Source organism: Listeria immobilis (assembly GCF_014322765.1).
In the GTDB taxonomy this organism is placed as follows: domain Bacteria; phylum Bacillota; class Bacilli; order Lactobacillales; family Listeriaceae; genus Listeria; species Listeria immobilis.
On record NZ_JAASTZ010000008.1, the window covers coordinates 115,344 to 156,931 of the forward strand.

The 41,588-nt window shown below is 36.8% G+C and carries 38 protein-coding genes, 1 pseudogene and 1 other annotated feature (1 of these 40 only partly in view); of the genes and pseudogenes, 32 read left to right on the forward strand and 7 right to left on the reverse strand.

The window, feature by feature from the left end; translation table 11 throughout:
• The 5 genes from HCJ50_RS07975 to HCJ50_RS07995 all read left to right on the forward strand — a co-directional run.
• A protein-coding gene (locus tag HCJ50_RS07975) for a YlbF family regulator (protein ID WP_185346207.1) crosses the window boundary here: on the forward strand, positions 1–182 show its 3' end. Its footprint begins 268 nt before the window's first position; the window shows 182 of its 450 coding nt (coding positions 269–450); its start codon lies beyond the left edge, outside the window; the stop codon is at positions 180–182.
• 30 nt (positions 183–212) lie between these two features.
• Positions 213–494: a YlbG family protein gene (locus HCJ50_RS07980; RefSeq protein WP_185346209.1), complete on the forward strand. Its 282-nt coding sequence runs from the start codon at positions 213–215 to the stop codon at positions 492–494.
• Positions 495–590: 96 nt separating this feature from the next.
• Complete coding sequence (rsmD, locus tag HCJ50_RS07985) at positions 591–1,148, forward strand: 16S rRNA (guanine(966)-N(2))-methyltransferase RsmD (RefSeq protein ID WP_185346211.1); 558 nt, start codon at positions 591–593, stop codon at positions 1,146–1,148.
• 2 nt (positions 1,149–1,150) lie between these two features.
• The gene (gene coaD, locus HCJ50_RS07990; protein ID WP_185346213.1) at positions 1,151–1,636 is read left to right on the forward strand and encodes a pantetheine-phosphate adenylyltransferase; all 486 of its coding nucleotides are present in this window, start codon (positions 1,151–1,153) and stop codon (positions 1,634–1,636) included.
• A 16-nt stretch (positions 1,637–1,652) separates the two neighbouring features.
• Positions 1,653–2,693 carry a SepM family pheromone-processing serine protease gene (locus HCJ50_RS07995; protein ID WP_187127548.1) on the forward strand — a complete coding sequence of 347 codons (1,041 nt, stop codon included), beginning with the start codon at positions 1,653–1,655 and terminating at the stop codon, positions 2,691–2,693.
• A gap of 78 nt (positions 2,694–2,771) precedes the next feature.
• Here the strand turns inward: HCJ50_RS07995 and HCJ50_RS08000 are convergent, their stop codons facing one another.
• Positions 2,772–5,012 carry an ATP-binding cassette domain-containing protein gene (locus HCJ50_RS08000; RefSeq protein ID WP_185346216.1) on the reverse strand — a complete coding sequence of 747 codons (2,241 nt, stop codon included), beginning with the start codon at positions 5,010–5,012 and terminating at the stop codon, positions 2,772–2,774.
• Positions 5,013–5,095: 83 nt separating this feature from the next.
• Complete coding sequence (locus tag HCJ50_RS08005) at positions 5,096–6,268, reverse strand: nucleotidyltransferase (RefSeq protein WP_185346218.1); 1,173 nt, start codon at positions 6,266–6,268, stop codon at positions 5,096–5,098.
• A 130-nt stretch (positions 6,269–6,398) separates the two neighbouring features.
• Between HCJ50_RS08005 and HCJ50_RS08010 the strand changes: the two genes are divergently transcribed.
• The 4 genes from HCJ50_RS08010 (at position 6,399) to HCJ50_RS08025 (ending at position 8,631) form a co-directional block, all read left to right on the forward strand.
• On the forward strand, positions 6,399–6,935 hold the full coding sequence (locus HCJ50_RS08010; RefSeq protein ID WP_185346220.1) for a YceD family protein: 537 nt from the start codon (positions 6,399–6,401) through the stop codon (positions 6,933–6,935).
• Positions 6,936–7,025: 90 nt separating this feature from the next.
• Positions 7,026–7,199, forward strand: a complete 174-nt coding sequence (rpmF, locus tag HCJ50_RS08015) for a 50S ribosomal protein L32 (RefSeq protein ID WP_003726143.1) — start codon at positions 7,026–7,028, stop codon at positions 7,197–7,199.
• 147 nt (positions 7,200–7,346) lie between these two features.
• Complete coding sequence (locus HCJ50_RS08020) at positions 7,347–8,252, forward strand: 2-dehydropantoate 2-reductase (protein WP_185346222.1); 906 nt, start codon at positions 7,347–7,349, stop codon at positions 8,250–8,252.
• Positions 8,245–8,631, forward strand: a complete 387-nt coding sequence (locus HCJ50_RS08025; RefSeq protein ID WP_185346224.1) for a DUF3397 domain-containing protein — start codon at positions 8,245–8,247, stop codon at positions 8,629–8,631. Before HCJ50_RS08020 ends, HCJ50_RS08025 begins: the two co-directional genes overlap by 8 nt.
• Here the strand turns inward: HCJ50_RS08025 and HCJ50_RS08030 are convergent.
• The gene (locus HCJ50_RS08030; RefSeq protein ID WP_185346226.1) at positions 8,603–10,375 is read right to left on the reverse strand and encodes an SgrR family transcriptional regulator; all 1,773 of its coding nucleotides are present in this window, start codon (positions 10,373–10,375) and stop codon (positions 8,603–8,605) included. The two genes, HCJ50_RS08025 and HCJ50_RS08030, sit on opposite strands and share 29 nt — an antisense overlap.
• Before the next feature lie 115 nt (positions 10,376–10,490).
• Between HCJ50_RS08030 and HCJ50_RS08035 the strand changes: the two genes are divergently transcribed.
• From HCJ50_RS08035 to HCJ50_RS08110, 16 genes are all read left to right on the forward strand, one after another.
• The gene (locus tag HCJ50_RS08035; RefSeq protein WP_185346228.1) at positions 10,491–11,738 is read left to right on the forward strand and encodes an MDR family MFS transporter; all 1,248 of its coding nucleotides are present in this window, start codon (positions 10,491–10,493) and stop codon (positions 11,736–11,738) included.
• A 202-nt stretch (positions 11,739–11,940) separates the two neighbouring features.
• A complete protein-coding gene (gene mraZ / locus HCJ50_RS08040; protein ID WP_014093376.1) occupies positions 11,941–12,372 on the forward strand; it encodes a division/cell wall cluster transcriptional repressor MraZ in 432 nt (143 codons plus the stop codon).
• 12 nt (positions 12,373–12,384) lie between these two features.
• Positions 12,385–13,323, forward strand: a complete 939-nt coding sequence (gene rsmH, locus HCJ50_RS08045; RefSeq protein ID WP_185346230.1) for a 16S rRNA (cytosine(1402)-N(4))-methyltransferase RsmH — start codon at positions 12,385–12,387, stop codon at positions 13,321–13,323.
• Between the two features lie 16 nt (positions 13,324–13,339).
• On the forward strand, positions 13,340–13,702 hold the full coding sequence (gene ftsL, locus HCJ50_RS08050; RefSeq protein WP_185346232.1) for a cell division protein FtsL: 363 nt from the start codon (positions 13,340–13,342) through the stop codon (positions 13,700–13,702).
• Positions 13,699–15,957, forward strand: coding sequence for a penicillin-binding protein (locus HCJ50_RS08055; RefSeq protein ID WP_185346234.1), 2,259 nt, complete (start codon positions 13,699–13,701; stop codon positions 15,955–15,957). The genes ftsL and HCJ50_RS08055 overlap by 4 nt, the downstream gene beginning before the upstream one ends.
• Positions 15,958–16,128: 171 nt before the next feature.
• Entirely contained in the window at positions 16,129–17,604 is a 1,476-nt protein-coding gene (locus HCJ50_RS08060; protein WP_185346236.1) for a UDP-N-acetylmuramoyl-L-alanyl-D-glutamate--2,6-diaminopimelate ligase, read from the forward strand.
• 41 nt (positions 17,605–17,645) lie between these two features.
• A complete protein-coding gene (mraY, locus tag HCJ50_RS08065; RefSeq protein WP_185346238.1) occupies positions 17,646–18,620 on the forward strand; it encodes a phospho-N-acetylmuramoyl-pentapeptide-transferase in 975 nt (324 codons plus the stop codon).
• Positions 18,621–18,759: 139 nt separating this feature from the next.
• The gene (gene murD, locus HCJ50_RS08070) at positions 18,760–20,127 is read left to right on the forward strand and encodes a UDP-N-acetylmuramoyl-L-alanine--D-glutamate ligase (protein ID WP_185346240.1); all 1,368 of its coding nucleotides are present in this window, start codon (positions 18,760–18,762) and stop codon (positions 20,125–20,127) included.
• Entirely contained in the window at positions 20,124–21,215 is a 1,092-nt protein-coding gene (gene murG / locus HCJ50_RS08075; protein WP_185346242.1) for an undecaprenyldiphospho-muramoylpentapeptide beta-N-acetylglucosaminyltransferase, read from the forward strand. The genes murD and murG overlap by 4 nt, the downstream gene beginning before the upstream one ends.
• A gap of 22 nt (positions 21,216–21,237) precedes the next feature.
• Positions 21,238–22,032, forward strand: a complete 795-nt coding sequence (locus tag HCJ50_RS08080) for a cell division protein FtsQ/DivIB (RefSeq protein ID WP_185346244.1) — start codon at positions 21,238–21,240, stop codon at positions 22,030–22,032.
• A 358-nt stretch (positions 22,033–22,390) separates the two neighbouring features.
• Positions 22,391–23,662 (forward strand): cell division protein FtsA, encoded by a 1,272-nt coding sequence (gene ftsA, locus HCJ50_RS08085; RefSeq protein ID WP_185346245.1) that lies wholly within the window; start codon positions 22,391–22,393, stop codon positions 23,660–23,662.
• A 67-nt stretch (positions 23,663–23,729) separates the two neighbouring features.
• Complete coding sequence (gene ftsZ / locus HCJ50_RS08090) at positions 23,730–24,905, forward strand: cell division protein FtsZ (protein WP_185346247.1); 1,176 nt, start codon at positions 23,730–23,732, stop codon at positions 24,903–24,905.
• A 118-nt stretch (positions 24,906–25,023) separates the two neighbouring features.
• The gene (locus HCJ50_RS08095) at positions 25,024–25,713 is read left to right on the forward strand and encodes a YggS family pyridoxal phosphate-dependent enzyme (RefSeq protein WP_185346248.1); all 690 of its coding nucleotides are present in this window, start codon (positions 25,024–25,026) and stop codon (positions 25,711–25,713) included.
• 3 nt (positions 25,714–25,716) lie between these two features.
• Positions 25,717–26,175, forward strand: coding sequence for a cell division protein SepF (locus HCJ50_RS08100; RefSeq protein ID WP_185346249.1), 459 nt, complete (start codon positions 25,717–25,719; stop codon positions 26,173–26,175).
• Positions 26,176–26,197: 22 nt separating this feature from the next.
• Positions 26,198–26,488 carry a YggT family protein gene (locus tag HCJ50_RS08105; protein ID WP_185346250.1) on the forward strand — a complete coding sequence of 97 codons (291 nt, stop codon included), beginning with the start codon at positions 26,198–26,200 and terminating at the stop codon, positions 26,486–26,488.
• A 126-nt stretch (positions 26,489–26,614) separates the two neighbouring features.
• Complete coding sequence (locus tag HCJ50_RS08110; RefSeq protein ID WP_185346251.1) at positions 26,615–27,391, forward strand: YlmH family RNA-binding protein; 777 nt, start codon at positions 26,615–26,617, stop codon at positions 27,389–27,391.
• 42 nt (positions 27,392–27,433) lie between these two features.
• Here the strand turns inward: HCJ50_RS08110 and nadA are convergent, their stop codons facing one another.
• From nadA to nadB, 3 genes are read right to left on the reverse strand one after another with little or no spacing between them, the layout of a single operon-like run.
• The gene (gene nadA, locus HCJ50_RS08115) at positions 27,434–28,534 is read right to left on the reverse strand and encodes a quinolinate synthase NadA (protein WP_185346252.1); all 1,101 of its coding nucleotides are present in this window, start codon (positions 28,532–28,534) and stop codon (positions 27,434–27,436) included.
• The gene (gene nadC / locus HCJ50_RS08120) at positions 28,531–29,376 is read right to left on the reverse strand and encodes a carboxylating nicotinate-nucleotide diphosphorylase (protein ID WP_185346254.1); all 846 of its coding nucleotides are present in this window, start codon (positions 29,374–29,376) and stop codon (positions 28,531–28,533) included. Before nadC ends, nadA begins: the two co-directional genes overlap by 4 nt.
• Positions 29,373–30,830, reverse strand: coding sequence for an L-aspartate oxidase (gene nadB / locus HCJ50_RS08125; RefSeq protein WP_185346256.1), 1,458 nt, complete (start codon positions 30,828–30,830; stop codon positions 29,373–29,375). Before nadB ends, nadC begins: the two co-directional genes overlap by 4 nt.
• Before the next feature lie 129 nt (positions 30,831–30,959).
• On the opposite strand from nadB, the gene HCJ50_RS08130 reads away from it, so the two are divergent.
• The 7 genes from HCJ50_RS08130 to cspB all read left to right on the forward strand — a co-directional run bounded on the left by HCJ50_RS08130 (position 30,960) and on the right by cspB (position 38,563).
• On the forward strand, positions 30,960–32,066 hold the full coding sequence (locus tag HCJ50_RS08130; RefSeq protein ID WP_185346258.1) for a cysteine desulfurase family protein: 1,107 nt from the start codon (positions 30,960–30,962) through the stop codon (positions 32,064–32,066).
• A gap of 4 nt (positions 32,067–32,070) precedes the next feature.
• Entirely contained in the window at positions 32,071–32,592 is a 522-nt protein-coding gene (locus HCJ50_RS08135; RefSeq protein ID WP_185346260.1) for a transcription repressor NadR, read from the forward strand.
• A 95-nt stretch (positions 32,593–32,687) separates the two neighbouring features.
• Positions 32,688–33,215, forward strand: a complete 528-nt coding sequence (gene divIVA, locus HCJ50_RS08140) for a septum site-determining protein DivIVA (RefSeq protein ID WP_185346262.1) — start codon at positions 32,688–32,690, stop codon at positions 33,213–33,215.
• Positions 33,212–33,445, forward strand: a binding site (T-box leader). It overlaps the preceding gene by 4 nt.
• Before the next feature lie 52 nt (positions 33,446–33,497).
• Positions 33,498–36,263, forward strand: a complete 2,766-nt coding sequence (gene ileS / locus HCJ50_RS08145) for an isoleucine--tRNA ligase (protein ID WP_185346264.1) — start codon at positions 33,498–33,500, stop codon at positions 36,261–36,263.
• 111 nt (positions 36,264–36,374) lie between these two features.
• Positions 36,375–37,364 (forward strand): diaminopimelate epimerase, encoded by a 990-nt coding sequence (dapF, locus tag HCJ50_RS08150; protein ID WP_185346266.1) that lies wholly within the window; start codon positions 36,375–36,377, stop codon positions 37,362–37,364.
• 13 nt (positions 37,365–37,377) lie between these two features.
• Positions 37,378–38,073: a phosphatase PAP2 family protein gene (locus HCJ50_RS08155; RefSeq protein WP_185346268.1), complete on the forward strand. Its 696-nt coding sequence runs from the start codon at positions 37,378–37,380 to the stop codon at positions 38,071–38,073.
• Positions 38,074–38,362: 289 nt separating this feature from the next.
• Entirely contained in the window at positions 38,363–38,563 is a 201-nt protein-coding gene (cspB, locus tag HCJ50_RS08160; protein ID WP_003723180.1) for a cold-shock protein CspB, read from the forward strand.
• Between the two features lie 68 nt (positions 38,564–38,631).
• On the opposite strand, the pseudogene HCJ50_RS08165 reads toward cspB, so the two are convergent.
• Positions 38,632–41,487, reverse strand: a pseudogene (locus tag HCJ50_RS08165) (alpha-mannosidase); the annotation flags it as partial.
• Positions 41,488–41,588 lie beyond the last annotated feature (101 nt).

Here is a 41,588-nt window from a genome sequence, read left to right on the forward strand (position 1 = left end):
TGGCAGCTTTTCGCCGAGCAGAGATGGATTTGCAGTCTCTTTTAGACGAAATTAGTTTGCTTCTCGCAAGTGCTGTTTCAGATAATATCAAGGTGCCAACTGGTAACCCGTTTTTTGAAACAAAATCAGCTTGTTCGAGTGGAAGTTGTAGTACCGGTGGAGGTTGCGGTTGTTCAGCATAATGGTTATTCTAAAAAGAAGGGGCTTAAACAATGGAAAATGACAGACAGGCAATTGTCGTTTGGATGAATCATTTAAAGCAAGTGAGATCTTTGAAACGATTCGGGAATGTTCATTATGTATCGCGCAAATTGAAATATGCCGTTTTATATTGTGATATGGCGGAAATAGAAGATATTTCCAACAAAATTTCGCGTTTTCATTATGTGAAACGTGTGGAAATGTCGTTTCGTCCGTTCTTAAAAACAGAGTACGAATCCAAAAAAGAGCGAATGTATGAACATAAAAACGAAGACGTACAAATCAGTATTTAAAAAATACAGCGGGACTATTTTAACTAGTCTTGCTGTTTTTTTGCATCTATTTATGATAAAGTAAAAAGACATTGAAGTAAAGGTTGTGCGAAAAAGATGAGAGTCATTGCAGGAGAACGAAAAGGCCATGCTTTAAAAGCTGTTCCTGGAAATAATACTAGACCAACCACAGATAAAGTAAAAGAGTCGTTATTTTCCATTATTGGTCCTTTTTTTGATGGGGATATAGTGCTTGATTTATTTGCAGGTAGTGGGGGACTTGGCATTGAAGCGCTAAGCAGAGGGGCAGAACGGGCTGTTTTTATTGATCAAGCTCAAGCTGCCATTAAAACAATCCATCTTAATTTAGAAAGTTGCCATTTTACAGATAGAGCAGAAGTTTATCGAAATGAAGCTGAACGGGCACTAAAACTGTTACATAAAAAGGAATGGAAATTTGATTTAGTTTTTTTAGATCCGCCATATAAAAAACAACAATTAGAAAAATTTCTAGCAATGCTGGAAAAGTTGGCATTAGTTAGCCAAAACGGTAGAATTATTTGTGAACATGATAAAGAAGCAGTTATGCCAGAATCAGTAGGTAGTTTTACAAAAATCAGATCTGCTTCATATGGAATTACTGTTTTATCAATATTTGAATTTCAGGAGGCGTAGATATGGGAGAAAAAATTGCAGTTATTCCAGGAACATTTGATCCGATTACCAATGGTCACTTGGACATCATTGAACGTGCGGCGAAAATTTTTGACGTATTGTATGTTTCGGTTTTAAATAATTCCTCCAAAAAACCGCTGTTTACGGTAGAAGAACGAATGGAAATGATTAGAAAAGTAACTGCTCATTTACCGAATTTACAAGTTGAAAGCGCTAGTGGCTTAACGGTTGAATATGCAGCTAAACGCAATGCTACAGCAATAGTTAGAGGGCTTAGAGCTGTTAGTGACTTTGAATATGAAATGCAAATTGCTTCGATGAATAGAACGCTAAATGCAACAATCGAAACTTTCTTTATAATGACAAATACCAAATATTCTTTTTTAAGTTCTAGCATGGTGAAGGAAGTTGCGCAGTATCAAGGGAATATTAGCGAGCTTGTTCCAGAAGTTGTGAATAAAGCCATTCAAGCAAAATATAATAAATAGGAGATGGACAAGGAAAATGCGTAAAGAGTGGAAAAAAATAACGGCGATAGTGCTGTTAGTAATTATAATAGCTGGCTTTTTTATTCCAGTTCCGTATTTTATTTCAAAACCTGGTGGAACTGAGGAACTTGCGCCACTCGTTACAGTTGAGAATCATCCTAATAATAAAGAGGGCTCATTAAGTCTAGTGACAATAGCGATGGGAAAAGCGAACATTTATACATATATGGCAGCTAAATTTCTTCCATATCGTGAACTCGAAAAAGATAGCGAAATTAAATATGAAGATGAAACCGATGAGGAATATAACGTTCGTCAAATGCAACTGATGAATGAATCAAAAAACAACGCCATCCAAGTAGCTTATAAAGCAGCCGGTCAAGAAGTCAAAGTAACCTATGATGGGGTGTATGTTTTAAGTGTGATGGAAGATGTCCCAGCAGCAAAAGTGTTACATGCTGGTGATTTAATTACCGAAATTGATGGTCATAGCTTCCAATCAAGTCAAGAATTCATTGATTATATTCATAGCAAAAAAGTCGGTGATACAGTTAAAATAAAATACAAACATGGTGATAAAAAAGAAGAAGCAAGCATTAAACTTACCGCAATTGACAAAAAAGGAACACCGGGTATTGGTATTACACTTGTTGATGATGAAAAAATTACGGCTGTTCCAGAAGTGAAAATCGATTCCGAGAAAATTGGTGGACCTTCCGCGGGCTTAATGTTTAGCTTAGAAATCTACAGTCGCTTCCAAAAAGATGATTTAACTGATGGCAAAAAAATTGCTGGTACTGGGACAATTGATACTGATGGCACGGTTGGAAGAATTGGTGGAATTGACCAAAAAGTGGTGGCAGCAGATAAAAGCGGCGCGAAAATTTTCTTTGCACCTAATGATACGATTACGAAAGAAATGAAAGAAAACGATGCAACAATCGAAAGCAATTATGACACAGCAGTAAAAACAGCTAAAGATATTGACTCTAAAATGAAAATTGTTCCAGTGAAAACATTCCAAGATGCGCTGGATTATCTAAATAAATTACCATAATTAAAAGCCATAACCCGAAACATTATTTTGTTTCGGGTTATGGCTTTTTTAATCATATACAAAAGGGAAGAACAAGTCTTATAAATATTTTGCGGTTAAAGATACTTTGTTTGAAAGTAAATCCATTGGAACTCCTTCAAAAATGATTTGACCGCCAGCACTTCCACCTTCTGGACCAAGGTCGATAATCCAATCCGCATTACGAATAATATCAATGTTATGCTCAATGACAACAACAGTATTTCCTTTATTAACGAGTGTGTTAATAATAGTTAAAATATGTTCGATGTCAGACATATGAAGACCAGTTGTTGGTTCATCCATAATATAGATCGAGCCTTTTTTATGGAGTTCATTAGCTAATTTAAGCCGTTGACATTCACCACCAGAAAGCGTACTAAGTGCTTGACCTAATGTTACATAGCCAATACCAACTTCCTCCATTGCAGTAATCTTCTTTAAGATTTTTTTATCAGTAAAGAAATCAAGTGCTTCTGAGACAGTTAGCTCTAACACATCACTAATAGATTTACCATCTAATTTATAGGCTAGGACGGACGCTTGGAACCTTTTACCATGACAGACATCACAAGGAGTACGAATGGAATCCATAAAAGCTAAATCCATTGTAGTAAAACCAAGTCCCTTACAGTTTTCACAAGCACCTTTGGAATTATAACTAAATAAGGAAGGACTAACATCATTAGCTTTACCAAATGCTTTTCTGATAGAATCCATAATTCCAGTATAGGTCGCTGGGTTAGAACGAATATTTGCATGGGCGGCAGATTGGTCAATCACAATGGCATCAGGATGTTCTGCTAGAAAAACAGAATTAATCAATGTGCTTTTTCCAGAACCAGCTACTCCAGTAATAACAGTGAGAACTTCTTTTGGAATGTTTGCTTGGATATTTTTTAAATTAAATTGGCTACTTTTGGCGGTTGTCAAGAATCCGTTTGGTGTTCGTGGTTTATCATTTATAGGTAGATGACGATTTAAGAATTGACCAGTAAGCGTATCTGACTTAAGTAAATCAGGATAGCTACCAACAAACTGAATTTCTCCACCATGTTTACCAGCATGTGGACCAACATCAACAATATGATCTGCAATTTTAATCACATCTGGGTCATGCTCTACAACAAGAATGGTATTCCCTTTATCACGCAATTTAACTAATAATTCATTTAATCGATGTACATCACGAGGATGCAGTCCAATGCTTGGTTCATCAAAAATGTAAAGCAAATCAGTCAAGCTACTATTTAAGTGACGAATCATTTTAACTCGTTGCGACTCTCCACCAGAAAGGGAGGCGGTTTGCCGATCAAGTGTCATATAACCTAAGCCAATATCCATTAAATGTGTTAGACGTTCCGTTATACTTTGCACCATGGGAACAGCTATTGGGTCAGTAATTGCCTCGACAGTTTGTTTTAATTCATCTAATTGCATTGCGGTATAGTCTGCAATGTTAGCGCCATTTATTTTACAAGAAAGAGCTTGTTCAGAAAGTCGTGTTCCTGAGCAGGTAGTACAATGAGCAATATGGGTAAATTTATCGACACGTTTTTTCGTTGATGCCGACATATCTCCTTCTTTTTGAATGTAAAGGCGATTGAATTTTGGAATTAATCCTTCATAGGTTGCATTCATACTTCCCATTGGTGTTTCTAAAAATACTTTTATATCTTTTCCATATAAAAGAAGATCATATTCTTCTTCTGTATAGTCTTTTATTTTTTTATTCACATCAAAAAAGCCGGAATAAGCATAAGAATTCCAGTACCATGAGTCTACAGAGAAGGTTGGGAAAAGGATGGCACCTTCTTTGAGTGATTTATTTGGATCGAGTAATTTGACTAAATCTACTGTTACTTTTTGACCAACACCATGACAATCGGGACACATACCAGCTGGATCATTAAATGAAAATAAATTTGCTGTTCCAATACTCGGTTTACCAACTCGAGAAAATAGTAAGCGTAAAATAGAATTAATATCAGTGATTGTTCCGAGTGTTGAGCGAGAATTACCACCTAGTCGCTTTTGGTCGATAATAACAGAAGTAGAGAGGTTTTCAATGGAATCTGCATCAGGCTGCTTATACTTTGGTAGAAAATTACGCAAATAAGCACTATATGTTTCATTTAGCTGTCTTTGCGATTCCGTGGCAATAGTTTCAAATACAATAGAAGATTTCCCAGACCCAGACACACCAGTAAAAATAGTGATTTTTCGTTTGGGAATATCAAGGGAAATATTTTGGAGATTGTTTTCACGTGCTCCTTTTAATCGAATATATTCTTGTACCATACACAGACCTCCTGTTTTTTTGAGTCGAAAAGCTATCATAGCAAAGTTGCAATGAAGAAGTCAACTAAAGACCTTATAAAAATTTACAAAGTTATCATTGGCGGAATTTGGAAATCGCCTTTTTGATACGATTCTAGACCATTGACAAGTGTATAAATGGTGGTCGCTTTTAAATCTTCTGTTAATAATTCTGAAGGTGCTTTTGAAGCAGTAGTAACAACAGGAAGTGCTATATTTTTTTTGTGTAAAGCTAAGTATTTTTGCCCGACTTTATTCATGCCAAGAATGCGGATATAAGGGCTACTTGGTTTATCAGTGGCATTCAATAAAATTTGTAAAGCAGTGCGCTGAATTCTTGCATTACTATAACGTTTTGTTTTTGCTTGCTCAATAAAGGCGCTAAAATCTGTTGCAGTAATAGCTGCTCGTTGCATCCGATTTTGAATACCCTCACTAACGCTGCGAATATGGCTTAGTTCTTCGGAAGTTGCTTGTAAAAGTCGAAATCTTAAGAATGACCAGTAGTTCTCCCATGATAAAAAAGGGCCTGAATAAGCTTGTAAAATTTCCATGGAGGTGGCAGGTAAATAGTTAGCAGCTTGATGAAGATCCCCAGCTAGTATTAATTTTCGAATGGCTGTAGCACTGGCAATTTGGTTGTGAGAAGCAAACTCATCATGATAATTAGCATGTTCTCGCGGTATGGATTTTAGTTGGATAGCTGGATTTTGTTTTTCTATAGCGAGTGCATAATGAAAACCTAGAATATTATTTGGTTTGGTCACATCTATTATAGCTTTTCCAAGCAATGTCTGGAGGGCAAGCGTATAAGCAGTAGCATAAGAAACTTTCTTATTTTCCAAAGCTTGTTTTATCATTAGATTGAAAGTGGTTTTTTGATTAGTTACCATGTGTGCAACTTTTGAAAAATCACTAGTCATTCCGTGTTCGCTACCGAAAAACAAAGTATTTACGTGAAGTGCATCTAAAATTCGAACGGATTCCTCGGCGAAAATCGTTGCATGTTGAGTTGCGAATGAAACGGGTAGTTCAACGACTATATCAACACCAGCAGCGAGTGCCATCTTGGTTCGTTCCCATTTTGGAAGGATAGCAGGTTCGCCACGTTGAACAAAAGAACCACTCATAACAGCGATAACTACATCGGGTTTTGTTAATTCACGTGCCTTATTTAAATGAAGTCTATGTCCATTATGAAATGGATTATATTCTACAACGATTCCGGTTGCTTTCATACCTGTTCCCTCCTTTAGATATTCCTATTTTAGCATAAATTATTGCTAGTGTTTGGATGACTTGAAAAACCATTGACAAAAGCCTTTAAAAAAGCTATAATATTTTGTGTTGCGCTTGGAGTGATGTAGGATGAAATGGTCTATCAGCCAATTAAAAAAATATCGTGACAGCAACTTCACGATTAACGAAAAAGCTGACTTAAAAAAGTTCTTTCAAGAGAACAATATAGACGTTCGTGATGCAAGCCCCGTAGAAGTAACTGGGGAACTAATTGTACACCCAGAAGAAGTTACTGCTAACCTTACAATGAAAGGTGAGTGGACGCTTCCATGTGCCCGTACATTAGAGGATGTTATTTATCCTTACGAAGTGCATGCGACGGAAACCTTTGTGAAATCTAAAGAACAAGTTTTAGATGAATCTTGGCATGTGATGGAACAAGATATGGTTGATTTAACACCGGTAGTAGAAGAACTTTTACTAGTAGAAATTCCAATGCAAGTTTTCAGTGATGAGGCGCTAGTTATGAATAAGCTTCCACGTGGAAATGAATGGGAAATGAAAACAGAAGAAGATAATCTACTCGACCAAAAAGCAAAAGAACCAAAAGTGGATCCTCGTCTTGCGGGATTAGCCAATTTTTTCGATGAGAAAAATGAAGACTAAAATCCCCGTGAAGCTGGAATATATTAAGAAATTTATTTTTCTTAGATTAACGATACAAGTACTTAGTTATCGTCAAGGAGGTGTAAGGAAATGGCAGTACCTTTTAGAAGAACATCAAAAGCCAAAAAGCGTAAGCGTCGTACACACGTTAAACTTCAACTTCCGGGCATGAACGAATGCTCGAATTGCGGCGAATACAGACTTTCCCACCACGTATGTCCTGAATGTGGACAATATGATGGTAAAGATGTAGCAAACAGCTAATCATGTTAAAAACAAGTGACGTTTCACTTGTTGAAAACGAACCTCGAAAGACGCCATGGGTCTTTCGAGGTTTTTGTTTGTCTAAAAGTGCAAACTGTCAGTAGTTCTGCTAAAATAAAAGCATTAACCTATATGGAGCTGAAAGAAATGGAAAACCAACTAAATATTGGTATTATTGGTGCAGGAGCAATGGGGCTTTTATATGCAGCTAATTTTGCAAAAAAGTCGAACCTCACACTTTTTACACGAAGAGAAATACAGCGAAACACCTTAAAAGAGAATGGTATTTTACTAATAGATAATGAAAAACGGAACACCATACATATTAATGCAGTGGCGGTCGATAATCTAGCAGAATTAAATAAACAACAGCTAATTATGGTTGCAGTTAAACAATATTCTTTAGATAAAATTGTCCCATTATTACAAAAGATAGCTACTGATATACCGATACTATTCATTCAAAATGGCGCAGCACACTTAGAAATTTTATCTTTACTTGGTGAAAAGCGAACAATCTTACTAGGGATAAGTGAACACGGTGCTGGTCGTGAAAATGACACAACGGTTGTTTGGCGCGGACATGGACGGACTAAATATAGCGTTTATCAAGGAACGCTAGATAACTCTATAGAAACATGGCTAGATTCTATTTCGGATTTTCCTGTAGAAAAACATCCAAGTTACTTAGAAATTATGCAGGAGAAATTGTTTATAAATGCAGTTATTAATCCCTTGACTGCTGTATTAGGTGTACAAAATGGCGCGCTCTTAGCAAATCCAGAGTGGCATATTTTGTTACGTACATTAGTAGGCGAGATAGAAAGAATTATTCCCATCAAAAGTGGTCTTGAAAAAGTGGAGCAGATTTGTCAGGTAACTGCGAATAATTATTCTTCGATGGCGCTTGACCAAAAACATGGGCGGAAAACCGAGATTGATGGGATAGTGCTGCCAATTTTAGAAAAAGGAGCGCAAGAAGGGGAACAGCTCCCTACACTTCAAACGTTATACTATATTATTAAAGGCTCGGAAGGAGAAAAAAATGTTTGATTGGCTAACTAATTCAGTAGCGATAATTATTATCTTACCAGTATTAATATTTATTTTAACAATGTTTATTTCAAGTCTTTGGATTCGGAAAAGACAACGCAGACTTATGTTAGCGGCAGATGTATCAACTCTATTTCTTATTATTGCAGTTCATTACTTTATGATTGTATTGTTTGGATACTCTTTTTTACTTATTATTTTGCTATTTTTATTTATACTCGGCATTGTTATTGTTCTTCTTGCTGCAAAAAAAGAAGGCGAGATTCAATTTCGCAAAATCATCCGTGGTTACTGGAGACTTTGTTTTTTCATCTTCGCCTTACTTTATGTGGGTTTGTACCTTTACGGGATTATTTATAGTTTGATTTTAATGTTGTAACTGGTTTTGTTTCCATCCATACTTTACTTAAATCAAAATAGCCATAAGGATTTTCGGAAACTCCTTTTATCATGGAATGGAGTGATTGACTTCTTTCTGGGTGATGTAAATAAATTAAATGATAATTGCTAGTCAACCAATCATCTATTTCTGTGCGTAAGACGTCTCTTTTAGTGGCGTCTTTTTCTAATTTCATTTTTTCTATATGTTTAGAAATTTCTTGGAGAATTTCCGAGCTTAAAAGATGTTGTGGTAATAAATTGGGGTTGTTTAAGAAATCTAGGTAGGCTACTTCGTTATCAGAAGAAGGAATTTCACCCATCATCATCATATCTGTTGCATCTTCAGGAAGAGTTGAATAAGAAGCATCTTCATGAGAAATGATTTTTATTGCTAATTGAATTCCAAATTCAGCAGCTCTTTTGCAAATCCATCGTGCTTCTTGTATAGCAGAGGGATGCTGCGTTGTTCCTAAGATTACTTTTTCTCCTTGATAATTGGCTTTTTTTAATAAAGTGGCGATTTTTTCAGGATGTTTTTCAGGTATAATTGATTTTTCAGGATAATAGTTAGAAGCAATAGTGCCATAATTTTTAAATAACTCATTACTCGCTATTTGGCAGTCAATCAAATGGTACATTGCTTCACGAAAAGCTTTGTGTTGTGGAGCACCATTTTTGTAACTATTAAAACAGATAAAATTAACACCAACACCAGTTTTACGATGTTCTACATAAGCAGGGTTTTCTTCATAATCTACAGAAGTGAATTGAATTGGAATAACTTGAAGAGCTTGGTCATTTTCAGCCGTCCAAAATTCGACACGGTCAAGAAGTGGACGCTCTAAAAAATAACCATCAAAGGCTTCTAATATTAAGTGATCATCACTTCTTTGCACCATTCGAAAGGGCCCGGTGGAAATCCATTTATATTCGTCAAATGGTTCATCATGTGGCAAAATCGCCATATTAGATGTACATAAATAACGAATGAAAAATGGATCTGCTTTTTTTAAATGAATTGTAACGGTAAATTTATTAACGCAATCAATCATTTGAATATTTTCCATTTGCCAAGATGACACGGCTTTCGGGTCTTTTGCACGAAGCAAAGTAAATTTAACATCTTCGCTATCAAGCATTCGACCATGATGGAAAAGAACACTTTTGCGAAGATAGAAGGTCCATTCTCGGTGATTAGCAGATGCTTTCCAGTGATGGGCAATATGCGGAATTACTTTTTCTTCCTTTTTATCATATTTTACTAATGGATCACCAATTTGGGTGAGTAAAAAAGCTTCTAGTGATACGGATGTATGTAGTGGGTCGAGAGTAGTCAACTTGCGGCGAATAATGGAACGCAATACTTCTTGTTGGTTTTCAGTTACCTGCAGTCCAAATAATTGTTGAATTTCACTAGACGTGCTTGCAAACCAACTTTTAGGAATGGCAAGCCCAGATAAAAACAAAATATTGCTAAATAGTTCTTCGTCAAGACTATTCTTTAAAGCAGTTAAAACCTCGTCTTCCAATGGTTTTGAAAATGTAATGGTGGAAAGGTTGCCGCGACCCAGTCCGGGAGAATAGAGAAGTTTATTTCTTTTTTGATATTGTTGTAATTTTCTTTTGGCATTTTTGGGTGTGCAAAACCAAATACTAGCTAAATCGCTTAGTTTAAAGCGAACTTGCAATTCAGGAGTTAGACCATAAAGATACGCGCGCATACTAAAATAATCTTTATCCACTAAAATCCTCCATTCTAAAAGGGGACATAAAATTAATTTAAATACCCTTTTTATATGTAATGATCCCTTTTATACTAACAGAGTAGTCAGAAAAAAAGCAAATGGAGGAGATGGCATGTTTAGAGAATTGCACCCAAATATTCGTGCTCGGATATTAATTCAATTTTTAAGCAAAGTAATTGGTTCGATGATTTTCCCGTTTATGGCAATTTATTTTTCAATGGAAATAAATAGTGGAGTTGCAGGGATTCTTTTGATGATAAATGTCTTTGTTCAGTTTGTTGCGGGTATCTATGGTGGGCATTTAGCAGATATTATTGGACGGCGGAAGTTGATGCTCACAGGAGAAGTGCTTAAAGTTTTTGCTTTTCTTGGAATGGTTCTTTGTAATTCTACTCTATACCATTCGCCGTGGCTAACTTTTGTAATGTTGCTTATTATTGGTGTAGCACAAGGGCTGATTAATCCAGCGGGAGAAGCAATGCTGATTGATGTAAGTACACCAGAAAACCGAGCATTTATGTATTCCATAAGTTACTGGGCGAATAATTTGTCCATGTTAATTGGGATAATGGTTGGAGGATGGTTTTTTGTGGGACATCTCTTTCCACTTCTCGTAGCGTTGTTTATTATGTCGTTTGTGACTGCTTGGCTAACATTCAGCCTAATTTCTGAAACCTTAAAACAAAAGAAAACGCTAAAAAAAGGGTCTTATGGATTATTAGAAATGTTTAAAAGTTATGGGCAAGTTTTACATGATTATCGCTTTCTTCTATATACAGTTGGTGGAATTGCGATTATGTCGATTGAATTTCAAAGGAGTAACTATATTTCGGTGCGTTTAGCAGAAGACGTTCATAATTTACTTGTGAATTTAGGACCACTTGGAGCGATTCCTCTTAATGGCGTCCAAATTGTGAGTGTTTTGACGGCGGTAAATACGCTGTTTATCGTTCTTTTCACAGTGCCAATTGCAAGATGGGTAACAAAACGAGCGCAACAACCGATTATGTATGTTGGTTTTGGGTTATTTGCAATTGGATTTGCAGTGTGCGCTTTTGCTAATAGTTTGCTAGTTTTATTACTTGCTACAGCCGTATTGTCGATTGGTGAGTTGCTCTATGTGCCAACACGACAAACGATTCTTGCCTTGATTGTAGATGATAATAAACGAGGAGCTTATATGGCTTTTAATGGTATTATTTTTCAAATCGGTAAAATGATAGGCTCCGTAAGTCTTGTTTTTGCACCTTTCATCGGTAAGTATGGGATGGGAATTTTTACAATTTTACTAGGTGTTGTTGCTATCGGTTTCTCTGCGATAGCATTAAAATCAGGATATGAAAAAGTGCTTGCGAAATGATTTTTTGCAAAAAGTGGGGAATGCCTCCACCAAGCCCCACAATCATTTTTATTCTTAAATACTAGTATAAATGGCTTTAAATAAAGGTTTGATCATTCTATTGTTTCGATGGAATGATTTTTTTTTGCCCTTTTTTAAGTTTTGGGTGGTGCAAAGTGGGGAGATGTGGTAAAGTGGTATGGAGGAAAGTGGGTGAAGTCTAATGTTCATGGGAGAATATCAACATAACATCGATATAAAGGGCAGATTAATTGTGCCAGCTAAATTCCGTGAGCTTTTGGGGGATAATTTTGTTATAACCCGAGGACTTGATAAGTGTCTATTTGCTTATCCACAAGAGGAATGGAAAAAGCTAGAAGAAAAACTCCAAACCTTACCACTTACCAAAAAAGATGCTCGTTCCTTTACACGTTTCTTCTTTTCCGGTGCGTCTGAATGTGAACTAGACAAACAAGGTCGGATTAATATTCCATCCAACTTACTACAGTATGCGGATTTGGAAAAAGAAACCGTGATTATCGGAGTTTCTAGTCGTATTGAAATTTGGAGTAAATCAGAATGGGAAGATGTCTTCAATGAGGCAGAAGAATCATTTGCTGATTTAGCTGAAAATATGATTGGCTTTGATATTTAAGGAGGAAATCATATGTTTAAACATGAAACAGTTTTATTACATGAAACCGTAGATATGCTTGAAGTAAAACCAGATGGGATTTATGTCGATGCAACACTTGGCGGCGCAGGTCACTCAGAGTATTTACTAAATAAGCTTAATGAAAAAGGGCACTTATTTGCTTTTGACCAAGATCAAACAGCAATTGATAATGCAAAAATAAAGTTAGCAGCGTATAGCGATAAGGTCACCTTTGTAAAATCGAATTTTCGTTATATGAAAGAAGCACTAAACGAACGTGGGATTAGTGAAGTGGATGGGATTTTATATGATTTAGGTGTCTCTTCCCCGCAGCTAGACGAAAGAGAACGTGGATTTAGTTATCATCAGGATGCTGCACTTGATATGCGAATGGATAGGGAGCAAGAACTTACAGCAAAAATAGTTGTAAACGAATGGTCCTACCAAGAGTTAATTCGAATTTTCTTTCAATATGGAGAAGAAAAATTTTCCAAACAAATTGCTCGTGAAATCGAACGTCGCCGTGAAGTAAAACCAATTGAAACAACTGGCGAACTAGTTGATATCATTAAAACAGCTATTCCGGCACCTGCAAGAAGAAAAGGTGGACATCCGGGAAAACGAACTTTTCAAGCAATCCGTATTGCAGTTAATGATGAATTAGGCGCGGTAGAAGATTCACTTGAAAAAGCATTAACTTTATTAAAACCAGGCGGCAGAATTAGCGTAATTACGTTCCATTCATTAGAAGACCGCATAACAAAACACTTATTCCAAGAAGCGACAAAAGGACCAGATTTACCACCAGGTCTTCCAGTCATTCCAGATGAATATAAACCAGACTTTAAGCTTGCGACAAGAAAACCAATTTTACCAAGTGAAGAAGAACTGGAACAAAACAATCGAGCACGTTCAGCCAAACTACGTGTTATTGAAAAAATTATTAAATAGCAGGAGTTGAAAAAATGTGAGCAATGTCGCCTATAAATCTAATCTAGAACCAAATAAGGTACATAGAGAAGCAGAACAACCTAAAAAACAAATACTAAGACGAGGTCAAATGACACTTGGCGAAAAAGTAATCATCACGATAGCGCTTGCGATTGTTTTAGTTGTTGCTTTCCAAATTATTAGTGTACAAGCACAAATTTACACAGTAAACCAAGAAATTCAAACAAAAGAAGAGAAAATTGTCGAACAACAAAAATCAAATGAAGATTTAAAAGTAGAAGTAAAAGATTTAGGAAGATATGAACGTATTTTAAAAATCGCCAAAGAAAAAGGGTTAAAACTTGATGGTGATAACGTGAAAGTGGTAGATGGTCAATGAAACGGCGTATAGGTAACATGAGAAGGGGAGCGCTAGTGCTTTTTGTCTTTTTCACTATTCTCTTTCTTTTAGTTTCTGGCCGTTTTCTTTATTTGCAAATTACGGGAGAGGCAAATGGGGTCCCGCTTGCAGCTAAAGCATCCAAGCAACATTTAAAAAGCAGTGTTCTTGAAGCGAAACGCGGCTCCATTTTAGATCGAAAGGGAGAAGTGCTAGCTGAGGATACGGCTTCTTACACGATTGCTGCGGTAGTTAGCGATAAACTTTCTAAAGCAACGAAAAACCCGATGCGAGTAGTTGACGAAGAAAAAACAGCTCGTATTTTAGCAAAATATATTCCAATGGATGAATCTGATATTTTAGATAAACTCAATGAAAACGGAAAATATCAAGTCGAATTTGGTGCTGCAGGAAAAAATATTTCTACAGAAACAAAAGCAAAAATCGACAAAGAAAATCTACCTGGTATTGAGTTTACACGTCAATCAGAACGTTTTTATCCTAATGGTACTTTCGCAACGCAATTAATTGGTTTCGCGCAACAAGAAGAAAAGAAAAACACCACAGTTTTAGAAGGGAAAATGGGTATCGAATCTCGTTTTAATAATGCGTTAACAGGTACTAATGGGAAAATTGACTATAGTACGGATCGCATGGGATATATTTTACCTAATTCTAAAAATAAAGTAACGAAAGCTCAAGATGGCAAAGATATTACTTTAACACTTGATAAAAAAATTCAAACCTTTTTAGAAGATACAATGACAACCGTGGATGCAAAATATAATCCGAAAAATATGATGGCGGTAGTGGCTGATCCAAAAACAGGAGAAATCCTTGCAATTAGTCAACGTCCATCCTTTAATCCAGCTGATCGTTCTACTATTACCGGAAACAGTTCAAGCATATGGCAAGATTTACCTGTTGAATATGCCTATGAGCCAGGATCAGTAATGAAAATTATTTCACTAGCTTCTGCGATTGATACAAATGTTTATAATCCAAACGAATATTATCAATCTGGTTCTTATAAAGTAGGAGATATCGCTATTCATGACCATAATAATGGTGTTGGGTGGGGTTCCATCCCTTATCGCGAAGGTGTAGAACGTTCTAGTAATGTCGCATTCGCTAAACTTTTAAACAAAATGGGTACAGATACATTCCATACCTATTTAGATAAATTTGGTTTTGGAAAGAAAACTGGGATTGATTTACCGAATGAAACAAGTGGGAAAATCCTTTATAATTATCCAATTGAAAAAGTAACTACTGTTTTTGGACAAGGGACGACTGTTTCCATGATGCAAATGATCCAAGCTGCATCAGCCATTGCTAGTGATGGGACAATGAAACAGCCTTATGTTGTTTCAAAAGTAACCGATCCAAATACTGGAACAGAAACCGAAACGAAAACAAAAACAACTGGAAAACCGATTAGTGCCGAAACCGCCAAAAAAACTCGAGATGAGCTAAAAAATGTTATTAGCGGAGAGCATGGTACAGGTAAACTGTATGCAATTCCCGGTTATGATGTCGCTGGTAAAACAGGAACATCACAAATTCCTAATCCGAAAACTGGAAAATACATGACTGGAGCAGATAATTATATTTTCTCATTTTTAGGTATGGCACCAGCAGATGATCCAGAGTTGGTTATTTATGTAACGATGCAACAACCACAATTATCTGGAAGTGAAACAGGCGGAGAAGCAGTATCGGAAGTTTTTAATCCAGTAATGAAAAATAGTTTGCAATATATGAATATCAAACCTGCTGACATCGAAAAATTAGCATCTGAAAAAGTCCCAGTTTTAGCAGAAAGAACTGTAGATGATGCTAAAAAAGCTGTGACTGATAAAGGTTTAGAACCAGTGATTGTCGGAAATGGTAAAAAGATTGTCCAACAATTACCACAAGCTAATAGCGATTTAATGCAAGGACAAAAAGTGATATTAATGACTGATGGTGATATGACAGCACCTGATATGGTAACTTGGTCCAAAGATGACGTTTTAAAAGTGTCGGAAATCACAGGAGTGCCTTTTGAATTTAGTGGTTCTGGCTATGTGAAAAGTCAAAGTGTATCAGCAGGTAGCATCATTAATAGTGAAACAAAAATGAAAATCACACTCGCTTCACCTGAACAAATTAGTCAATTTAATCAAAATCATGATCAAGATCAAGCTGAAAAGAATAAAAAAGCAACTGACATCCAAGAAAATGCCGGCATTGGAGATTTGCTTAATCAATAGTAGGAAGATAGAAGTATGTCGGCTCAAAAAACTGGCATACTTCTAGCTTTAACTACAATATGTGTCTTTAGTCGTGGTAGATATCATTTGTTGTTTTTGCTAAGATAGAAAAGGATTCTTTTTGATTTTAGCAAAAATAACAGAAAGAATAAGTTTGAGGAGATGGCAAGAATGAAGTTAAATGAACTAATGCGAGCTATCCCGGTATTCTCTGGGGAAGCAAGTGCTACAATTGAAGTTAGTCAAATAGCTCAAGATAGTAGGAAAGTGAAACCAGGCACACTTTTTATCTGCATTGACGGGGAATTAATCGATGGGCATCAATTTGCGAAAAAAGCAGAAGAGCTCGGAGCAGTTGCAATAATTGCTGAGAAACAACTAGATGTGGCTATTCCAGTTATTTATGTTAGAGATTCAAAACGCGCCATGGCAATGCTAGCTGATTATTTTTATGGTTCACCAACACAAGCATTAAAATTAGTCGGAATTACTGGTACTAATGGAAAAACTACTGTTAGCCATTTAGTTGAACAAATAGTCCGCGAAAATGGAGAACAGACGGGCTTGATTGGGACAATGTACCGTAAAATTGGCGATGAAATTTTGGAAACAAAAAATACAACTCCAGATAGCCTAACATTGCAAGAAACTTTTCGTGAGATGCTTCTTCATGGCGTTAGTACTGCTGTAATGGAAGTTTCTTCTCATGCATTAGTTCAAGGTCGAGTATATGGTTCTGATTATGATGTGGCAGTTTTTATGAATTTATCACAGGATCATTTAGATTATCATCATACAATGGAAGAATACGCCTATGCCAAAAGTTTACTATTTGCGCAATTAGGCAATAGTTACGATACTAATAATCCGAAAATTGCTGTTTTAAATGCAGATGATAAAGTCAGTGCACGAATGAAAACAGCAACAGCTGCACATGTTATCACGTTTGGTATACATGCGGATGCTGATTTCAATGCATATAACATTCATATTTCAAGTCATGGTTCGAGTTTTGACTTAGTGACACCTGAGGGCAATTTTAAACTTAATATAAAAATGATTGGTAATTTTAGTATATATAATGTGCTTGCAGCGATTGCAACAAGCTATGCATTACATATTCCATTAGAAAATGCGATTACAACTGTAGAAGCTATTCCAGGAGTGAAGGGGCGTTTTGAATTAGTAAATGCAGGACAAGATTTTCCTGTCATTGTTGATTATTCTCATACACCTGATAGTTTACTCAATGTATTGCAAACAATTGATGAGTTCGCGGAGAAACGTGTTTTTGTAGTCGTTGGATGTGGTGGCGACCGAGATAAAGGAAAACGTCCCCAAATGGCACAAATTGCCGTTCAATATGCAACCAACCCAGTATTTACATCAGATAATCCGCGTAGTGAAAATCCGCATGCGATTATTGAAGATATGATTAAAGGTGTTCCAGAAAGCGATTCATATGTAGTTTATGAAAATCGTCGTGATGCGATTCAATTTGCTATAAGTGAGGCAGAAACAGGGGATGTTATTCTGATTGCTGGAAAAGGTCATGAAGATTATCAAATTATCGGCAACGAAGTAATTGATTTTGATGACCGAGTGGAAGCACGAAAAGCTATTGAAAAAAAACTCGGACTCGCATAAAATATGAAGTGCGTTGACAAACAGATTGGGGAGAATTTATTGTGTCTTTATACATGTTAGTATCAACATTTGCAGTGGCCTTTATTATTACAGTTATAGGTATCCCACTATTTATCCCATTTTTAGTGAAATTAAAATTTGGGCAAAGTATTAGGGATGAAGGTCCAAAAATGCATGAAAAGAAATCAGGGACGCCAACAATGGGAGCAGTCGTTTTCATTATTGCTATGCTTGTTAGTTTCTTGATCTTTTCTTTTATCAGCGGGGAAGCAAGTGCGGCAACTTGGCTATTATTTATTGCGTTAGCTTTGTTTGGTGCATTAGGTTTTCTGGATGATTATATTAAAGTAGTTCAAAAACGTAACTTAGGTCTAACTTCTAAACAGAAATTTTTAGGTCAGGTAGCGATTTCGATTTTATTTTATGTAGTGTATCATTTTAGTGGTTTTGCAGAAACGCTTAAAATACCATTTACCAACACCGAAATTGATTTGGGCTTTTTCTTTGTTATCTTTATTCTTTTCTGGTTAGTTGGGTTCTCCAATGCAGTTAATTTAACGGATGGTTTGGATGGACTTGTATCTGGACTTACTGTGATTGCTTTTTCTGCTTTTGGTGTGATTGCTTTTTATCAAGAACAAATGGATGTCGCTATTTTCTGTTTTGCGATTGTCGGAGGGATGCTTGGGTTCCTACTATTCAATAAAAACCCTGCGAAAATCTTCATGGGAGATACTGGATCACTTGCGCTTGGTGGAAGTATTGCTGCTGTTTCAATTTTACTACATCAAGAATGGTTATTACTTTTAATCGGCATTATCTTTGTTATTGAAACTGCATCCGTTATTTTACAAGTATTTTACTTTAAAGTCACTGGTGGTAAACGGATTTTTCGAATGACACCAATCCATCATCACTTTGAACTAGGTGGTTGGTCTGAGTGGCGTGTTGTTCTTACATTCTGGGGAATTGGACTTATTGGTGCAATTATTTCTGTTTGTATGGTTATCTTTTAAATAAAGCGCCGCGATTTTTGCGGCAAAAGCGTCTCTAGTTGACTGTTTTTAAACAGAATCTGGTTGGCGCTTTCCGTCGTTTTTGTGAATTTCATGAATCCGACCGCCAATTTTGATATAAATGGGGGAACCAAAGGAAATGAAAAAAATTGAAATGTACCATCACAAAAAAGTGCTTGTTTTGGGTTTAGCAAGAAGTGGTGTTAGCGCAGCAACAATTATGCATAAACTGGGAGCATTTGTAACTGTAAATGATCAAAAGCCTTTTAGTGAAAATCCAGAAGCACAAGGTCTTCTTGAACAAGGAATTAAAGTTATTTGTGGTTCGCATCCGATTGAACTTTTAGATGAAGGATTTGAGCTTGTAATTAAAAATCCGGGTATTCCATACAATAACCCGATGATTGAAAAAGCGTTAAAACTGAAAATACCAGTTATTACAGAAGTAGAGTTAGCTTACCAAATTTCTGAAGCACCAATTGTTGGAATTACAGGTACAAATGGGAAAACTACCACCACAACAATTATTCATCATATGTTAAATGCGCATAAAGAAAATAGTTCCTTACTTGCTGGGAATATTGGTTTTCCGGCATCTGCAGTAGCCGAAAATGCGACAAGTGAACAATTTATTTCGATGGAACTTTCTTCGTTTCAATTAATGGGTGTAAACACTTTTAAACCGCATATTTCAGTGATTACGAATATTTATGAAGCGCATTTGGATTACCATACTGATCGAAGTGAATATGTTCAGGCAAAATGGCACATCCAAAAAAATCAAACAGCAGACGATTTTCTAGTTATTAACTGGGATCAAGAAGAGCTAATAAATTTAACGAAACAAACGAAAGCAAAAATAATCCCTTTTTCAACAACGCAGCGTCTAGGTCAAGGAAGCTATGTCCAAAACGGCAATATTATGTTTGGTGATGAAGTGATTGGAGCACGTGATAGTATTTTACTTCCAGGTGAACATAATTTGGAAAATGTGCTGGCATCTGTTGCAGTTGCTAAAATATTAGGCGTAACAAATGAAGAAATTATGCATGTTCTTGAAACTTTTAAAGGCGTAGAACATCGCACACAATTTGTTGTTGAATGGCAAGGACGGAAATTTTATAACGATTCTAAAGCAACCAATATTTTGGCTACTCAAAGTGCGCTAAAAGGGTTTAAAAATCCAGTCGTTTTACTAGCAGGCGGACTAGATCGTGGCAACTCTTTTGATGAGCTACTGCCATTTTTTAGAAATGTAAAATCCTTAGTTGTTTTTGGAGAAACAGCAGATAAAATTGGTCGTGTTGGAAAAATAGCGGGAATTGACGTACATTATGTGGATAACGTAGAAGCGGCTGTTCCGGTTGCTTATAGAGAATCGGCGCCAGGAGATATTATCCTACTTTCACCAGCATGTGCGAGCTGGGATCAATACCGGACATTTGAAGTTCGTGGTAATGCCTACATGGAAGCAATAAGCGAACTAATAGAAGAGGTGGAAAAATGAAAGTAGCCATAAGTGGTGGAGGTACGGGCGGACATGTTTATCCAGCTCTGGCATTCATCAGAGAATTAAAAAAATCACATCCAGAAGCAGAGTTTTTATATATTGGAACGGAAAAAGGTCTTGAAGCTGACATTGTTAAACGCGAAGGAATCCCTTTTGAAGCCATTGAAATTACTGGTTTTAAGCGTTCGTTATCACTTGAAAATGTAAAGACAGTAATGCGTTTCCTAAGTGGAGCCAAAAAAAGCAAACAAATTCTTCGGGAGTTTAAACCAGATGTTGTAATTGGTACTGGCGGATATGTTTGTGGTCCAGTTGTATATGCGGCGGCCAAACTAAAAATCCCAACATTGATTCACGAACAAAATAGTGTTGCAGGTTTAACGAATAAATTTTTAAGTCGATATGCAGACAAAGTGGCAATTTGTTTTGAAGAAGTAAGCGATTCTTTTGCATCAGAAAAAATTGTTTTTACTGGAAATCCGCGAGCTTCAGAAGTGATTGGTGTAGATTCTGACCAAGCTTTAGAAGCATATGGACTTGTCACTGGAAAACCAACTGTTCTCGTTTTTGGTGGTAGTCGCGGAGCACGTGGAGTGAATGAAGCGATTGAAGCGATTTTACCAGAATGGAATAAACGTGATTTTCAACTGTTATATGTAACGGGTGATGTTCATTATGAAAAAATAAAAGATACACTCGCCAGTTTAGAACTTGGGAATCATATTAGTATTCAACCATTTATTTATGATATGCCCCAAATTTTAAACGCAGTTACACTTGTGGTATCAAGAGCAGGCGCAACTACCCTCGCAGAACTTACGGCATTAGGAGTGCCTAGTATTTTGATACCAAGCCCCTATGTTACAGCGAATCATCAAGAATACAATGCTCGTGCTCTAGAAAAAAACAATGCCGCAATCGTGATCACAGAAGCAGAATTAAAAGAAACAGATTTAATGGGAACGATTGATTCTATTTTAACTGATACGGAAAAGTTAAATGAAATGCAGGCTAGCGCTAAACAAATGGGTCGAGCGGATGCAGCTAGCAAACTTGTCGAAGTGGCAATAAGTATAATGAAATAAATCGTAGAAAGGAGCGAATAAAATGGCGGAAAATAGAAGAGTAGTATCTATTGAAAACCGTATTCCTGAATTAAAAAAATACCGGAAAAAAAAATTAATTAGACATCTAGCCATTTTAATCGGATTTTTTGCGATTTTAATATTAATCACGTTGTATTTCCTTTCCCCGCTTAGTAAGCTTGACGAAATAAGTGTAAGCGGAAATAAGCAATTGACTGAAAATGAAGTTCGGAAAGAAAGTGGACTAGTAATTGGTGAGTTTGTACTTGGAATTAGAAATAGCAAGACTGAAGAGACACTTAAGGAAAATACATTAATAAAAAAAGCAACAGTTTCTAAAGAAGGCATGAACAATGTCCAAATTGATATTACCGAATATAAAACAATCGGTTATCAAGAAAAGGATGGCAAATATTATGATATTCTCGAGAGTGGCATCTTATTAACGGACCAATCAAGACAATTTCCAATTGGGAATGATCTACTGTTCCAGAATTTTGAAAATGGCAAAACACTAAAGAGAATGGTAGCACAAATAAATCAATTACCAAATGATGTTGTTAGTTCGATTTCCGAAGTAATTTACAGCCCAACCGAAAGCGACAATAATCATATTGAACTCTATATGAATGATGGAAATAGAGTTTCCGCAACAATTGGTACTTTTGCTGAAAAAATGCAACATTACCCATCTATAGTTGCTCAATTATCAAAGGGACAAAAGGGCGTTATTGATATAGAGGTAGGCTCGTACTTCCAAAGTTACTATCAACAAAATGCAGAGAAAAAAGCGGCAGAGGAGAAGAAAAAGAATTAATATAGTTTCTTCTCTGCCTTTTATACAAAAGGAAATAACAGATGTTGCAGAAATGTGACAAAACGATAACTGAAAAGCTACATATACCAACACTTGTTCGCTTTTTGAGTAAAATGAAAAAAATATCTTAAGAATTTGCCAAAAATTGTTCTTTGTGCTTTTATTACCTTCTTTCTTAGTGTAGACTGTAAATAAGTGATTTTATATGTTAGGCAGAGTGGGCAATCATTCTACACTAACACCATATAAATAGAAAAGTAACAACGCTTTTCCAAGCAGGTTAAAAACCGGTTTTGATCGGTATAAAAATGAATTTGATATAATATTAAATGACTAGAATAAAAGGAGGTGCCGATAAATGGGTGATAGCGAAATTTATGTAAGTTTAGACATTGGAACAGCATCAGTGAAAGTAATCATCGCGGAAATGGCTGACGATCGACTCAATATTATCGGTGTTGGTAATGTCGAGTCTTCAGGAATTAAAAAAGGGATTATTATCGACATAGACAAGACTGTAGAATCCATTAAGAAGGCAATTGAACAAGCAGAAAGAATGGTTGGCGTTGAAATTTCTCAAGTAATTGTTGGGGTAGTATCGAGTCAAGTTCAATTAGAAGCTTGCCGAGGTATTGTAGCAGTTAGCAGTGAAAATCGCGAAATTACAGATGAGGATGTCTGGAACGTGATGGACGCAGCTCAAGTTGTTCCATTATCTCCCGAAAGAGAAATCATTAATACAATACCAGACCAGTTCGTAGTGGATGGTTTAACTGGCATTACCGATCCACGTGGTATGATAGGTGTCCGTCTAGAAATGGAAGGCACGCTTATTACTGGTTCAAAAACAATTTTACATAATACGTTGCGTTGTGTGGAACGTGCTGGCCTTGAGATTTCTGATATTGCTTTACAACCACTGGCGGAAGCGTCGATTTCTTTATCTGAAGATGATAAAGAATTTGGTACGGCATTAATTAATGTTGGTGCAGGAACGACTACCGTTAGCGTATTCGAACAAGGCAGATTAACGTATACTGGTGTTATTCCAGTTGGTGGAGATAATATCACCAAGGACTTATCGCTTGGTCTAAATACTTCAACAGCAAATGCAGATCGTGTGAAACTTGATCATGGCTATGCCTTTTATGACGATGCTTCTCCTGATGAAGTTTTTGCCATTGATGTAATTGGTAGCGACCAAAAACAACATTTCACACAAGTGGAAGTTGCAGATATTATTGAGGCACGTATGGAAGAAATTTTCCAATTAGTTTTAGAAGAACTAGCTCGAGTTGGAAAAACACATCTTCCAGGTGGTTATGTTTTAACAGGGGGTTCAATGGCTATTCCAGGTGCGATTGATTTAGCTGGAAAAACGTTAGCAGCCCATGTTCGACTTGCCATTCCAGATTATATAGGTGTTCGCGAACCATCCTTTACAACTGCGGTAGGCTTGATTAAGTACGCTTATCAAATGGCTGAGTTAGAAGGTCGTGATGTTAGCAGTACAGCAAGTGAACCACATAATGAGGATGCTCCAAAACAAAAACAACCTAAACAAAAGAAATCAGATGACGAAAAAGTTTCTACAAAAATGAAGAATTTTTTCGGCGCATTTTTTGAATAAACGTGAAAGCTGGTAAATCAGCAAGGAAAAATCATATCGTATAAATCGGCAAATAGGAGGCAATAATATGTTGGAATTTGACACTAGTTCAGAAAGTTTAGCAACAATAAAAGTAATCGGTGTTGGCGGCGGCGGAAACAATGCTGTAAACCGTATGATTGAGCATGGCGTTCAAGGTGTAGAGTTTATCTCAGTAAATACAGATGCACAAGCGCTTAATTTAGCAAAAGCAGAAACAAAATTACAAATCGGTACAAAATTAACGCGTGGTTTAGGAGCGGGTGCTGTACCTGAAATTGGTAAAAAAGCCGCAGAAGAAAGTCGCGAACAAATTGAAGAAGCTTTAAAAGGCGCTGATATGGTATTTGTCACTGCTGGAATGGGTGGAGGAACAGGAACGGGAGCTGCTCCAGTTATCGCTCAAATCGCCAAAGAAATGGGCGCATTAACAGTTGGTGTTGTAACTCGTCCGTTCGGTTTTGAAGGTCCCAAACGTACAAAACAAGCTCTAACAGGAACAGAAGCAATGAAAGAAGCAGTAGATACATTAATTGTTATTCCAAATGATCGTCTACTTCAAATTGTTGATAAAAATACACCAATGCTTGAAGCTTTCCGTGAAGCAGATAATGTTTTACGTCAAGGTGTTCAAGGTATTTCAGACTTAATCGCTGTACCAGGTTTAATTAACTTAGACTTTGCTGATGTAAAAACAATTATGACGAATCGTGGTTCTGCGTTGATGGGAATTGGGATTGCGACAGGTGAAAATCGTGCCGCAGAAGCAGCGAAAAAAGCTATTTCGTCTCCACTTCTTGAAACTTCTGTGGATGGTGCAAAAGGTGTCCTAATGAATATTACTGGTGGATCTAACCTTAGTCTTTATGAAGTACAAGAAGCTGCAGAAATCGTATCTAGTGCATCTGACGAAGATGTTAATATGATTTTTGGTTCTGTTATTAATGACGAACTAAAAGATGAACTTATTGTCACAGTAATTGCCACTGGATTTGATGAAACGAAGCAAGCGCAACAACAAGCGCAAGTAAATCGTCGTCCAAACCAATCTATTCAAGTAAATCGTCCAAGCTATGCAGTACAAGAAGAACCACAAACTGATTATGCGCAAACTGCACCACAACAAGCAAATAATCCGGTTCATGAACAACCAGCGGAACCACAACAAAATAGTTCAGACGTGGATGTACCAGCATTTATCCGTAACCGTAATCGTCGCGGATAATTCTTATAACAGAAATTACACCCGGCCGCTTTTTGTATTCTGAGTGACCGGGTATCTGATTATAACAAGAAGCGTTTTAAAAAAAGGGCTTCGGGAATTATATAAGGTGATAAAACAAATGACAAAACAAACAAATTTAGAAAAAGTAACCAAACAAATCGAGCTTGCTTGTGCAAAAAGTAATCGTAGTCAAGCAGAAGTGACACTGGTTGCTGTAACAAAAACGATTGAAGCAACGGAAATGATGGAATTATATCATTTAGGTATTCGCCATTTTGGTGAAAATCGTGCAGATGTATTTCTTGAAAAAACAGCACAATTTGCAGATAAAGACGATATTTGTTGGCATTACATTGGCTCTTTGCAAACACGTAAAGTAAAAGATGTATTGCCAAAAATAAATTATTTGCATTCACTTGACCGAGTTTCTCTTGCGAAAGAAATCGAAAAACGAGCGACGAAATCGGTGAAATGTTTTTTACAAGTGAATATTTCAGGTGAAGAAAGCAAACATGGTTTTTCCACTGAAGAGGCGTTTTCATTTGTACAAGAAGCAAATTTTCAATTCATTGAGATTGTTGGATTGATGACAATGGCACCTATTACAAATAGTGAACAAGAGCTGCATCACGTATTTCATGAGTTAAAGCATTTGCAGCAAGAAATTCATGCGCTTCAGTTAAAAAACATTCCTTGTACAGAGTTATCCATGGGGATGACTCAGGACTTCGGAGTAGCGATTACAGAAGGTGCTACATTTATACGAGTAGGAAGAGCTTTGGTGAGTGACGAAAATATGGAGGTGTAACAAATGGGACTATCGAATAAATTTAAGTCTTTCTTTTTCTTAGATGAAGAGGAAGAATATTATGAAGAAGAAGTAGCGAGGGAACCAGAACCAATGCAAAAGAAAACGAAGAAAGAAAAACCAAGTAAAAATCGTTTCTATGCTGTGGAAGAAGAGGATGCGAAGGTGGTTAGTATGCAGGGAGCTCAGTATTCTAGTCGAATGGTACTCGCAGAACCGCGTGTATATGCAGAAGCCCAAGAACTAGCAGATTACTTAAAAGAATATAAAACGGTTGTTGTTAACTTACAACGCATTAGCCATGACCAAGCGACACGTATTGTGGACTTTTTAAGTGGAACAGTATATGCGTTAGGTGGAGATATCCAACGTGTGGGAAATAATATTTTCTTATGTACCCCAGACAATGTAGAAGTGGATGGCTCTATTTCTGAAATGCTCGATGAACAAAACTTTATGTGATGAATTAGAGGTGTAAACTAGATTGCAAAGTATTTTATATCAAGTGGTGGAAGTTGTTTTATTCATTATCAGATGGTTGCCAACCTTAATGTTTATTTATTTCTTAATGAGTTGGTTTCCAGGGGCAAGAGAATCAAAAATTGGTCGATTTTTAGCTCGTATTTTCGAACCGATTTTAGAACCATTTAGGAGGATTATTCCGCCGATTGGTATGTTTGACATCTCATCTTTAATTGCTTATTTTATTTTCCAATACGCAATGAGAGTTTTAACAAGTTTAATCCAAGTTTATGTTGTTCCAATGCTGTTCTAAAAAGCACACCCGTCTTCAAATGGGTGGCTTTTTTTTGAATAAATAAGCAGTAGTGGGATAGAAGCAGTCATTTTCATGGTATAATAGGGCTAAAGACTTGGGACGGATTGAAAGGGAGAAATTATTATGGACGCAATTTATCAACATTTTCGCGCAGAAGAATACGCATTTATTGATAAGATTCTTGGTATTACGGTGCAAGTGGAGAATGAGTATACACCACAATTAACGGATTTTTTAGATCCTAGACAACGTTATATAACGGAGACAATTATTGGCGGTTATGAGCAAATTAAAGTTCAGTTTTTTGGTGGAGTAGAACATGCTGAACGGCGTCGCGCACTGATTTATCCAGATTATTATACACCAACAGAAGCTGATTTTGAGATTGCGTTATTTCATATTCGCTATCCAGTGAAATTTACCACATTAACACATCAAAAAATTCTTGGGACGCTAATGTCACTTGGTATGAAACGAGATATTTTTGGGGATATTTTAAATAATGGAACGGAATGGCAGCTTTTAGTAGAAAGTAATATGAAAGATTATTTAACTTTACAATTAGAAAAAATTGGCAAAGTTAATGTGATGTTAGAGGAAACCAATTTAACAGAAGCAGTTTTTACACCTATTGATTGGGAAGATATTGGGATGACTGTTTCTAGTATGCGACTTGATGTGATCATTAGCAACGCGCATCATATTTCTAGGCAGAAAGCAAAACAAATAATTGTGGCAGGTCTGGCAAAAGTAAACTGGAAAACAGTAGAGAATCCTGATTTTGAATGTGAGCAAGAAGATGTATTGTCGGTTCGTGGTTACGGGCGGGTGAAAATTTTAGAAATTGCTGGTAGGACGAAAAAAGATAAAATCCGCATAGAGATTGGCTATATAAAATAAGAAAACGAAAGCTTCCAGTTATGGTGGCTTTCGTTTTCTTTTTTAACTAAGTTGGAGCATTCGTTCTAATGCTTTTAAGGCGAATTTGGTTGTCTGCTCATCCACTTTAATTTGATTTCTTTTTTCATTATTTTGAATGGATTCGAGTGTCCAAAGTAGATGGGGTAAATCTATTCTATTCATGGTCATGCACGGACACATAAATGGATTTAAGGAAGCAATTTTCTTATCAGGATTTTCTTGTATAATTCGACCGACTAGATTCGCTTCTGTACCTATTGCCCACTCTGTACCAGGCGCGGCATTACTTATCTCTGTCACAATTTTTTTTGTTGAACCAAAATCATCTGCTAAAGAAACAACTTCATGCGTGCATTCCGGATGAACGATAATCCGCATATTTGGTGAGTTTTTACGGATGGTTTTAATATTTTTAACAGTGAAATGTTGATGAACGGAACAATAGCCTTTCCAGAGAATCACTTTACAATCTTCTAAATTACCTTCGTATTCCAGCTTGTTTTTTATAGGATCCCAGATAGCCATGGCATCAAGTGGAATACCAAGTTCAAAAGCTGTATTACGACCTAGATGCTGGTCAGGAAGAAAAAAGATTCGTTCTTTTTGCTCCAAAGCCCACGCAACTATTGTGGCGGCGTTGCTAGAGGTAACAGTTGTTCCACCATATTCGCCAACAAATGATTTGATCGCCGCAGTTGAATTAATATAGGTGACAGGGAGAATGGTGTCACCAAACAGATTTTGTAGAATTGGCCAAGCGTTTGTTAATTGATGAATATCGGCCATATCAGCCATGGAACAACCAGCGCGCATATCTGGCAAAGTTACCATTTGCTCGTTTGTTGTTAGCATGTCAGCAGTTTCGGCCATAAAATGAACGCCACAAAAGACAATATGCTTGGCTTGTTTATTACTAGCTGCTATTTGCGCTAATTGTAGAGAGTCACCAATCGCATCAGCAAACGGGACAACTTCATCTTTTTGGTAATGATGGCAGGGGATAAAAAGGTCTTCTCCGAGTTGTTGCTTAATTTCCATCACGCGGTTTGCCATTTCAGCTTTGGACATTAATTTATAATGTTCTGGCATAGTATCACTTTTTACTGTCTTTAGTAAATTCAATTTTTTAGTCCTCCTTGGCTATTAAAGCTAATATCAAGTGCACGTACAGAATGAGTTAACGATCCTAAAGAGATATAGTTAACACCACAGTTTTGGTACTTAGAGATATTATTTAGAGTAATATTGCCAGATACTTCGGTTGTAATATGATTTGGGACAAGTGCTACCAATTTTTTGATTTCTGCTGGTGTTTGATTATCAAACATAATAATGTCTGCGCCAGCTTGGACTGCTTCGGTTACTTGGGTTGCATTTTCAGTTTCTACTTCTATTTTTACCATATGTCCAAGTTTAGCACGCACATTGGTTATTGCCTCCGTTATGCCGCCAGAGAACGCAATATGGTTATCTTTTAACATAACGCCATCAAATAGACCATTCCGATGATTAAAGCCACCACCGACCTTTACGGCATACTTATCGAAGACTCGCAGACCAGGCGCTGTTTTTCGGGTGTCACAAATTCGAATCGAGGGGTCAGCTAGTTTTTTTAATGCGAGGTTAGTCTGGGTAGCGATACCACTCATTCGCTGCATTAAGTTTAAAATAACACGTTCAGCAGTTAGAAGCGTGCGTACTGGTGCTGTTACTACACCAATAATTTCGCCTGCTTGAATAAAGTCGCCATCTTGTTTGTAGGGCTTATAATCAAATTTGCCATCAAGAAGTTGATAGGCTATTCTAGGGATTTCAACACCACACAAAATGCCAGTTTCTTTTGCGAGAAAAACACCTTCCCCCATAATTGTATAATCAAAAATACTATCAGCGGTTATATCGTATTGTCCAATGTCTTCTAATAAAAAACCTTGAATTGCTTGCTTTATAAGTATTGGATTCATTTTGTTACTCCTTCTAAAATTCGATGTGCACCGAGACTTTCTGTGCGTTTTAGAGCGCTAGTTGCGATGAGTTTTGCAACTAGAAGCATATTGCTTATTTCGGCTTCTTCACATGTGCCGTTTGCCTGTTCAAAATGATTTGTCCAGTGTAGAAATTCTGTTAATTTTTCTTCAGTTCTCGTAATGCCTAATGCTATTCCGATTTTTTCTTGGAGTTGTTGCTTATCTGGTAAAGGATGTGCTAATAAATGTTTTGTAGGAGCGGGTGTAACTGATTGATTTCGTTTTTTTGCAGGATTTGCTTGGATATATGCAGCGACTTTCTCCCCAAAAACAAGTGTTTCAAGTAGCGAATTACTAGCTAGCCGATTTGCTCCGTGGACACCGGTATTGGCAACTTCACCAATTGCGTATAGTCCTTTAATATTTGTTTTGCCGTGAAGATCCGTCCGAACGCCTCCCATTAAAAAATGTGCCCCTGGATGAACTGGAATTCGTTTTGTTTTACGAAAAGGGACTTGATGATTATCTAAACTAGCCGAAATTCCAGGGAAACGGGATTCAAAGTTTTTTACCGCTGTAATTTCAAGGAAAATTAGTTCCCCCTGAGCGATTTCATTAGCTAGTGTTGCGGACACAATATCTCGCGGAGCAAGGTCAAGTAGTGGATGAACGCCTTCCATAATGGCGGTTCCATTTTCGCGAATAAGTTTTGCTCCTTCTCCGCGCACAGCCTCTGAAATAAGTCCATGGCAATGACCATCTATAAAAAGTAATGTTGGATGAAATTGAATAAACTCCATATCAGATAATGTAGCACCAGCATTTAAAGCAAGCGCTAGACCATCTCCTGATATAGTTTTAGCGTTTGTAGTAACCGGGAAAAGCTGACCTAATCCTCCAGTTGCTAAAATGATATGCTCTCCGTAATAGTTATGTAACTGATTATTGCTATCTAAACAACAAACACCAACTGCTTGATGATCTTGTTTTATAATTTGGATGGCCATCTCTTGTTCGCGCCACTGAACAGCTGTTAGTTGATTTTGTATAAAAGTAGTAAGAACTTTCCCTGTTTGATCACCGCCAGCATGCAATATTCGTGGCATTTGATGAGCGCCTTCTAATCCTAATAAAAACTCCCCATTTTGTTGGTCAAATGTCATGCCTTCTTTAATAAGTTTTTGAATGACAATTGGTCCATAAGTGGTAAGTTCGCAAACTGCAAGTGGTTTGTTATGATAACAGCCAGCTTGAAAAGTATCGCGAAAGTGTTTTTTAGGAGAGTCATCTTTTGTTATTGCTGCTGCAACGCCACCTTGTGCTAACATCGAATTGCTTTCTTGTTTAGTTCCTTTTGTGATTATCGTCACATCATAATCCTGCATTAAGCGAAGTGCTGCAAGACTACCTGCAATACCACTTCCAATAATGATGATGCGTTCTTTTTTCATATTTTCCACCTCTTGCATAGTAGGGTCGATTAATTGTATACTTTTACAATGAATATACAGTTGTCTTGTCATCTATAATCACACAAAATCCAACTTAATTCAAGCATAAAATTTCAGGAGGTAAAAAAGATGATTTATTTTGACCATGCTGCAACGACACAAATTAGTGATGCTGCGTTAAAAGTTTTTGTAGATGCATCAAAAGATTTCTTTGCTAATTCAGAAAGTTTGCATGATGCAGGGACTAAGGTGGCGACACTGTTAGAGCGATGCCGAGAAAACTTTGCAACATTATTGAATGTTCCAGCAAGAGGAATTATATTTACAAGTGGCGGAACAGAAAGTAATCAAATTGCAATTCAAACTTTATTACATACTAGTAAGAAAAAAGAAGTATTAGTTAGTCCGCTTGAGCATGCTTCGATATGGCAGCAATTAGAAACACTAGAACGAGAAGGAAAATGTGAGATTCGTTTGTTACCTGTAGGAAAAAATGGGCAGGTGAATCCGACTAATTTAGCCAATATGATTTCTAAAAATACCGCGTTAGTAATTATTCAACATGTAAACTCGGAAATAGGAACCATCCAACCCATTGCAAAATTAGCGCAAATTGCGAAAAATGCCGGGGTTCCATTTCATACGGATATTGTTCAATCATTTGGGAAAATTAATGTAGATTTAACGGATGTAACTAGTTTTAGCATTTCTTCGCATAAAATATATGGGCCAAAAGGGGTGGGCTTACTTTTTATTAGACCAGATTTCCCTTTTCAAGCTATACTAGTAGATGTACATCATGAATTTGGCTTTCGGGCGGGCACTGTGAATGTCCCAGCAATTGCTGCTTTTACAATAGCTGCCTATGATATAATAAAAACTAGAGAAAAAGAAGCCCAGCGAATTAGTAACTTAAAAAAGGCGATTTGTTCCGCATTAACAAAACAAGTTACGATAGAGGGCGGACCAAATACATCCCCGTTTATTTTGGGACTAACCTTACCTAATATGCAGGGACAAGAGGCTTTGCTTGCCTTAAATGAAGCAGATATTCAAATTTCAACGACAAGTGCATGTAGCATACGTGATGCAAAACCATCCAGAACCTTACTTGCTATGATGAAAACGGAGGAAGAAGCAAGTCGCTTTATCCGTTTATCTTTTGGAAAAGAAAATGAATTAAAAGATAGTTTGATTTTTAACGAAGAAATGGCAAAATTACTAAGAAAAAGGTGATAAAATGAAAAAAATACTTGGTGATGAGCGTAGACATTTGATTTTAAATTGGTTAAAAGAAGCAGATTCGCCTATTTCTGGAAATCAACTTGCGAGTAGAACCAATGTAAGTCGACAAGTAATCGTACAAGATATTTCCTTACTTAAAGCGGGAAATGAACCAATAATGGCTACACCACAAGGATATATTTACGCAAAGGAGACAAGTTTTTCAGGAGAGCGACGAGTTATCGCCGTTAAACATACAAAAGAACAGATAGCCGAAGAATTAACTATATTAGTTGATCACGGGATTACAGTGGTGGACGTGATTGTGGATCATCCAATTTACGGCGAAATTACTGCTTCACTCCATTTGAAAAACCGTTTTGATGTAGAAAAATTTGTTAAAAAATTGCAGACTACGGGAGCAACAATGCTATCTGGATTAACTGATGGAACGCATTTACATACAATTGAAGCAGATACATCGGAACAAATTGAGCAGGCTATTCAAGTACTTGGTAAAGCCGGATTTTTAATCTAGCGTTTTTTCAATATAAATTCTAGGAAAAAGCCAGTATCTATGTTAGAATGTATGTTAGGTATTTATAAACAAAAAGTCGTATGGAGGTGCTAAATATGCCATTATCGCCGCTGGATATACATAACAAAGAGTTTACCCGTGGTTTTAGAGGTTATGACGAAGATGAAGTAAATGACTTCCTCGATCAAATCATTAAAGATTATGAACAAGTAATTAAAGAGAAAAAGCGTATTGAGGACACTTTAAATAATAGTGAAGAACGTCTAGGTCATTTTACCAACATTGAAGAAACATTAAACAAATCATTAATCGTCGCACAGACAGCTGCTGAAGAAGTGAAGGCTTCCGCTGAAAAAGAAGCAAAACTTATTATTCGTGAAGCAGAAAAAAATGCCGACCGAATTTTAAGCGACTCGCTTTCAAAAGCTAGAAAAATTGCGATTGAAATTGAAGACTTAAAACGTCAATCCAAAGTATTCCGTGAGCGTTTACGGATGTTAGTGGAAGCACAAATGGATTTGATTAAAAGTGAAGATTGGCAACAAATGATGGCTTATGATGTAGATGCAACAGAACTAGCATCTATTAAAGAAGTGGAACAGACTGAATCTGAAGAACGTTAAAAACGATAATTAGAGACAAGTATATTTTTTAGATAATGGATATGAAGCGAGTTGGTAAATGGTGCGAGACCAGCTATCCTCTAAAAAGTAGAAATCACTCTTTAGTTCTAACCCGAAAGAGCAATCGCTTGAGTAAGTGTTAGCGCGAGCCAGCGTTATGGCCTAAATGAAGTGGACAGGCAGATTAGATGCATGTCAACAAGGGTGGTACCGCGAATCTCGTCCCTTTTTGGGAGAGATTTTTTTTGCGTTTAAAAATAACAATTTGAAGGAGAAGAAAACATGGAATATAAAGATACTTTATTAATGCCAAAAACAGATTTTCCAATGCGTGGCAATTTGCCAAATAAAGAGCCTGAGTGGCAAGCAAAATGGGAAGAAGAAAAACTATACGAAAAAATTCAAGAAAAAAATGCAGGACGTCCAAGCTATATCTTACATGATGGCCCTCCGTATGCGAACGGAGAGCTTCATATGGGGCACGCTTTAAATAAAACAATTAAAGATATTATCGTTCGTTATAAATCAATGGCTGGCTTCCGTTCACCGTATGTACCTGGTTGGGATACGCACGGACTTCCAATTGAAACAGCGATTGCTAAAAAAGGTGTAAAGCGTAAAGAAATGTCTGTTGCTGAATTCCGTAAGCTTTGTGCTGAATATGCTATGACTCAAGTAGATGGTCAGCGCGCTGGCTTCAAACGTTTAGGTATTAGTGGCGATTGGGAAAATCCATATATCACAATGTTGCCAGAATACGAAGCAGAACAAATTAAAGTCTTCGGTGAGATGGCAAAAAAAGGTTATATCTATAAAGGGAAAAAACCAGTTTATTGGTCTCCTTCTAGTGAATCTGCGCTTGCTGAAGCTGAAATTGAATATAAAGATAAAAAATCAGCTTCTATCTTTGTTACTTTTAAAGTGATAGATGGTAAAGGTGTGCTAGAAACTGGAACAAACATTGTTATTTGGACAACAACGCCATGGACAATTCCAGCAAACCTAGGAATCACAGTGAATCCAGATTTAGAATATGTAGTGCTAGAATCTGATGGCGAAAAATATGTAGTTGCGGAGGCTCTTTTACCTGGACTGCGTGAAAAACTTGGCTTTGAAGATGTTGTTGTTCTTAAAACAGTGCGTGGTTCTGAACTTGATCGTATCACTGCAAAACATCCATTTTATGACCGTGAATCCTTAGTAATGAACGGGGAACATGCGACTGCTGAAGCTGGGACTGGTGCGGTTCATACGGCTCCAGGACACGGGGAAGATGACTTTTTAATTGGTAAAAAATATAACTTAGATGTATTAGCTCCACTAGATGATCGTGGTGTGTTTACAGATGAAGCACCTGGATTTGAAGGCGTATTTTATGATACAGCAAACAAAATGGTTACAGAAAAACTAGAAGAAGTAGGCGCATTACTAAAACTAGAATTTATTACTCACTCCTATCCACATGATTGGCGTACGAAAAAACCAGTCATTTTCCGTGCAACTGCCCAATGGTTTGCTTCTATTGATGCTTTCCGTGATGATTTACTAGAAGCAGTGAAAAGTGTAAACTGGACTCCAGCATGGGGAGAAACTCGTTTATTTAATATGGTTCGTGACCGCGGTGATTGGGTAATTTCTCGTCAACGTGCATGGGGCGTACCGCTACCTATTTTTTATGCGGAAAATGGAGAAGCGATTATCACTGATGAAACAATAAGTCATATCTCTGACTTATTCCGTGAACATGGATCGAATGTTTGGTTTGAACGAGATGTGAAAGATTTGTTACCAGCTGGATTTACCCATCCTGGCAGCCCAAATGGTGAATTTACAAAAGAAACGGATATTATGGACGTATGGTTTGACTCAGGTTCTAGTCATCAGGCAGTTCTTAATGCGCGTAAAGAATTAAGTCGTCCTGCTGATTTATACATGGAAGGTTCTGACCAATATCGTGGTTGGTTCAACTCGTCATTAACAACAGCTGTTGCAATCACAGGTGAGTCCCCATACCGCAATGTGCTAAGTCATGGTTTTGCGCTTGATGGAGACGGCCGGAAAATGAGTAAATCTCTTGGCAACACAATTCTTCCTGGAAAAGTAATTAAACAACTTGGAGCAGATATTGTTCGTCTTTGGGTGGCTTCTGTAGATTATCAAGCAGACGTTCGGGTGAGTGAAGAAATTTTAAAACAAGTTTCAGAAGTATATCGCAAAATCCGTAATACAATGCGTTTTTTACTAGGAAATATTCATGATTTTGAACCAGCAAAAAATAGCGTTTCCTATGAAAACTTGCGCGAAGTTGACAAATATATGCTTATTAAATTAAATGATTTAGTAAAAAATGTGAAAGATAGCTATGAAGCCTTTGAGTTTTCGACTATTTATCACCAAATTAACAATTTCTGTACAGTAGAATTAAGCCAATTTTATCTGGATTTTGCAAAAGATGTTGTTTACATCGAAGCTATGGATATGCATGATCGTCGTGCTATGCAAACAGTCTTTTATGAATCAGTGATGACTTTAACCAAATTACTCGCACCAATTTTACCGCATACAACAGAAGAAGTATGGCATAATTTAATTGGTGAGGGAGCAGAAAGTATTCATTTACAAGATTTACCAGAAGTTAAAGTGCTAGCGGATAGTGAGGAAATTACTGCTAAATGGAGTGCCTTCATGCAAATTCGTGATAATGTCCAAAAAGCATTGGAATTTGCTCGAAATGAAAAACTAATTGGTAAATCTATGCTTGCAAAAGTGACGCTTTATGTGGATGGAGAAGCAAAAACACTCTTTGACTCACTGGAAGGCGATTTTGCACAACTATTTATTGTATCTGATTTTGAATTAGTTGAAGGGGTCGAAAATGCTCCAGAATCTGCGCTAAAAGTGAACCAAGTAGCTGTTCAAATTACCGTAGCTGAAGGGGAAACTTGTGAACGTTGTCGTGTAGTGAAAAAAGATGTTGGTGCAAATCCAAACCATCCAACACTATGTGCTCGTTGTGCTGATATTGTTGTAAAAAATTACGAAGCATAAAAAATCCGCTTGAGGAAAATCCTAGTAATTAAAAAGGGGTTTCCTCAAGCATTTTTATTTTAAAATGTGGTATTATAGACATAATTCTAAATAAAGGAGTGGCTTTGAGTAATGGCAATAATCCACTATACGAAAGTGCATGGCTCGCAAAACAGCTTTTTCTTAGTAGATGAAGAAGAAAATAATATACATGATTGGTCTGACAATGAGCGCGCTGATTTTGCAATAAAATTATGTGATAAATCGCATGCTCTTGGCGGTGCTGATGGAATATTATTTGTTGCGAAAAGTAACGAAGAGGGAACTATCGGTCAAATGAAAGTAGTTAATTCTGATGGATCCTTTGCTTCGATGTGTGGCAATGGTTTAAGAACCGTAGCTCGCTATTTACTAGAAAAACACCAATTAACAGAAGCAAAAGTGGAAACAATGAAAGCTGTTTTAGATGTAAAAAAAGCAGACTCTCTTGGATTTAATATTCCAACTTATCAAGTCGAAATCTCTCCTGTTAAGTTTACACCAGCAAGTTTGCCGATGAATTTACCAGTTGAGAAATTGATGAATCAGATTGTGCCTGAACTAGATGAAGAACTTGCTTTTTCAGCTGTCTCAGTGCCGAATCCGCATTTAATTACTTTTGTTGATCAAGCTGTGTTAGATTCCGATAAACAGCAAAAATTAGCTAGCTATTTAAATGGCGAAAATCCATTTTTTCCTGATGGCGTAAATGTTAGTTTTGTCAAAAGATTAAACGATAATGCTATCTATGTACGAACTTTTGAACGTGGTGTTGGTTTTACAAATGCCTGTGGAACAGCAATGTCTGCTTCTAGCCTAATTAAAAAAATGTTGGACAATGATCCACTTGAAACACCGCTTAATGTATATAATGACGGCGGAAGAGTTCAAGTTACTGCAAAAGAAGATATAACAGGAGAACTATCATTGCAATTGATTGGAAATGCTACTTTTGTAAGTAGTGGAACATTGAGCTATGACGAGGAAGAAGTAATAGCTTTAACAAATGAAAACACATCCGAACAAGCTAACTATACGCAACTTGCAGAAGAAGTAAAACAATTTTTAAAAACAACAGAATGAAAAGGAGTTAGTCATGAACACAAATCGAAAAAAAGCAACACCGCTATTTGTTATCGGCGGATTTTGTCTTATTTTATTTATTACAATTGCCTCAGCTATTGCTATAGAAAGTAACTGGGTAGCACGTTTTGATTTAAATTGGATTGAAAAAATTCGCGGTGGAATTCAACCAGATAAAACTTCCATTGTAAAATTAGTAACCCATCTTGGAAGCGCAGAGACAACGATTATCCTAACTATTATCGTCGTTTTAGTTCTATTCTTTTTACGCAAATTTGTCGTTGGTCTTTGGTTTGGCGGAACAATGTTAGTTTGTGGTGTGATACTAAATCTGGCTTTAAAAAGCTTAGTTGCTCGTAATCGCCCAGCTGGCATTAATTGGTTGATTAGTGAATCAGGTTTTAGTTTCCCAAGTGGACATGCGACAGCCACTGCCGTTTTTTACGGACTGGCAGGTTTATTTTTAATTTTTACGGTTCCTAAGATTTGGCAAAAAATCGTTATTGGAATTATTGCCTATGGTTTTATTTTATTTGTTATGTATACACGTGTTTATCTTGGAGTTCACTTCCCAACGGATGTACTCGGTGGGTTCTTCCTAGGAACAGCATCTGTATGTATTTCACTCGGAGTTTATTTTGTTGTTCGTAAACCGTTACATAACTTACTTGTGAAATGGCGCATTAAAGATAGAAGTATTATCGAATAAAAAGAAATCCTGCTATGAGTAAATTCGCTTATAGCAGGGTTTTTCACTTAGTAGACTGAATAATCTATTTTGTAACCGTGTGGCTTTTTCACTTGATTTATTTAGCAGATGGCGTTAATATATAAGTGTTGAAGCAAGCTGGTTTACGTATTATCAAGGGTATTGATTTCGATGAGTACATTTGATAATATGTGAATTTTGTAATTGAAAATGAAGTTAGCTTGTTGTTAACACGTTTTTCGTTAGTAAAAGAAACATATTAAGAAAATTTTTTGGAGGTTTGTGAAATATGCAAACAGGAACAGTAAAATGGTTTAACAGTGAAAAAGGCTTTGGTTTCATCGAAGTAGAAGGCGGAGATGATGTATTCGTACACTTCAGCGCTATCGAAGGTGAAGGATTCAAAACTTTAGACGAAGGTCAAAGCGTTGAATTTGAAATCGTTGAAGGTCAACGTGGCCCACAAGCAGAAAAAGTGACTAAACTTTAATTTGCTTACGTTAAACAAGTAAAACACTCAGCAGACTTCTTAGGGAGAAGTTTTGCTGAGTGTTTTTTTTACGCTAAATGAACTCGGTAGGTTTTAATTTCAAATGGAGTGATTGGAAAAGTTTGGCTTTGTTGTTCTGTTTCATTTTCTTCCAATAAATTACATTCGATCATGGTTGTAATGTCATAGTCACTCGTTAATGTCACTTCTCCGTGCGTACCAGCAAATTCATGTAAACGAACAATAATCCCGTCGCCATCTTCTGCTTGTTTCACACTATCAATCATCACGTAGGGGTTGCTCACTTGGAAAAGGGAAAAGGACGCTACTGCTCCATTAGAGGTGAAAATTGGGTTATTAAGTTCCCAAGCAGCTTTTACTGTTTCCCCGTCAAGGAAATCACCTCTGTGTGGATAAAGCGAATAGGTGAATTTTTGGATACCTAAATCTGCATGCGTATCCGGATAACCAGCTGCTTTAAGTAAAGTTAAACGGATAGTAGAATCTTTAATATCATAGCCGTATTTTGATTCATTTAACAAACTAACCCCATAATTTTTCTCAGATAAATCGGCCCATTGATGTGCAACTGTTTCAAACCTGGCGTAATCCCAGCTTGTATTCCAGTGGGTAGGACGTTTAACATTGCCAAACTGAATATCATAACTAGCTTCACTTGCATGAACTGATACTGGAAAAGCAACTTTAAGCAATTGGTTTCGATCTTGCCAATCCACCTCTGTTTCAAAACGAATTTCCGGACTATCATGATAAAAATGAATAAGCTGTGTGATTTGAGATTTTTCAGAGTGAAGTATTTGTTTTATCGTTAGTCGAAGCGGTCCGTTTTCTACTAGTTCAAAAGAGTTTAGGTTAGTAATTTCTATTTGTTTTTCCTGATAAAATAAATCAATATCCCAAGCATCGTGCCACATAGGTTTATCTTCAAACAACTGGAAAACATTACCACGAGCATTTTTCGCTAAAACTTGGCGATTATTTTTTTTATCAAAAATCGATGTAAATTGACCTTGTTCATTCCAGCTAATTTGATAAAAATTGGTTTCCAGTTGTTTATTAGTATAGTTAAAAGAAGATTTTTCTAACATTGTGGATGTTTTCCTAACTGAAATACTAGCTGCTCCAAGTGCGGGAAGAGCGGGATGTTGGATAAGCCACTGTCCACTTGCTAATTTTTGCGCTGGCAGTGGTGAATTTGTTTCATCAAAAAATGCCAATGATTCGGATGTGTTTTCTGGTGTAATCTCAATATAGCGAGCACCTGACCAAGTAGAGCTATTCCAAAGTGTTATTTTTTCTTGCTCTGTAGTTGTTAAATGTGTAAGTTGTTCGTGGATAAGCGTCGTATTTTTTGTCATTGCTTCTGTGTATTCAAGAAAAGCATCTTCATAAACTTCTTTGATAGACGAGCCAGGAATAATATCATGAAATTGGTTTCGCAATAAAATTTGCCAAATATTAGCTAATTTTTCTGCTGGATAGCGCATTCCTTGTTTTAAATTTGTAAGTACTGAGAGCCATTCGCTATTTCTAAGCGCAAGTTCAATTTTACGGTTCATTTTTTTAGTAAAGGCTTGGCTCGTATAAGTTCCGCGGTGATATTCAAAGTAAAGTTCACCATTCCAAGTGTGAACATATTGATCGGTTGTTGCGATAGTTTGATGTAAGTCATGGAAATAATCTGTAGCACTTTTTGGTTTTACTTCTGGAATTCCGGGCATGTTATTATAGCGACGACGCATTTCAAGCATTTCCCGGTTTACTCCGCCACCCCCGTCTCCATAGCCATAAGCCAGTAAAAGTTCCTGATTAATATCTTTGTCTTGATATTTTGTCCAAAGTCCAGCAAGCTCGCGAGCAGTCATTTTGCCATTATAAGTGGAAATGGAGCTGTTTTTTTCAGGAGCCGTTATAAAATGGGTTAGTATTTCTGTTCCATCAATCCCGCGCCACTGAAAAGTATCATGCGGCATTCGATTGTACTGGTTCCAACTTATTTTAGTAGTCATAAATGTTTTAATGCCCGATTTACGAAGGATTTGTGGTAAAGCCCAACTATAACCAAATACATCAGGTAACCATAAAAAGCTGGAGGGTTTCCCAAATTCTTCACGTAAAAACTTTTGACCATAAAGTATTTGGCGAACTAAAGATTCTCCGCTTGGGATATTGCAATCAGCTTCAAGCCACATACCGCCATCTGCTTCCCATGCACCATCATTAATTTTTGTTTTGATTTTTTCATAAATTTCTGGATAGTCTTCTTTTAGATAAGCATAAAGTTGTGGTTGTGATTGTAAAAATAAATATTCTGGATAATCCTCCATTAAATGAAGTACCGTTGAAAAGGAACGTGCGGCTTTTTCGCGAGTATGTTTTAAACGCCAAAGCCAAGCAACATCAATATGCGTATGTCCAACTGCCGCTACTTTGATAGGAAAGTTTTTTGGTATCGTTTTTATTTCATTTTGAAGGAGCTGGTTTGCGTTTTCCATGGATGCGATATTTTTCTCGGAGCCAGGGACAGCCCAATCAATCGCTAAATAAGTACGATTAACTGCATGCAGGAGACTGGCATAGCTTGGATTATTTTCTTCTAATACATCTAAAGTTTTAAGTGCTGCCTTACTAGTAAAATATAAATCGTCTATCGCTAAGTTTAAATAGCCAATAAATGCTTCTTTTAACTGATGTGTTTGTACGGTTGGAGCGCCCCCTCCTTCAAGACCAGACCATAGGCGAAAAGTAAGTTCTATGGTTGTTCCGGCAAATTTATCTGGAAAAAGTACTTCTTGGTGATTTTGATCCACACCTTGGAATGGTTTTCCATTAACAAATAATAAAGATTCAAAGCCAGAATTATGACCATCCCCCGTGTTTCCAAAATCAAAGTAACCGATTAAAGGAACTGCCACTATAATTAGATGCAATTAAAAAAGAGCACCTCAAATTTAGTAAAATAAATTTGGAGGTGTTTTCTAATGACAAAACATAAATATTATTC

Excerpts from the sequence above, each read along its gene's own strand:
- HCJ50_RS07980 (WP_185346209.1), top strand. The coding sequence starts at position 213 with ATGGAAAATGACAGACAGGCAATTGTCGTTTGGATGAATCATTTAAAG.
- rsmD (WP_185346211.1), top strand. The coding sequence starts at position 591 with ATGAGAGTCATTGCAGGAGAACGAAAAGGCCATGCTTTAAAAGCTGTT.
- coaD (WP_185346213.1), top strand. The coding sequence starts at position 1,151 with ATGGGAGAAAAAATTGCAGTTATTCCAGGAACATTTGATCCGATTACC.
- HCJ50_RS07995 (WP_187127548.1), top strand. The coding sequence starts at position 1,653 with ATGCGTAAAGAGTGGAAAAAAATAACGGCGATAGTGCTGTTAGTAATT.
- HCJ50_RS08000 (WP_185346216.1), bottom strand. The coding sequence starts at position 5,012 with ATGGTACAAGAATATATTCGATTAAAAGGAGCACGTGAAAACAATCTC.
- HCJ50_RS08005 (WP_185346218.1), bottom strand. The coding sequence starts at position 6,268 with ATGAAAGCAACCGGAATCGTTGTAGAATATAATCCATTTCATAATGGA.
- HCJ50_RS08010 (WP_185346220.1), top strand. The coding sequence starts at position 6,399 with ATGAAATGGTCTATCAGCCAATTAAAAAAATATCGTGACAGCAACTTC.
- rpmF (WP_003726143.1), top strand. The coding sequence starts at position 7,026 with ATGGCAGTACCTTTTAGAAGAACATCAAAAGCCAAAAAGCGTAAGCGT.
- HCJ50_RS08020 (WP_185346222.1), top strand. The coding sequence starts at position 7,347 with ATGGAAAACCAACTAAATATTGGTATTATTGGTGCAGGAGCAATGGGG.
- HCJ50_RS08025 (WP_185346224.1), top strand. The coding sequence starts at position 8,245 with ATGTTTGATTGGCTAACTAATTCAGTAGCGATAATTATTATCTTACCA.
- HCJ50_RS08035 (WP_185346228.1), top strand. The coding sequence starts at position 10,491 with ATGTTTAGAGAATTGCACCCAAATATTCGTGCTCGGATATTAATTCAA.
- mraZ (WP_014093376.1), top strand. The coding sequence starts at position 11,941 with ATGTTCATGGGAGAATATCAACATAACATCGATATAAAGGGCAGATTA.
- rsmH (WP_185346230.1), top strand. The coding sequence starts at position 12,385 with ATGTTTAAACATGAAACAGTTTTATTACATGAAACCGTAGATATGCTT.
- HCJ50_RS08055 (WP_185346234.1), top strand. The coding sequence starts at position 13,699 with ATGAAACGGCGTATAGGTAACATGAGAAGGGGAGCGCTAGTGCTTTTT.
- HCJ50_RS08060 (WP_185346236.1), top strand. The coding sequence starts at position 16,129 with ATGAAGTTAAATGAACTAATGCGAGCTATCCCGGTATTCTCTGGGGAA.
- murD (WP_185346240.1), top strand. The coding sequence starts at position 18,760 with ATGAAAAAAATTGAAATGTACCATCACAAAAAAGTGCTTGTTTTGGGT.
- murG (WP_185346242.1), top strand. The coding sequence starts at position 20,124 with ATGAAAGTAGCCATAAGTGGTGGAGGTACGGGCGGACATGTTTATCCA.
- HCJ50_RS08080 (WP_185346244.1), top strand. The coding sequence starts at position 21,238 with ATGGCGGAAAATAGAAGAGTAGTATCTATTGAAAACCGTATTCCTGAA.
- ftsA (WP_185346245.1), top strand. The coding sequence starts at position 22,391 with ATGGGTGATAGCGAAATTTATGTAAGTTTAGACATTGGAACAGCATCA.
- ftsZ (WP_185346247.1), top strand. The coding sequence starts at position 23,730 with ATGTTGGAATTTGACACTAGTTCAGAAAGTTTAGCAACAATAAAAGTA.
- HCJ50_RS08095 (WP_185346248.1), top strand. The coding sequence starts at position 25,024 with ATGACAAAACAAACAAATTTAGAAAAAGTAACCAAACAAATCGAGCTT.
- HCJ50_RS08100 (WP_185346249.1), top strand. The coding sequence starts at position 25,717 with ATGGGACTATCGAATAAATTTAAGTCTTTCTTTTTCTTAGATGAAGAG.
- HCJ50_RS08110 (WP_185346251.1), top strand. The coding sequence starts at position 26,615 with ATGGACGCAATTTATCAACATTTTCGCGCAGAAGAATACGCATTTATT.
- nadC (WP_185346254.1), bottom strand. The coding sequence starts at position 29,376 with ATGAATCCAATACTTATAAAGCAAGCAATTCAAGGTTTTTTATTAGAA.
- nadB (WP_185346256.1), bottom strand. The coding sequence starts at position 30,830 with ATGAAAAAAGAACGCATCATCATTATTGGAAGTGGTATTGCAGGTAGT.
- HCJ50_RS08130 (WP_185346258.1), top strand. The coding sequence starts at position 30,960 with ATGATTTATTTTGACCATGCTGCAACGACACAAATTAGTGATGCTGCG.
- HCJ50_RS08135 (WP_185346260.1), top strand. The coding sequence starts at position 32,071 with ATGAAAAAAATACTTGGTGATGAGCGTAGACATTTGATTTTAAATTGG.
- divIVA (WP_185346262.1), top strand. The coding sequence starts at position 32,688 with ATGCCATTATCGCCGCTGGATATACATAACAAAGAGTTTACCCGTGGT.
- ileS (WP_185346264.1), top strand. The coding sequence starts at position 33,498 with ATGGAATATAAAGATACTTTATTAATGCCAAAAACAGATTTTCCAATG.
- dapF (WP_185346266.1), top strand. The coding sequence starts at position 36,375 with ATGGCAATAATCCACTATACGAAAGTGCATGGCTCGCAAAACAGCTTT.
- HCJ50_RS08155 (WP_185346268.1), top strand. The coding sequence starts at position 37,378 with ATGAACACAAATCGAAAAAAAGCAACACCGCTATTTGTTATCGGCGGA.
- cspB (WP_003723180.1), top strand. The coding sequence starts at position 38,363 with ATGCAAACAGGAACAGTAAAATGGTTTAACAGTGAAAAAGGCTTTGGT.